General features: G+C 35.5%; 53 protein-coding genes, 2 pseudogenes and 1 CRISPR repeat array (2 of these 56 cut by a window edge). Of the genes and pseudogenes, 41 read left to right on the plus strand and 14 right to left on the minus strand.

The window, feature by feature from the left end; all coding sequences use genetic code 11:
* Together H3T48_RS07040 and H3T48_RS07045 are read left to right on the plus strand one after the other, a co-directional pair.
* On the plus strand, nt 1-71 hold the end of the coding sequence (locus H3T48_RS07040; protein WP_074426002.1) for a PTS system mannose/fructose/sorbose family transporter subunit IID. 739 nt of this gene lie to the left of the window's left edge; only the last 71 of its 810 coding nucleotides appear in the window; its start codon lies beyond the left edge, outside the window; it ends in the stop codon at nt 69-71.
* Between the two features lie 9 nt (nt 72-80).
* On the plus strand, nt 81-1,139 hold the full coding sequence (locus H3T48_RS07045; RefSeq protein ID WP_198188979.1) for an SIS domain-containing protein: 1,059 nt from the start codon (nt 81-83) through the stop codon (nt 1,137-1,139).
* 74 nt (nt 1,140-1,213) lie between these two features.
* Here H3T48_RS07045 and H3T48_RS07050 read toward each other — a convergent pair whose 3' ends face one another.
* A complete protein-coding gene (locus tag H3T48_RS07050) occupies nt 1,214-1,768 on the minus strand; it encodes a GntR family transcriptional regulator (protein ID WP_232349903.1) in 555 nt (184 codons plus the stop codon).
* A gap of 1 nt (nt 1,769) precedes the next feature.
* On the opposite strand from H3T48_RS07050, the pseudogene H3T48_RS07055 reads away from it, so the two are divergent.
* The 3 genes and pseudogenes from H3T48_RS07055 to H3T48_RS07065 all read left to right on the plus strand — a co-directional run.
* A pseudogene (locus H3T48_RS07055) lies at nt 1,770-2,141 on the plus strand (PTS system mannose/fructose/sorbose family transporter subunit IID); the annotation flags it as partial.
* Nucleotides 2,142-2,159: 18 nt separating this feature from the next.
* Nucleotides 2,160-2,588, plus strand: coding sequence for a PTS sugar transporter subunit IIA (locus H3T48_RS07060; RefSeq protein ID WP_198188981.1), 429 nt, complete (start codon nt 2,160-2,162; stop codon nt 2,586-2,588).
* Between the two features lie 27 nt (nt 2,589-2,615).
* Nucleotides 2,616-3,683, plus strand: a complete 1,068-nt coding sequence (locus tag H3T48_RS07065) for an SIS domain-containing protein (protein ID WP_232349904.1) — start codon at nt 2,616-2,618, stop codon at nt 3,681-3,683.
* A gap of 448 nt (nt 3,684-4,131) precedes the next feature.
* Here the strand turns inward: H3T48_RS07065 and H3T48_RS07070 are convergent, their stop codons facing one another.
* The gene (locus tag H3T48_RS07070; protein WP_198188983.1) at nt 4,132-4,776 is read right to left on the minus strand and encodes a ribulose-phosphate 3-epimerase; all 645 of its coding nucleotides are present in this window, start codon (nt 4,774-4,776) and stop codon (nt 4,132-4,134) included.
* A 105-nt stretch (nt 4,777-4,881) separates the two neighbouring features.
* On the opposite strand from H3T48_RS07070, the gene H3T48_RS07075 reads away from it, so the two are divergent.
* The 8 genes from H3T48_RS07075 to H3T48_RS07110 all read left to right on the plus strand — a co-directional run bounded on the left by H3T48_RS07075 (nt 4,882) and on the right by H3T48_RS07110 (nt 12,489).
* Nucleotides 4,882-5,412 carry a PTS sugar transporter subunit IIA gene (locus H3T48_RS07075; RefSeq protein ID WP_370567536.1) on the plus strand — a complete coding sequence of 177 codons (531 nt, stop codon included), beginning with the start codon at nt 4,882-4,884 and terminating at the stop codon, nt 5,410-5,412.
* A 13-nt stretch (nt 5,413-5,425) separates the two neighbouring features.
* A complete protein-coding gene (locus tag H3T48_RS07080; protein WP_198188985.1) occupies nt 5,426-6,778 on the plus strand; it encodes a PTS galactitol transporter subunit IIC in 1,353 nt (450 codons plus the stop codon).
* A gap of 2 nt (nt 6,779-6,780) precedes the next feature.
* Complete coding sequence (locus tag H3T48_RS07085; RefSeq protein ID WP_198188986.1) at nt 6,781-7,071, plus strand: PTS sugar transporter subunit IIB; 291 nt, start codon at nt 6,781-6,783, stop codon at nt 7,069-7,071.
* Nucleotides 7,068-7,592, plus strand: coding sequence for a YjbQ family protein (locus H3T48_RS07090; protein ID WP_198188987.1), 525 nt, complete (start codon nt 7,068-7,070; stop codon nt 7,590-7,592). The genes H3T48_RS07085 and H3T48_RS07090 overlap by 4 nt, the downstream gene beginning before the upstream one ends.
* A complete protein-coding gene (locus tag H3T48_RS07095; protein WP_198188988.1) occupies nt 7,585-8,181 on the plus strand; it encodes an SIS domain-containing protein in 597 nt (198 codons plus the stop codon). Before H3T48_RS07090 ends, H3T48_RS07095 begins: the two co-directional genes overlap by 8 nt.
* Nucleotides 8,174-8,716, plus strand: a complete 543-nt coding sequence (hxlB, locus tag H3T48_RS07100; protein ID WP_198188989.1) for a 6-phospho-3-hexuloisomerase — start codon at nt 8,174-8,176, stop codon at nt 8,714-8,716. Before H3T48_RS07095 ends, hxlB begins: the two co-directional genes overlap by 8 nt.
* A 15-nt stretch (nt 8,717-8,731) precedes the next feature.
* On the plus strand, nt 8,732-10,576 hold the full coding sequence (locus tag H3T48_RS07105; RefSeq protein ID WP_198189031.1) for a transcription antiterminator: 1,845 nt from the start codon (nt 8,732-8,734) through the stop codon (nt 10,574-10,576).
* 563 nt (nt 10,577-11,139) lie between these two features.
* Nucleotides 11,140-12,489 carry a HEPN domain-containing protein gene (locus H3T48_RS07110; protein WP_198188990.1) on the plus strand — a complete coding sequence of 450 codons (1,350 nt, stop codon included), beginning with the start codon at nt 11,140-11,142 and terminating at the stop codon, nt 12,487-12,489.
* A gap of 252 nt (nt 12,490-12,741) precedes the next feature.
* On the opposite strand, the gene H3T48_RS07115 is transcribed toward H3T48_RS07110, so the two are convergent.
* From H3T48_RS07115 to H3T48_RS07140, 6 genes are all read right to left on the minus strand, one after another.
* The gene (locus tag H3T48_RS07115) at nt 12,742-13,545 is read right to left on the minus strand and encodes an ABC transporter ATP-binding protein (protein ID WP_198188991.1); all 804 of its coding nucleotides are present in this window, start codon (nt 13,543-13,545) and stop codon (nt 12,742-12,744) included.
* The gene (locus H3T48_RS07120; RefSeq protein WP_198188992.1) at nt 13,523-14,440 is read right to left on the minus strand and encodes an ABC transporter permease; all 918 of its coding nucleotides are present in this window, start codon (nt 14,438-14,440) and stop codon (nt 13,523-13,525) included. Before H3T48_RS07120 ends, H3T48_RS07115 begins: the two co-directional genes overlap by 23 nt.
* 29 nt (nt 14,441-14,469) lie before the next feature.
* Nucleotides 14,470-15,441, minus strand: coding sequence for an ABC transporter substrate-binding protein (locus H3T48_RS07125; RefSeq protein WP_198188993.1), 972 nt, complete (start codon nt 15,439-15,441; stop codon nt 14,470-14,472).
* Nucleotides 15,442-15,842: 401 nt separating this feature from the next.
* Nucleotides 15,843-16,814: an ABC transporter substrate-binding protein gene (locus H3T48_RS07130; protein ID WP_198188994.1), complete on the minus strand. Its 972-nt coding sequence runs from the start codon at nt 16,812-16,814 to the stop codon at nt 15,843-15,845.
* A gap of 348 nt (nt 16,815-17,162) precedes the next feature.
* On the minus strand, nt 17,163-18,110 hold the full coding sequence (locus tag H3T48_RS07135) for a 1-phosphofructokinase family hexose kinase (RefSeq protein ID WP_198188995.1): 948 nt from the start codon (nt 18,108-18,110) through the stop codon (nt 17,163-17,165).
* Between the two features lie 21 nt (nt 18,111-18,131).
* Nucleotides 18,132-18,875 (minus strand): DeoR/GlpR family DNA-binding transcription regulator, encoded by a 744-nt coding sequence (locus H3T48_RS07140; protein ID WP_232349905.1) that lies wholly within the window; start codon nt 18,873-18,875, stop codon nt 18,132-18,134.
* A gap of 166 nt (nt 18,876-19,041) precedes the next feature.
* Here H3T48_RS07140 and H3T48_RS07145 point away from each other — a divergent pair, with 166 nt between their 5' ends.
* From H3T48_RS07145 to H3T48_RS07170, 6 genes are all read left to right on the plus strand, one after another.
* Complete coding sequence (locus H3T48_RS07145) at nt 19,042-19,500, plus strand: PTS sugar transporter subunit IIA (RefSeq protein ID WP_232349906.1); 459 nt, start codon at nt 19,042-19,044, stop codon at nt 19,498-19,500.
* Nucleotides 19,497-19,817, plus strand: a complete 321-nt coding sequence (locus H3T48_RS07150) for a PTS galactitol transporter subunit IIB (RefSeq protein WP_198188996.1) — start codon at nt 19,497-19,499, stop codon at nt 19,815-19,817. Before H3T48_RS07145 ends, H3T48_RS07150 begins: the two co-directional genes overlap by 4 nt.
* A 21-nt stretch (nt 19,818-19,838) precedes the next feature.
* Nucleotides 19,839-21,191: a PTS galactitol transporter subunit IIC gene (locus H3T48_RS07155; RefSeq protein ID WP_198188997.1), complete on the plus strand. Its 1,353-nt coding sequence runs from the start codon at nt 19,839-19,841 to the stop codon at nt 21,189-21,191.
* A gap of 219 nt (nt 21,192-21,410) precedes the next feature.
* Complete coding sequence (locus H3T48_RS07160; protein WP_198188998.1) at nt 21,411-22,181, plus strand: class II aldolase/adducin family protein; 771 nt, start codon at nt 21,411-21,413, stop codon at nt 22,179-22,181.
* A 207-nt stretch (nt 22,182-22,388) separates the two neighbouring features.
* The gene (gene rpoN, locus H3T48_RS07165) at nt 22,389-23,651 is read left to right on the plus strand and encodes an RNA polymerase factor sigma-54 (protein ID WP_198188999.1); all 1,263 of its coding nucleotides are present in this window, start codon (nt 22,389-22,391) and stop codon (nt 23,649-23,651) included.
* 91 nt (nt 23,652-23,742) lie between these two features.
* Nucleotides 23,743-24,750, plus strand: a complete 1,008-nt coding sequence (locus H3T48_RS07170; RefSeq protein WP_198189000.1) for an SLAP domain-containing protein — start codon at nt 23,743-23,745, stop codon at nt 24,748-24,750.
* 100 nt (nt 24,751-24,850) lie between these two features.
* On the opposite strand, the gene H3T48_RS07175 is transcribed toward H3T48_RS07170, so the two are convergent.
* A complete protein-coding gene (locus H3T48_RS07175; protein WP_122034238.1) occupies nt 24,851-25,792 on the minus strand; it encodes an aldo/keto reductase family oxidoreductase in 942 nt (313 codons plus the stop codon).
* A 197-nt stretch (nt 25,793-25,989) separates the two neighbouring features.
* On the opposite strand from H3T48_RS07175, the gene H3T48_RS07180 reads away from it, so the two are divergent.
* From H3T48_RS07180 to csn2, 5 genes are all read left to right on the plus strand, one after another.
* Nucleotides 25,990-26,895 carry an L-lactate dehydrogenase gene (locus H3T48_RS07180; RefSeq protein WP_198189001.1) on the plus strand — a complete coding sequence of 302 codons (906 nt, stop codon included), beginning with the start codon at nt 25,990-25,992 and terminating at the stop codon, nt 26,893-26,895.
* A gap of 123 nt (nt 26,896-27,018) precedes the next feature.
* Nucleotides 27,019-31,200, plus strand: a complete 4,182-nt coding sequence (gene cas9 / locus H3T48_RS07185; RefSeq protein WP_198189002.1) for a type II CRISPR RNA-guided endonuclease Cas9 — start codon at nt 27,019-27,021, stop codon at nt 31,198-31,200.
* 226 nt (nt 31,201-31,426) lie between these two features.
* Nucleotides 31,427-32,341 carry a type II CRISPR-associated endonuclease Cas1 gene (cas1, locus tag H3T48_RS07190; protein WP_198189003.1) on the plus strand — a complete coding sequence of 305 codons (915 nt, stop codon included), beginning with the start codon at nt 31,427-31,429 and terminating at the stop codon, nt 32,339-32,341.
* On the plus strand, nt 32,319-32,624 hold the full coding sequence (gene cas2, locus H3T48_RS07195) for a CRISPR-associated endonuclease Cas2 (protein ID WP_187158499.1): 306 nt from the start codon (nt 32,319-32,321) through the stop codon (nt 32,622-32,624). The genes cas1 and cas2 overlap by 23 nt, the downstream gene beginning before the upstream one ends.
* An 11-nt stretch (nt 32,625-32,635) precedes the next feature.
* A complete protein-coding gene (csn2, locus tag H3T48_RS07200) occupies nt 32,636-33,289 on the plus strand; it encodes a type II-A CRISPR-associated protein Csn2 (protein WP_232349907.1) in 654 nt (217 codons plus the stop codon).
* Between the two features lie 32 nt (nt 33,290-33,321).
* Nucleotides 33,322-34,149: a CRISPR direct-repeat array (repeat unit 36 nt; unit sequence GTTTTAGATGGTTGTTAAATCAATGATGATTAGAAC).
* 32 nt (nt 34,150-34,181) lie between these two features.
* Here csn2 and H3T48_RS08960 read toward each other — a convergent pair.
* The 3 genes and pseudogenes from H3T48_RS08960 to H3T48_RS07215 all read right to left on the minus strand — a co-directional run.
* Nucleotides 34,182-34,280 (minus strand): annotated as a pseudogene (locus tag H3T48_RS08960) (helix-turn-helix domain-containing protein); the annotation flags it as partial.
* Between the two features lie 298 nt (nt 34,281-34,578).
* On the minus strand, nt 34,579-35,832 hold the full coding sequence (locus H3T48_RS07210) for a glycosyltransferase family 2 protein (protein WP_370567537.1): 1,254 nt from the start codon (nt 35,830-35,832) through the stop codon (nt 34,579-34,581).
* Nucleotides 35,833-36,050: 218 nt separating this feature from the next.
* The gene (locus H3T48_RS07215) at nt 36,051-36,965 is read right to left on the minus strand and encodes a proline-specific peptidase family protein (protein ID WP_198189006.1); all 915 of its coding nucleotides are present in this window, start codon (nt 36,963-36,965) and stop codon (nt 36,051-36,053) included.
* Nucleotides 36,966-37,243: 278 nt separating this feature from the next.
* Here H3T48_RS07215 and H3T48_RS07220 point away from each other — a divergent pair, with 278 nt between their 5' ends.
* From H3T48_RS07220 to H3T48_RS07240, 5 genes are all read left to right on the plus strand, one after another.
* A complete protein-coding gene (locus tag H3T48_RS07220; protein ID WP_198189007.1) occupies nt 37,244-37,693 on the plus strand; it encodes a DUF3290 family protein in 450 nt (149 codons plus the stop codon).
* A gap of 12 nt (nt 37,694-37,705) precedes the next feature.
* Nucleotides 37,706-38,341: a DUF421 domain-containing protein gene (locus tag H3T48_RS07225; RefSeq protein ID WP_101138703.1), complete on the plus strand. Its 636-nt coding sequence runs from the start codon at nt 37,706-37,708 to the stop codon at nt 38,339-38,341.
* Between the two features lie 13 nt (nt 38,342-38,354).
* Entirely contained in the window at nt 38,355-39,179 is an 825-nt protein-coding gene (locus tag H3T48_RS07230; RefSeq protein ID WP_198189008.1) for a Sir2 family NAD-dependent protein deacetylase, read from the plus strand.
* A 9-nt stretch (nt 39,180-39,188) separates the two neighbouring features.
* Nucleotides 39,189-40,142: an exonuclease domain-containing protein gene (locus H3T48_RS07235; protein ID WP_198189009.1), complete on the plus strand. Its 954-nt coding sequence runs from the start codon at nt 39,189-39,191 to the stop codon at nt 40,140-40,142.
* A gap of 100 nt (nt 40,143-40,242) precedes the next feature.
* Entirely contained in the window at nt 40,243-41,130 is an 888-nt protein-coding gene (locus tag H3T48_RS07240; protein ID WP_198189010.1) for a DNA/RNA non-specific endonuclease, read from the plus strand.
* A gap of 239 nt (nt 41,131-41,369) precedes the next feature.
* On the opposite strand, the gene H3T48_RS07245 is transcribed toward H3T48_RS07240, so the two are convergent.
* The gene (locus H3T48_RS07245; RefSeq protein WP_198189011.1) at nt 41,370-42,194 is read right to left on the minus strand and encodes a helix-turn-helix transcriptional regulator; all 825 of its coding nucleotides are present in this window, start codon (nt 42,192-42,194) and stop codon (nt 41,370-41,372) included.
* A gap of 839 nt (nt 42,195-43,033) precedes the next feature.
* On the opposite strand from H3T48_RS07245, the gene H3T48_RS07250 reads away from it, so the two are divergent.
* From H3T48_RS07250 to H3T48_RS07270, 5 genes are read left to right on the plus strand one after another with little or no spacing between them, the layout of a single operon-like run.
* A complete protein-coding gene (locus H3T48_RS07250; protein ID WP_198189012.1) occupies nt 43,034-44,119 on the plus strand; it encodes an ABC transporter ATP-binding protein in 1,086 nt (361 codons plus the stop codon).
* On the plus strand, nt 44,119-44,985 hold the full coding sequence (locus H3T48_RS07255; RefSeq protein ID WP_074425974.1) for a carbohydrate ABC transporter permease: 867 nt from the start codon (nt 44,119-44,121) through the stop codon (nt 44,983-44,985). The genes H3T48_RS07250 and H3T48_RS07255 overlap by 1 nt, the downstream gene beginning before the upstream one ends.
* A complete protein-coding gene (locus H3T48_RS07260) occupies nt 44,986-45,810 on the plus strand; it encodes a carbohydrate ABC transporter permease (protein WP_109715108.1) in 825 nt (274 codons plus the stop codon).
* A complete protein-coding gene (locus H3T48_RS07265) occupies nt 45,794-47,089 on the plus strand; it encodes an MBL fold metallo-hydrolase (protein ID WP_198189013.1) in 1,296 nt (431 codons plus the stop codon). Before H3T48_RS07260 ends, H3T48_RS07265 begins: the two co-directional genes overlap by 17 nt.
* A 49-nt stretch (nt 47,090-47,138) precedes the next feature.
* Nucleotides 47,139-48,452 (plus strand): extracellular solute-binding protein, encoded by a 1,314-nt coding sequence (locus tag H3T48_RS07270; RefSeq protein ID WP_198189014.1) that lies wholly within the window; start codon nt 47,139-47,141, stop codon nt 48,450-48,452.
* A 57-nt stretch (nt 48,453-48,509) separates the two neighbouring features.
* Here the strand turns inward: H3T48_RS07270 and H3T48_RS07275 are convergent, their stop codons facing one another.
* A complete protein-coding gene (locus H3T48_RS07275) occupies nt 48,510-49,421 on the minus strand; it encodes a LysR family transcriptional regulator (protein ID WP_198189015.1) in 912 nt (303 codons plus the stop codon).
* A gap of 111 nt (nt 49,422-49,532) precedes the next feature.
* On the opposite strand from H3T48_RS07275, the gene H3T48_RS07280 reads away from it, so the two are divergent.
* The 7 genes from H3T48_RS07280 to H3T48_RS07310 all read left to right on the plus strand — a co-directional run.
* Nucleotides 49,533-50,780, plus strand: coding sequence for an MFS transporter (locus H3T48_RS07280; protein ID WP_198189016.1), 1,248 nt, complete (start codon nt 49,533-49,535; stop codon nt 50,778-50,780).
* An 11-nt stretch (nt 50,781-50,791) separates the two neighbouring features.
* The gene (locus H3T48_RS07285) at nt 50,792-52,294 is read left to right on the plus strand and encodes an FAD-dependent oxidoreductase (RefSeq protein ID WP_198189017.1); all 1,503 of its coding nucleotides are present in this window, start codon (nt 50,792-50,794) and stop codon (nt 52,292-52,294) included.
* Between the two features lie 249 nt (nt 52,295-52,543).
* A complete protein-coding gene (locus H3T48_RS07290) occupies nt 52,544-53,854 on the plus strand; it encodes an extracellular solute-binding protein (RefSeq protein ID WP_198189018.1) in 1,311 nt (436 codons plus the stop codon).
* A gap of 138 nt (nt 53,855-53,992) precedes the next feature.
* On the plus strand, nt 53,993-54,910 hold the full coding sequence (locus H3T48_RS07295; RefSeq protein ID WP_074426120.1) for a magnesium transporter CorA family protein: 918 nt from the start codon (nt 53,993-53,995) through the stop codon (nt 54,908-54,910).
* A gap of 13 nt (nt 54,911-54,923) precedes the next feature.
* Nucleotides 54,924-55,853, plus strand: a complete 930-nt coding sequence (locus H3T48_RS07300; protein ID WP_198189019.1) for a serine hydrolase — start codon at nt 54,924-54,926, stop codon at nt 55,851-55,853.
* 186 nt (nt 55,854-56,039) lie between these two features.
* Complete coding sequence (locus H3T48_RS07305) at nt 56,040-56,603, plus strand: TetR/AcrR family transcriptional regulator (protein ID WP_046306049.1); 564 nt, start codon at nt 56,040-56,042, stop codon at nt 56,601-56,603.
* 14 nt (nt 56,604-56,617) lie between these two features.
* Nucleotides 56,618-57,671: the beginning of an MMPL family transporter gene (locus H3T48_RS07310; RefSeq protein WP_198189020.1), read on the plus strand. Its footprint extends 1,895 nt past the window's final position; only the first 1,054 of its 2,949 coding nucleotides appear in the window; the start codon lies at nt 56,618-56,620; its stop codon lies beyond the right edge, outside the window.

Consider the following 57,671-nt stretch of genomic DNA (forward strand, 5'->3'; position numbering starts at 1 on the left):
TCAGTGTTTCAAAACTAACTATTGGAGTTTTGATTTTAGGTATTTTATTACACGTAATTGGAATTTTATAAGGAGATAAAATGAATTTAATTCAACAATATATTTCAAGCACACCAGATCAATTAAAGAAGATTGTCGAAGGAAGTAAAGAACTTTTTGCAAGTGTAGCAAAAAGAGATATTAAAAAGATTATCATTACGGGTTCAGGCACCAGTTATCACTCTGGATTGCAAATGCAATCATTAATGCGTAAGCGCTCTGGTGTAGAAGTACTAGCTTTTTATCCATTCATGCTTACTCCAGACTTCTTTGTTGGTGATAATTCTCACACTTTGCTTATCGGTATTTCCCAAGGTGGTAGTAGCTTTAGTACATTTGATGCAATGAAAACAGCCAAAGAAGCTGGATGTGTTATTGGCACAATGGCTGGAGAAAAAAATGCTTACATTGATCAAATTGCTGATGAAGTTTTGACAGTTAACATTGGAGAAGAAAAGGCTGGGGCTAAAACTAAGGGATATTACTCAACTAAGCTCAATTTGTTGCTTTTAGCTGACTATATTGGTTTAGCAAATGGTAACTTAAGCCAAGATCAATTTGATCAGGACTTAAAAGACTTGAATACTACCTTAGATCAATTCCCTCATGCATACCAAAGAGCTTATGATTGGGTCGAAGAACATAAAGAAAAATTAGCGAAGATGGATAATTTACGCGTTGTTGGGCCAGGGATGCTGTATGGAGATGTTTTGGAAGGCGCTTTGAAAGTGCTGGAAACTTGTCGGCTCCCTGTAACCGGTTATGATTTTGATGAGTTTATTCATGGTATTTATAATGCAATGAATGAGAAGGCTACAGTTATAATTTTGGATAATGGTACTGAACCACGTTGTGAAAAAATGATTGAAGTACTTGGTGACTGGACAAATAACTTGTATTTGGTTGACACTTCAGATAGCAACAACGGTAATCATTTTGGCTATGATGTAGATGTGCCTCAAGATTTTGAAACCTTTATTTTCCCAATGTTGCTTCAAGTAATGGCTTCGATTGTCCCAACTGTTTTGGGCTTTGATCCAAATTCACCAAAGGATCCTAACTTCCATATGAAATTAGGTAGTAAAAAATTCAATAATTAAGAAAAACCTTACTGACCAAATATAAAAAGCCCTACTGCTATTAGCAGTGGGGCTTTTGCATACAATAAAAGAAATCAATCCTGATGTATATATTTGTAATTGTAAACAAATTGGTCACCTCGGGCAATACAGGAAGTGAATTCAATTGGTTCATTTAACTTATTGAATGAAGTCCGTCTCACATTGAGGCAGGGAGAACCATCTTCAACTTTTAATAGTTTTGCTTCATTTGAAGAAATTAGACTAGCTCTCATGGATTCACTAACAACATGGATGCTTTGATTAAACTCAGTTTTCATAATTGAGTAAAGTGAATTTTTAGAAAGTGCATCAACCGTCAGTGTTGGAAATTTAGAATACGGAAGATAGGTTTCTTCGATCATCATTGGAACATCGTCTGCTGTTCGCAGGTATTTGAGTTTAATTACTTTGTCTCGAGTAACAACATGGAGTTTAGAAGCAATTTCCTGATGGGGTGTAAAAACCAAGGATGGAACAGATTTTTCAGATACAAAAGTTCCTTTCCCATGTACTTTATATATGTATCCTTTCTTTTCAAGTTCATCAAGGGCTTTTCGTACAGTGTATCTGCTAATACTCAAACGCTGTGCAATTTCTCGCTCGCTCAATATTTTCTTCTTAGTTTATTTAGCAATCTTCTTATGTCGAATTCCTTTTGCCCACTTAGGTTATGACATGGGAACAAAAGCAATTGATGTAATTCAAGAAAACTCGACTATCATTTCTAAATCTGCCTCAATTATGGGATTAACAGTAATTGGTGCATTGATAAGTTCGTACGTTACCTTGTCTTTAAAGGTAAAGATAGGCAGTGTTTCATTACAGAAAGATTTTCTTGATAAAGTCTTTCCAAATATTTTGCCATTAGGATTTACTTTCTTCTTATATTGGCTACTTAAGAAAAAGGAAGTTTCACCAATTGTGTTGATTGCGATAGTCTTTGTACTGTGTATTGCATGTTCATGGTTAGGAATTATGTAATTGGAGCGAAACGCACAAATGAATAAAGCAAAAGTTATTGTTGTTGGTCATGGCAAATTTGCCTCATCTCTTCAAAATTCATTGGAACTTTTTGTAGGTAAACAAAAAGAAGAAAATTTTATTGATTTTACAAAAGAAATGAGCGAGGCAGATCTTTACGAAAAGATTAGTAAGCAAATAAATGATGATGAAGTTGTTATTTTTACAGACTTAGTTGGCGGGACACCATATAAAAAGGCTGCCGAAATAGCATACAAGAATAAAAAAGTTGGTGTAGTTTCTGGGTGTAATTTGAGTTCGTTACTAGAAACTACATACAAAGAATATAAAAATAAAGAAGAATTTATGCAGGACTTAGTTGATATTACTAAGAAAACTGCACAAATTTTTGAAAAAGACGATGCAAGTGAAATAAACGAGAATGATGATTTCTCGGACGGAATATAAAAGGGATTATTTATTGTTATGAAGAGTATGGAATATTATATAAAGTCAGAATCAGAGAACTACAGTAAGATACTGAATGATTATCAACAGTTACTGGACAAACTTGTTGAAAAATACAAGTCAAACAAAGACAAATATAGTTCAATTGTTTTGTTTGCAACAGGCTCAAGTTCTAACGCTGCCTATGGAGCAGTACCATATATGACTGAAAGATTGGGTATCCCTGTTTATGTAGAAGAACCATCGATAGCGGCTAACTATCACAGCAATTTTAGGGATGACATTCTTTATATTGCTATCTCACAGGGTGGGCACAGTGCCTCGACAATTAAAGTTGTAAAAGAACTAGTGGATAAAAACATAGACGTTTTTGTTTTGACAAGTGATTTGGAAAGTCCAATTGCTAAAACAAACGCTTCAATGATTTCGATGGGATTTGGAATTGAAGAGATGCCATATGTAACACTGGGCTATAGTATCACAATTCTGTTACTTATCCTGTTTGCAGCAGAAGCATCCTACCAGACTGGTACTATAGTAAAGGATCTTTATGAAGAGGATAAGAAAGAACTAGGAATAATAGCAGATAATTTGCCTTCAGTTGTGAATCTGGCAGAAGAATGGACAAACCAATATTTAGAACAAAATACTGATATTGAGAGACTCTTCTTCATTGGCTATGGAGCAGCATATGGTGTAGCACGTGAAGGTGAAACAAAGGTGACGGAAACAGATCATATTACTGCTCAAGGAAAAGAGCTTGAAGAGTATATGCATGGACCATATATTGGATTACACAATTCTGATCACTTTATTTTCATTGAACCGCAAGGTAAGTTGGAAGAAAGATCTCAAAAACTAGAAAAGTTCCTGAGGCTACACTCTGATCATATTACAGTCATTGCTAAGAATAAGGTTTTAAATCCAAAAGACGAGGTACTAGACCTGAAGGTTAATGTTAATGAACTGTTTGCAGCTCTATTTATGACAATTCCAGTTCATTTACTTGCATTCAAACTATCAAAAGTAGTAAATAACAATTTGGAAGTCATAACATATCCAGAGTTCGATGAGATTACAGCTTCTAAAATATAAATAAACACATAAAAGGTGACTAACAAAATAAATAAGAGTGATACAAATTCTAAAATTAAGACACTCTATTAATAGCTAATTGAGGACTAATTCCCGATATTCGGACGGAGTTAGTCCTTTTAACTTGGTCTAAGCTTTTTCTGATGGTAATTGTTCATTGTCAAGAGAACTTATCTTTACCTGACATAGGTAGCCTATACCATTTTTTAAGTCTAAATCGAGGACTAATAACAGATAGCTTCATAATAACTAATGTAGTACCAGAGAAAGTAATCAATATTAGTTTGCTTAACCTGATACGCTGGTATAGTTTCAAAAGACCAACTAGATAATTATGTAGAAAGTACTAAATTTTATCTTGCTTGAATAAGTTGGCTATAAAAATACCCCAAAATTTGTTCAAAATTTTGGGGAGTCATGTTATTACAATTAGTCGAAATGACAAGGTTTATATACTCTTTAATGTTTGGATTTGTTTTTTGAAATTATCTTTAAAAATGTAAGAACCGGAAACTGCTATATCAAGTCCTACTTTTTTAAGTTCATGAATATTTTGGTCACTAATACTACCATCAGCTTCAATTTGATAATGATAGTGATTAAGTCGTCTCAAATTGTCTAATTCTTTGACCTTACTAATTGCATTGGGAATGAAATCAGCGCCACTTGTTCCCGGATCAACCGACATTACCATCACTTGATCAGTAATATCTAGAATAGGTGTAATGGCAGTGACTGAAGTACCAGGGTTTATGATTACTTCGCTTTTTTTACCCATTTTATTAATTAAAGTTAAGTCACGGTGAATATGCTGTGTTGATTCAGCGTGTATACCAATTATTTCAGTGGTTTTACAACAATAGTGACTGATTAGCTTTTCTGGGTTATTAACCATCATATGAATATCAAGTGGAATTGAAGAGGAATTGCTTATTTCCTTAACTAGATTCTCACCAAAATCAATTTCAGAAACGAAATTGCCGTCCATTACGTCAATATGTAAGTAATCTGCTCCTCCTTGTTCTAGTAAGGCTAATGTTTTTGCTAGATTAATTTTCGGGCCACTATGCAAAGATACTGCTACTTTGATCATTTTATTGCCTCCTTAGTATAACTTATACCTAGCTTCCACTTTTATTGCAAAATCACTTTTGCCTAATTAAAGTGAAAGCTTTATTCTTGTTACTTTCACCTTAGGGTGCAAATTTTATTTTTCCTTTCAAAAATAAAGCGCTTAATATTAGAGCATAAAGAAAGGCGGGATGACGGAATGTTCTTTGATAAAAGAATAATCAAACTTGGCGTTGATGCACGCAATAGCACAGAAATAATTACTAAAATGGCTAATGCATTGAGAGAGAGGGATGTAATTAAAGATGCTTATTTGGAGCATGTTTTAAAACGGGAAGCCGACTTTCCAACTGGGCTAGAACTTAAAGATGGCTTTGGAGTAGCAATTCCTCACACTGATTCGGAATATGTTAATACTTCACAGATAGCTCTAGCGACTTTAAAAAATCCCGTTCCGTTCCAAAGCATGGTAAATAAAGCTGTCAATGTCAGAGTAAACATAGTGTTTATGATTGCAATGAGCCAACCACATGAGCAGGCGCAATTGTTGAGCAATTTAATGGCTTTTTGCCAAAATAAAACAGCTATTAAAGAGTTAATGTCAGTTTCTGATATTGAAGAAGCAGATCAGATATTGAAGAAATATGGATTAAATTAAAGGAGTGAAAAATATGTTTGTACAAGCCATACATTGGTTCTTAAACTTAGGCTCAACAGTTGGTATACCAATTATTATCATTATTTTAGGTCTCATTGTCGGTTTAAAACCCTCTAAGGCACTAATATCAGGGTTAACCTTAAGTGCAGGCTTTATAGGGATGAATATGGTAGTTAACATGATGGCTACTAACTTGCAACCAGCAATTAAATTAATGGTTGCAAGATATCATTTGTCATTAAGTATTATGGATGTTGGTTGTGGGGTTGGAGGCCCCCTTGCCTTTTCTAGTTCATTAGGTGTTCTAGCAATTCCACTGACTATTTTAATAAATCTTGTCTTAGTATGGATTGGTTTAACGAGAACATTAAACGTTGACATTTGGAACTTGTGGCAACCAACATTTATTGGCTTATTGGTATGGGCAGTTTCAGGTAATTATGTATACGGAATAGTTGCTTTAGCTGGCGGATTTTTACTAGAACTACTACTAGCAGATTTGATGCAACCAATTACAGAAAAGTTTTTCAACTTGCCTGGTATTGCCGTAACCCATACAATGGCTCTTTCAGCCACAATTTTAGCTGTACCGTTAAACTGGTTATTTGATAAAATTCCAGGTTTTAACAAATTAGATGCAAGTCCAGAAAAAATTCAAAAACGGTTCGGCGTTTTAGGTGACCCATTAGTTATTGGCTTTATTGTAGGAGTCGGTATCGGACTACTAGCTGGCTTTGATGTTTCTGGCATTTTGCAACTTGGGGTTGAAATGGGTGCAACGCTGAAAATTATGCCAAAGATGATTTCAATGTTCATGGAAAGCTTAACCCCAATTTCTTCAGCAACTCAAGAGTTTACTAAGAAGCATTTACACGGCAAAAAAGTGAACATTGGTATGGATGCTGCTTTAACTGTTGGTCATCCAGCTGTAATCGCTACTAGTGTTTTAATGATTCCAATCTCACTGTTCTTAGCCACAATTTTACCTGGTAATAAAGTTTTGCCCCTAGGAGATTTAACACTTTATGTTTATGTATTTACTCTATTAGTTGGTGCTTTTAAAGGCAATATTATTAGGAGCTTGATAGGAGCAGTTATCTATTCGGTACCAATGCTGTATTTGTCTACTTGGCTTTCACCATTAGTAATGAAGAGTTTCAAGTTGGCCAATTACAGTATTAACACGAAAGGTGCATTTTCGTTTGAACTGTCTGGATTATGGACAAATTCAATTTTCGTTTGGATAACGCAAAATTTCGGTGTTATTGGTTTGGGTGTTTTGATAGTTGTTTTACTTGGACTGCTTTACTACTTAAATGTAATTAAAAAATTTAATGCTGGTCCAAGTGCAGAGAAAGGTGAATAATCATGAAAAAAATGTTAATTATGTGTGGTGCTGGACATGCTACTTCGACCATTGTTCACGCAAAAGTTAATGACTGGCTAAAAGAAAATGGTTTCGAAAATGACGTTGAAATTAAGCAATCTGCTGTTAGTCAAGAAGTTGAGAACATTCAAAATGGAAATTATGATATCGTTATTTCAACTACAATAGTTCCTAATGAAATTAAGGACAAGGTAATTAATGGCGTAGCACTTTTAACAGGCATTGGAACAGATCAAGTATGGGACAATGTAAAGGCGGCTATTGAATCATGAGCTTCTATTTTGATGAATTAGAGCTAGAAACAGTTCAAGGTAGACCCTCTTATCATATGATTACGGAGCAAGTAAAGGATGCTGTTAACAAAAGTAATATTGCCAATGGCATTTGCTTAGTGCAAACAGCGCATACAACATGTTCTGTCTACTTTGACGAGTATATGCATGATAAAAATTACTATAATGATGATTTTTTGCAAGTTGATCTAACTAATGTATTGGAGAAGATAATTCCTCGTCAGCAGTCAGAGAATTATCCCTATCTAAGCCCAGGTCCTGAACATATTGCTTATGGAATGAAAAAAAATGATCCTAATTATCCGGCCGTTAAATGGACGATGTTAAATACAGATGGTCATTTAAGATCAGATTTCCTTGGATCAAACGTTACTATAGGAGTTAAGCAGCATGAACTACTTTTAGGTTCAGTTGGTCAAGTTTTTTTTGCAGATTTTGACCAGACTAGAGCAAGAAAAAGGAAAGTTGAAATCATAATTCTAGGTGAAACAGATGAATAACTATTCTGCGTTTTTCCAAGCTGAAGGCGAAGAAATTATTAAGCTAGGTCAAAGTATTAGTAAAGAAGATTTTACTCATTTACTAAGAACCTTAGAAGAAAATACTAAAAATGTTTTTCTTACTGGATGTGGTACCTCAGCAATGGCGGCTCGCAAAGCAAGCCATACATTAAATGTTGTAGGCATCCCAGCTTTTTACCTTAATCCATCCGATGCTGTTCATGGTGGTTTGGGTCAAGTAAAAAAAGGCGATACTGTTATCTTTATATCAAAAGGTGGTTCTACTAAAGAATTAACCAGTTTTGACAAAAATGTTAAAGAAAAACAGGCAAAAATTGTTACTATAACTGAAAACGTTGATTCCATTTTGACAAAAAATGCAGATCTAGTTGTAAAAGTTAAAGTTGAAAAAGAACTGGATGAGTTTAATATGCTAGCTACCACTAGTACTTTGGCAGTAATCTCTCTATTCGATGTTATAGCTACAATACTAATGAAAGACGAAAATTTTACTAAAGAAGCCTTTTTATTAAATCATCCTTCTGGTAAAGTGGGACAACGACTAGCAAAGGATGTCAGACATGATTGATGAATTTGATCAAATTATTAGCGAACTTAGCAAAATAAATTGTGAACTCACAAATGAAAAAGCTGACCAAATTTTAAAAATGTTCTTGAATGCCAAAAGTATCTTTCTTTCGGGGGAAGGTAGAAGTGGCTTAATGATAAATGCTCTTGCAAATCGATTAACGCAGTTTGGTCTTAGTGTACATATAGTTAATGAAGTAACTGCACCTGCTATTGGAAAAGATGATTTATTAATCTTTAATTCTGCTAGTGGTAAATCATCGATTCTTATTTCTCAAGAAGAAAGTGCCAAAAAAGCAAATGCAAAAATTATAGTTTTTACAGCTAATAAAAAGGCACTGCTTAGTCAAAAAAGTGATGTGTCTATATTAATTGATGCTCAAGATAAGGACATAGCTGGCTCTTCAATTCAGCCTATGGGTAGTCTATATGAACAGGCCTCTTTACTATTGTTTGATAGTTTAGTATTAAGGGCTCTTCATAATAATTTGGTTACAGTAAGTCAATTACGTTCAGTACACTCTAATCTTGAATAGACGAGGAGATAAATGATGAGCGGCAACAGAGATTTATTAGATTTCTTACGACAAAATAATGAATCTTGGATCACTGCGAAAACTCTTGCAATGAAACTGGCGATTTCGGAAAGAACGGTAAAAAATAGAATAGCTCAGTTACGTCAAAATAATATTGAAATTGAAAGCGGACAAAAAGGCTATAAATTTAAAGGTAGTAATGAACCGCAGCTACAGAATAACAACTTACCAATGACTGTCAATCAAAGAAGTTCGTGGCTGATACGAAAATTGATTATGGCCGAAGACCCAATAAATATTTATGATTTGTCTGCTCAACTTTATATTAATGATGTAGAGCTAAGAAAAGAACTAAAAAATTTAAGCAAGGAGTTTTCCAATTTTGATTTGAAATTAGTTCGTGCTGGGGATTTTTATGGTGTTGAAGGAAACGAAGAGAATAAGAGAAAAATATTGTCATCAATCGTATATCATGAGTTGAATGGGACACTTTTGAATGAAAAAGCTATTCAAGAATATTTTCCTGACATCGAAGTGCATTTGATTAGTAAGATTTTAAGTCAAAGCATTACTGAGACTGAGACTAAATTAGATTCTTTTAATTTTAACAATTTCTTATTGCACTTGGTAATTATGATTGATCGCTCTAGTAAAACAATAGAAAAACCTAATGTTGATAGAATTGATAATGCTTTTGTACATCGACTTGTAGAAAAGATTAATAATAAAACTGATTATTGCTTATCTGAATATGACATTAAACAGCTGGTCAATATGTCTGAATTATTGATAGGTATGCATAAAATAGAAGTGCCCGAAAAATCGCAAATAAATAAGCTGTTTAAAAGAATTGTGTTGTTTGTGAGAAAAACATATGATTTGGACCTTGACGAAGAATTATTTAAAAGAAGATTCTTACCACATCTATTACGTTTAATAGATCGTTTTAAGAATAACAATACAGTTCATAATCCCTTAGCAAAAAACATTAAAAATTCTTCACCTACAATATACGAGTGTGCTACTTTAATAGCATACGAGATTAATAATGTATTAGGTATTTCAGTTAGTGAAGAAGAAATAGCTTTTATAGCTCTACATGTAGGTAATATTGTTACTGAGCAAATTAGAAATGAAAATAAAGTTATTGGCCAGCTGTTTATGCCAGAGTACCATGGTAATGCTAAGGATACTATGGATATCATTGATCAAAAATTTAATAATGACATGGCTTTACTTAATACTATTACCGATGAATCTGATATTCTAGATGAAACACAGCTTGTAATTGTGGCAGATTCAAAACAAATTATAAAAAATCATAATTTTGTGCAAGTCTCTAGTTTTCTTTTACCTAATGACATTAACAAAATACAAAAAGCGATTAAGCAGATTAAGGATGCAAACTTGTCTCAAGAATTAAAGCAGGGTTTAGCCAAATTTACATCTAAAAATAATTTTGTTAGAGAAAGTTGTAATAGAAGTGCTTCTGAAATTATCCATTATATTTCAACACAATTTATTAAAGAAAAAATTGTTGGTCAAGACTTTGAAAAAAAGATATTAGAAAGAGAACAGCTTTCTAGTACGGCTTTTGGTTCGGTTGCTATTCCTCATACTATTGATTATGACGCTAAAGCTAGTCAGTGGTTTATCTATATTAATCCTAAGGGGATAAAATGGGGTAATCAGTTCGTCTATCTAATTATTACTTTGGCTTCAAGTAAGAAAGATGAGAAAAAATTTCGTAAGGTTTTTGATGAACTATCTGAAGTTATTATCAATGATAATAAAGTTTCCAAGCTAATAGCCAGTAAAACTTATGATGAGTTTGTTAGTGAAATTGTAAAAGTTGAATAATTTATTAGTGATGCAAAAAATGTATTGTTATCTTAAATAGCAGTACGTTTTTTTACTGCTAATTTTTAAAATCTAATCCTGCACTGTATAACTTAGATATTTATAAATAAAACGCGATATTTTTAATTAATTAATAAATCGGAATAGCTTATGGTTACAATTATTAATTCCTTAGTGGATTAATGATATTATTTGTGTATGCTTCTAAGATTTGCTCATTAGTATAAGACATGCCACAGCTTTAAACCAAATATCGTAGAAATCTTTGACGTAAAAGAAGCAGCATTGAATTCTAAGAAAGATAAGCAATCAAGTTAAGCAATTATCAAATTAAATCGGCGAGTTTCTTACTAATAATCTGGAAGTAAATGTAGTGGTGTATGGCCCTAAAAAGTTTTGTTATTAACTAGTATCGATTGGTTTAGTAATGGGTCAACGAGATTTTAATATACCTCTAGCCTTCATTCATGATTTCGAATAAGAAAAACTAAGATTCTGGCATTTCGGATACTGTGAATTGAAATTTAGTCGATATTGAAGCATTTTTAGAATGGAGTAAGTTTTTGAAAAGAAACAAAATTGACATAAATTTAAATGAGACAACACATAGTGAATTTGAACTAATGGGAAAATTTGGAGTGAATTCAGATTTTTTAGAACGGCCTCTTCCTCATGGTTGTGCAACTGGAGTATTTAAATATGAAGATGGTAAGGCGGAAGTTAAAACTACTCCAAGCCTTTTTACTAAGGACGAAAAAATAGGTGGCGGTTATCTACCGGTAACTAATAGTATTCAGCAATGTATATATGGATTTTTGGAAGATGGTACACATATAAGACTGAATACATTTTCTAGTATAAACAGGAAGCAAGTAGTTCCAGGTTTAAGTACAATTAAATATATTGCTTATGAAACTGATTTTTCTAGATTACCTTTTGATAAAGAACAAGAGCCGGAGGAATTATGGATAACAATAAGTTCTTTAAGTGAAATTGCAAGTTATATTATTCCCAAAAATTTAGAAAGTACAGAAGCTTTACGAAAGCAAGACATCAAAATATGTGAGTTAACTGATTTTGATGTTTTCTTAAAACTGTTATATTTTAAAAATAACCCTCGAATGTCTTTAAGTATAAAAACAAATATTGCGTTGAAGATAAAGCCTCACAAGCCCTATAATGAAAAAAGTATTCTAAGTTATGCCACTAAGTTTGAAAGATTTATTTCCATTATCAACGATAGTCGAATGGACATAACCTCAATAAGATTCTTAAGAAATAATAAATGTATAAAAATACGTCTTCCTTATTCTGAGGTAATGAAAGAGAATGCCTCCAAAGACTACTCAAGCCTTATTTACATACCAGGACTTGCTTTCAATTTTTATACAAACGTAATCGGAAATGTATTTGAGGCAATAAACAGCAAAGATATAAAGTTCAACAATTTGATTAATAATTATATTTATAACATAAATCATGAGATGAATATTAACAGTTCGTTTCTTAATTATGTAAATTCAATTGAATTTTATATGGTTGGAAAAAAGTTTAAAAATGGTAAAGAAATAAAATCTTTAAATAAAAAAATCAGCTTATTTATCGAAAGTTTACCTGAAAAACTATATCATTTATTTTTTGAACAAGCTAAGGGTAAAGAAAACCATTCTGAGACAAAATTTATAAGTTCTGTTGTAGATACAAGAGACTATTTGACGCATGGCGAAAAAGCTAACAGTAAATTTCTAATCACTAATTTTCAAGAACAAGTTGACTATGTTGAATTTCTTAGGAATATTATACGAGTGAAAATCTTATGTGAATACGATATACCCGAGGACAATATTTATCAAGAATATGAAAACAACTGGGGACTTAGTCACTTTTGTAGTCTAATCAAAAAATATTTATAAAAATACCAAGTTGTTTTTATACAAGAATTAAGATTAGCAAATAAATTAAAACGAAAAAATGTGGATAATGTTAGGCAAAAGTACAAATCGTCTACAGTGACTCGTGTGTATTTAGCTTAATACCCACTCTTTAAAGTCATGGTGTAAGGCTGATTTAAAATGGATAGACATGGTGCTCAATCAAAGCCAACAAGTAACTAATATTAGAGTGTCCATCCGATAACGTAATTCACCTTCGTAGTTACGTTCTTTTTATACTAGTAACATAGCATCGTCTTCAACTTCAGCACCAACTTGCTTTTGGAATAATTCCATTAACTTGGGCACTGTTAAGCTCTGCTTTTCTTCACCTGCTAAGTTAACTGCAACTTTTCCTTGATGCAACATAATTAGTCGATTACCGTAGCGAATAGCGTCTTCCATGTTGTGTGTAACCATGAAAGCAGTTAGCTTTTGGTCATTAATTAGCTTTTCGGTTAATTCCATTACTGTGATTGAAGTTTTGGGATCAAGAGCAGCAGTGTGCTCATCAAGTAAAATTAAATCTGGCCGTTGCAATGTGGCCATTAATAATGTAATTGCTTGACGTTGACCACCTGATAATAAACCAATTTCTGTATCCAAACGGTTTTCAAGGTTAAGCCCTAACTGAGCAAGTTGTTTTTTGAAGAACTTGCGATCTTGCTTTTTAACACCTGGACGAAAGCCACGTCTTTGGCCACGTTTCATTGCCAAGGCTAAGTTTTCTTCTACGGTTAATCTTACCGCTGTTCCCATTTTAGGGTCTTGAAAAACTCGACTTATATTTTTAGCACGCTTGGTAACAGGTAATTTGGTAATATCAGTTCCGTTTAAAACGATTTGTCCTTCTTGCACCGGAATGGTTCCAGCAATACTGTTTAGTAAAGTGGATTTACCAGCACCATTACTACCGATAATGGTAACAAAATCACCAGCCTCTAAATCTAAATTAACGCCGCGTAGCACTCTGTTTTCATTAACGGTGCCACTCTCAAAAGTTTGGTGTAAATTTTTAATCTTTAGTACTTCTGACATGATTTTTTCCTCCCTTTAGATTACGCGGTAAATGGAAATTAGGTAATACAAGACAAACAACTAGAACTAAGGCAGAAGCCAATTTGGCATCTGCAGGTTCAACGTTCATCTGGAAAACTAGCGCTAAAATCAAGCGGTAAATAATTGCACCCAAGACTAAAGTTAGTAAACGTCCCCAGATTGGCAAGTTGCGTACAAGAACTTCTGCGATAATGATTGAAGCTAAACCGATAACTAGGGTACCTACACCAGAGTTTAAATCTGCAAAACCATTATTTTGGGCAAGTAACGCACCGGAAAGAGCAATACAACCGTTAGAAATCATGTAACCTAAAATCTTCATTTGTTCAGTTTTGATACCATTTGCGGCACTCATTTGTGGATTATCACCAGTTGCACGCATTGCTAAACCAATTTCAGTTCTGAAGAAAATTACAAGTAAAGCTATTACTAGTAGGGCAATGATTAATCCCATAACGATAACTGCATTATTTCTGGATAAGCCCCATTTTTGCGCGATTGAGAAAATTGTTTCTTTACCTAAGAGAGAAACATTAGCGGCATTTTGCATGACTCTTGAAGTAATCGAGTACAAACCAGTCATTGTGATGATTCCGGCTAATAACGACGGAATTCGTAATTTAGTATTTAAAACTCCTGTCACTAGTCCTGCAATTAAGCCACCGCCAAAAGCTGCTAGTGTAGCTATAAAAGGGTTAACACCTTTAACTAGACACATTGTGGCGATTGCTCCGCCCAAGGGAAAACTGCCTTCTGCGGTCATATCGGCCAAGTCAAGAATCCGAAAAGTTAAGTATACGCCAATGGCCATTAGTGACCAAAGCAATCCTTGTGAGGATGCTGAGAGAAGTAATTCCCAAAAAGTATTTAACATTGTTCTACATTCACGCTACCTTTCTGCTATTATTTAGGGGCTTTAATGGAATTAGGATCAATTCCAAGTGCCTTAGCCATCTTTTTGTTAACAACTAATTGTAATTTTTCTGCTTTTTCAACTGGCATATCAGCAGGTTTAGCTTTACCATCTAAAATTTTAGCGGCCATTTTTCCTGTTTGTTCGCCAAGTGATTCATAGTCGATACCGATTGAAGCTAAACCACCAGTTTTAACTTGGTCAGTTGAGCCGGCAACCAACGGAATTTTCTTTTCTTTAACAACTTTACCAATGATTGAAGCAGCTGAAGCAAAAGTGTTGTCAGTTGGAACATAGATGCCTTGAACTTTTCCTGCCAAAGTTTCAGTTACTTGTTGAACGTCATTAGTTGTATTAGCTGTCTTAACTACTACTTTTACACCAGCTTTTTTAAGAGCCTTAATTGCTAAATCTGCCTGAATCTTTGAATTTGATTCACCAGCATTGTACATAACACCAATTGTTTTAGCTTTTGGAACAATTGATAAAAGCAATTTGATTTGCTTGTCAATTGAAACCATGTCGGTTGTACCAGTGATATTTCTGCCTGGTTTTGCGTTCGAATCAACTAGCTTAGCAGCTTTTAAATCCGTTACGGAAGTAACAACTACTGGGATATCTTGAGTTGAGTTAGCCACACTTTGTGCTGCTGGAGTTGCTATTCCAAGAATTAAGTCTGACTTTTCGTTCACAAGTTTTTCACTCATACTCTTTAAGTTGTCTTGACTATTTTGAGCGTTTTGGTAGTCAATCTTAAGGTTTTTACCTTCAACGTAACCACCTTTTTTAAGACCCTTTTTAAATCCAGCATATGCTTTGTCAAGGGATGGATGTTGTACAACTTGCAAAACCCCCACATGCTTAACTTCTGAACTGTTATCAGCTTTTTTATTATTGCTGCATCCACTCAATAAGAGTAATCCGGCTAAACTTAGCCCTGCCATTAATTTTTTGATCTGCATTTTGCAATCCTCCATAAAAAAATACCCACTTACTTCTAAGTGGGTATCACAAAAATTATTTTGTAATTTTAATAGTTGCGCCTAGCCACTTAAAAGTTATGTGGCTAACCGTAAACAAATCGCTCTAGCCATCATAGATAAACTCAAACTTGCGTTTTGTTTGAACTCACCTTGATGAATTCAAACACTATCTAAAGTAGCTAAAGTAATAACGGTTATTCAGTTGTGAATTTTGACAAATATTCATTATCAAATACCTCCAACCTTGATGAAAAAATTATAGGAAAAAAAGAAGAAAAAGTCAAGTTTTGTAATAGTTGTATCTGGAAAAAGGGAAGGAGGATGTTTTAGTCGAATAAAAAGGTCGCTGATATCAGCGGCCAGAATTACATTTCTTACAGTTATTTAGGTGCTTTGATTGACTTGGGATCAATTCCAAGCGCCTTAGCCATTTTCTTGTTGACAACTAACTTCATGTCATGAGCTTTCTCAACCGGCATGTCAGCTGGCTTAGCTTTACCAGCTAAAATCTTAGCTGCCATTTTCCCAGTTTGTTCGCCAAGTAATTCGTAATCAATTCCGATTGAAGCAAGTCCACCAGTTTTAACTTGATCAACTGAACTTGCCACTAGCGGCACTTTCTTTTCTTTAACAACTTTACCAACAACGTCTGCAGCGGAATCGAAAGTATTGTCGGTAGGAACGAAAATACCGTCAACCTTTGAAGCTAAAGTTTCAGTTACTTGCTGAACATCGTTAGTTGAATTAGCTGTCTTAATTAAAACTTTGACTCCTGCTTTTTTAAGGGCAGCTGTGGCTAAATCTGCTTGAATTTTTGAATTTGACTCACCAGCATTGTACATAATACCGATTGTTTTAGCTTTAGGTACAATTGATAGAAGCAGCTTAATTTGTCTCTCGATTGAAACCATGTCAGTGGTCCCAGTAACGTTTTTCCCAGGCTTAGCATCCGATTTAACTAGCTTAGCTGCCTTTAAGTCGGTGACTGCGGTAACTACGATTGGAATATCTTGGCTAGTATTTGCCAGACTTTGAGCAGCAGGAGTTGCAATACCAAGCATTAAATCGGATTTCTCATTAACCAATTTTTCACTCATGCTCTTCAGATTGTCTTGATTATTCTGTGCATTCTGGTAATCAATCTTAAGATTTTTACCCTCGACGTAGCCTTCTTCCTTTAACCCTTTTTTAAAGCCCTTGTATGCTTTGTCTAAAGAAGGGTGTTGAACGACTTGCAAAACACCAACGTGTTTTACGTCTGAATTATTATCAGCTTTTTTATTATTGCTGCAGCCTCCTAATAATAGTAATCCGGCTAAACTTATTCCTGCCATTAATTTTTTGATTTGCATTTTGCAATCCTCCATAAAAATACCCACTTATTTCTAAGTGGGTATCATTAACTGATCTGTAAATTAATTATTAGTACTATTTTGCTCTAATAATTAGCCACTTAGAAACCTATGTGACTAATTACACTCAAAAAGCTATAGCCATCATAGATAAATTTAAACTTTTTAGTCTAAATTCATCTAGATGAACTTAGACCTTATCTATAGTAGCTATAGTAATAACGGTTATTCCGCTGTAATTGCTGATTAGAAATCATCAAATTACCTCCAAACCTTTAATATGTTTAGCATAAAGTATTAATAAAAATGTGTCAAATTTATTTCTGTCAGAAAAAATGAAATTAGCCATTATAAAGAAGTGATTTTAATTGTTTGACTAATTTTCAAAACATTTTCGGGCTGAACAAAGCCAGTTTTTGTTTCCATTGCATTTGCAGTACCTGCAGCGATTGCGTACTTAATAGTATCTTTGAAATTATAATGTTGATCCAACCCATATAATAATCCACCAACAACCGAATCACCTGACCCTTCAGTATTAACAACTTTTACAGGGTTGAAACTAGCTTTATAAAAGTTTTGCCTATGCTTAACTAGCGCTCCTTTATCACCTAAAGAAACAATGATATTTGGGATGCTAGTAAGAGGACTATGAATAATTTCTTCTTTTAGCAGATTACAATCCCGTGTTACAGGTGATGATAGTAAGTCAGCAGCTTCTTGCTCGTTAGGCTTAATAAAATCTGGTAAAACATTGCTCTTCAAGACTTCTGCTAGTGCTTGACCAGATGTATCGAGAATGATTTTGATTTTGGGATTTAGTTGACGAATTTTCGTAATTATCTGAGGATAAAAGTTCTGTACTTCAGTAGGTGGAAGACTACCATTTAATGAAATAGCTGAAACGTCATTACTTTTAATCAATGCCTCTAGGTCAGCAATCAAAGTAGTGAAATATTGTAAATTGATGTGGTCACCATATTCATTGATTTCAGTCTTTTCACCGTCATTTTGAATAATCGTATAACAATTTCTTGTATTACCATTTGTTTCAATAAAGCGGCATTCATATTGATCATTTTGAGCTTGTTCCAAAATGTATTGACCATTTGATCCTGCTAAAAAGCCAGTTGCAGCAGTTTGGGCACCAAGGTTAGCTGCTACTCTAGCAGCATTTATGCCTTTTCCGCCAACCATTTTTTTAATCAATTTGGCTCTATTTAGTGAACCAACTTGTAATTGATCCAATCGATATAAGCGATCTACTGAAGGGTTAACTGTGACTGTAATATCCATTCTCGTTCCTGATCCTAAAATTTAATAGATTACTTTAGTATATTTAGAGTATTTCTCAACATCATTTTTTGAAACCTGTGGATCGGTTACCAGAAAATCAAACTTATTGAGATCTCGAAAAGTAATAATATCTGAATGATTTAGCTTTGTATGGTCTGCAACTACTAGTGATTTTTTTGAATGAGCAATTGCGACGTTTTGAATACTACCTTCAGGAATTGTACTTGTCGTTACGCTATTGTCATTAATACCATTAGTAGAGCATATTGCATAGTCGAAATTTAATCCTTCGAAAATGTTTTCTGCTTTTTCACCCAAAAATTCTTCAGTATTTCTGTGTAATTCGCCACCTGTCAAAAAGAGACGACATTTACTTTTATTAATTTCATTGAATGCAGGCAAACTATTTGTTACGAAAGTTAAATTTTTGGTCACCAAAAGAGGGACAGCCATGAGAAGAGTGGTTCCTGCTCCCAAAAAAACAGTTGAATCATTTGCAATTTGTTTTGCTAAGAGATTTGCGATTTCTTTTTTTTCACTAATGTTTTTTTGTAATTTTTCATTAGTAGTTGATTCTGGTTGAAAGTTGCTTTGGGCTCCACCATAAATTCTGGTTATTTTGCCTTGTTCTTCCAGTCGTTTCAAGTCCCGTCTTACTGTCATTGAAGAAACCTGTAAGCTATTGGCGATATCAACAGTAGTCATAAAGCCCGTTTTACGTAATAGTTTGTTTATTTCTGTTAATCTTTTTTCTTGTAAACTCAAATTAATCACTTCTTTTTACTTAATATTAGCATGACACTAATAGTATATCAAACAATATGTAACATATAAAGTTCATCTTTGTTATAGTTTGTTTAATTTAGGTTGACATTGTTCGACCTAAGTATTATATTGAAAACGTATTCAAAAGAAGGAAGGAGGATGCAATTTGTTTTATCAAGATTTAATTGACTTAAATGTTTCGGTTGAAACGGAGGAGCAGCTTTTTGATTTGATTGGTTCACGAGTGATTCAGCTTGGATATGCAAACCTAGGATATATATCAAATTTGGAAAAAAGAGAAATTTCATATCCTACAGGACTCAAGTTTCCAGAAGTATCTCTTGCGTTACCCCATGTTGATCCTAAATATGTTAAGCAACCATTTATTTATATTGCTCGTACTAAAAAGCCACTTAAACTTAAGCAAATGGGTGATAGTTCAACAATGGAAGCACAGAACTTTTTGTTTTTAGGCCTAAAGAATGGTGCAAAACAACCAGAGCTCTTGGCACAAGTGATATCTGCGTTTCAAAATCGAAATTTTGTCGAACAATTCAAAGAGACAAAAGATTCTTTAGATATGTTGCAATTAGTAAGTAATGAATTTGGAGAGGTTATAAAATGAAAACTATTTTAGTTTGTTGTGGGAGTGGAGTTGCTACAAGTCCACAAGTAGCAAATAAGATTAATGATTACTTATCAGAACAAGGTTTGGACCAAATTGCTAAGGCAACTCCAAAACCAATTGGTGAAGCAAAATCAACGATTGAAAATGACACAAGCATCATCGTCTATGTTGGTATTGCGCAAGCTGATGCTGAACTTCAAGAAGCTTTAGATGAAAATAATGTTGTTGGTATGGTTGGTTTGCCTTGGCTCACAGGAATGAATCAAGAAGAAGCTAACCAAAAGATAGCTGATATTGTTAGACAGTCAAAATAACCTAAAGTAGAGGTGATTTAAATGGATTGGAACGCGATAGTTCAAGGAATTTTAGGAGTTGGTGCCCAAGTTTTAATTCCAATTTTAATTATGATATTGGGATTGATTTTTGGGATGAAGCCATCTAAAGCGATACTTTCTGGCCTGTATCTAGGTACTGGTTTTATAGGAATGTCGATGGCAATTAACCAACTTACTGAAACAGTTAGTCCTGCTGCAAAAGCGTTAGCCAAATATACTGGTATTAACTTACCAGCAGTTGATTTTGGTTGGACAGGTGCAGCTGCGATAACTTGGAGTTGGACACTAGCATTTTTGTTTTTTGCGGTAGAAATAGTAGTCAATTTGGTAATGTTGTTAACTAAAATGACTGACACAATGAATGCTGATATGTGGAATGTTTGGGGCATTGCCTTAACAGCCTACATGGTTTACCAAATTTCTGGAAGTTTAATTTGGGGATTCATATGTGGTGCTATTCAAGTAGTAATTTGCTTGAAACTAGGTGATATGTGGAGTAAAGAAATTGCTAATATGCTTGGCTATGAGGGTGTAACAGTAACTCATATTGAAGCATTTACAGCAGTAATTATGTCTCCAATTAACAAATTAATGGATTATATTCCGATTTTTAATCGTGAATGGGATGCATCATCGCTAAAAAGAAAAATTGGTGTATTCAGTGAGCCAGTCACTATGGGAGCAATTATTGGTTTAGTTCTTGCTCTTGCTGGTCATTATAGTATAGGAAATGCACTTAACTTGGCAGTGACTGTCGGAGCAGTTATGGCAATTTTCCCAGTAATGGCCAAGTTCTTTATGGATGCTTTGACGCCATTTGGCTCCACAATGAGCGACTTCATGAAAAAGCATGTAAAGGGGAGAACATTTTCGATTGGCCTAGATTGGCCTATTTTAGGACAAAGTACAGAACTTTGGGTCACAATGGTCTTAATGATACCAGTATCGATTATTTATGCAGCAATTTTGCCAGGTAATACAATTCTACCTATTGCTGGTGTAATTAATTATTGTATTGGTGTTGGTGGCTTGCTGCTAACAGGTGGTAATTTGCTTAGAATGCTCGTATTAGGAATTATTTATGAGCCGGTATTCCTTTATGGTGCTTCATATTTTGCTAATGTCTTTACAAAATTAGCTAAATCAAGTACATCAATTAAAGTTCCAGCTGGTTCACAAGTTTCTTGGAGTTCTATTGAAGCTCCAGAATTAAGATTCTTAATGGCATGGGCAGGAAAAGGCAATATTTGGGCAATAATTGGTTTAGTTGCACTGTTAGCTCTATTCTGGCTCCTATATCGCTCATTTAAGAAGAATCCGATTCCAGCTTTGAAATATAGCAAACTAGAATAGGTTAATAACTATGAGAAAAATGTCGAACGAGAAATTCTTTTGGACATGCTTATCTTTTCTAGCTTTTGGCCTATTTAGTTTAGCAATTCTTACTAAGAATTATTGGATTAATATCTTCGTCATTGTTTTAGGTTTGTTAATTAATAAGAAGGGAAGTGATGCTCTTTTTACTAAAACAAATTTGTCAGCTAAAAATAAAATGAGGAGGAAAAATAATTAATGAAATATCCTGCAGGTAGAATTCCGTTTGAATATGAACGAGAAGACTTAGCCAAAGTTGTTCGTGAGGTAATGGAGCGTCGAGATACTAATATTGTTGGTGGAAATATCAGCATTAAAGTTCAGGACGAAACTGGAAAAGATTATTATGTAATGACGCCAACAATGATGTCAGAAGCATATATGGGATACTTAAATGCGGATCAAATTCTGGTAATTGAGCCACATACACGTAAGGTTGTTTCTGGAAATGGTAAAGTTACGCGTGAAATTAATATGCACGAAGCTATTTACGATGTTAATCCAGATATTAAGTGTGTTTTTCACTCACATGCAGATCAATGTATGTTTTGGGGAACAAGTGGCTTAAATATGCCTAACGTCACTGAAGCTACTCAAAAATTGAAAGAAATTAGAACGCTAGACTGGCATCCGATGTGTACCGAAGAGTTGGCAGAATATGTTGCTGATGAAATTAAAAAATTGGGATCTAGAGCTTTAAGAAATGGTTTTATCTTAAATTCACATGGCACCTTATTCACCTCTGGTGGCAAAGATATAGATCCTGTAACAGCACTCCATAAATCATTAGCAGATGTAGATATTACAGAATATAATGCTAAAGTTGCATATAAACAAACAGTTTTCCAACAAATTGGAGTTTTAGATGGATATTACTCTGAAGGTACAAAAATCGGTACTTGGGAAGATGTAAAGGCCGGTAAGGCACTTTATAATAAACAAAAAGCGCAAAATAAAAAGGGCGACTAAAAAGTACCCTCTCTATAAAGTTTAACCACTTTGACAATATAATATTTTTGCGCGAGATGCAACTTTTATTCATGATTTTTATAAAAAAACCTGATCAATCGATCAGGTTTTTGTTTTATAGATCTTAAAAAACAATAGAAAGCGCTATTATTTATAGCTATAATACAAGTAATATAGTTACTTACTAAATTAGAAGGAGAAAAGCCGATGACACGATTGCAAAAAATGGTCTTAAAACCGAAAGAGCAGTTAGTTACGCGGCTTTTTTTGTCGCCTAAACTTCAGCAAAACCTAACTGTTTTATCTTATAGCACCTATGATTTGATTAGTGCAATGAAGGAGTTAAGCGAAAGCAATCCCTTTGTTTCATTGGCTGAACCTAAGAGTGAAACTCATAGCTTGGAATGGATTGGTGATACTGAAAGTGAAAGCTTGCCCGATCATCTTTTATTACAGGTAAGGATGAGTGACTGGAGTAGTAGGGAAAAGAGTGCTGTTAAGTTACTAATTTATAATTTGGATGATGATGGATACCTGCGCGTCAAATTAAATGAACTTGCTCAAGCATCAGAATTTTCACTTGCAGATTTGGAGCAAGCAAAAGTACTATTACAAAGTTTAGATCCATGTGGGGTTGGTGCAAGTAGTCTAAATGAATGCCTGTTAATTCAAGCTCGTCAAAAAGAGAACTTTGATGAAATTGCAATGCAAATTTTACTTTCTGACAGTTTGGAATTACTTGCGGATCCACAAAAATGGGAGCAGTCAGATTTTTCGACTAGTCAATTAACTCAGGCACTAGCTAACATTCAGACACTAGATCCGACACCAGCAAGTGAATATGTGACTGAGCAAAACGTTCAATATTTGCTACCTGATTTGATTTTTAAAGTTGAAGCTGGACGCCTAACAATTGAAACAGCGAAGTCGCAAATTCCCGAAATACTGTTTGATGAAAAAACTTACAAGGAATTAAAAACACAATCTGACCAAGGTAAATATTTTTCGCAACAACGTCAAGATTATTTAGAAATGAAAAATGCAATAGACCAGCGGCAACAAACTATCCTTCGTTTAGGTAAATATGTTGGTGAATATCAAAGAGCATTTTTAACTACAATGCAAACGCAGGAATTAAAACCTTTAGGTTTAAAAGATGCGGCTAATGCATTGAACTTAGCACCAAGTACGATTAGTAGGGCAATAAAGGACAAGTACATCCAGTGTCAGAATAAAATTTTTAGTTTAAAAATTCTATTTCCACGCAAAGTTACGACCGATTTATCTCAGGCACGAATTGAGTATGATTTGCAAAAGCTAATTGATCAAGAAAGTTCTCATCAGCCATTAAGTGATCAGCAATTAGTCGAACATTTTGCGGATCACGGTGTTACTTTGAGCAGGAGGGTAATCGCGAAATATCGTAAAAAACTAAATATTCCCAATAGCTATCAGCGTAAAAGAGACTGACAAAAGTAAAAGTTTTTCTGACTTCTATTTATTAATTGTTTAGAATATGGAATATAGAGCTTTTAGATATATGGAGGAGAGTAAGATGTCCATGAAAAAACTTTTGACAACCATTTCGGCAGGATTTGCATTAGGATTAGGTCTAATTGCATTGCCATATAGTGCAGTTACGGCATCAGCAGCCACTTCACCTAGATTACAATTACGACAGAATTCTTATGTTTATTCCATATCTGGCAAAAGAAAGGGCAAAATTGTTCTAAAAAGAGGGACGTATTTACGTGCTTTGAGTAAGAAGGCAATTAAGGGTAAAAAATACTATAGAATTGGTAAAGGCCGTTATATTAGAACAAATAACGCAGTAATTGTACCTAATGAAACAAAAGATAAAGGTCCAGGTTTATTTTCAGTTTATTTGAAACCTGGAATAACACTTTATTCTAAGCCAAATGGAGAATCATCACGAGAAATGCTCCTTGGTAAACAAAAGGTATATGAAATCTATAAAGATGCTAATGGACTCGAGTGGTATCGCCTACAAGATGAAAATTGGGCAAAAGTCACTGACACTCAAAGGTCAAAACCAAAAGAAGATGAAGAGATTCCTACCTCGGACAATTGGGATGACCCAGAAGACAACACTGACGTAATCGTTATAGAAAAGGAAAATCCCATTCCTACTGGTACTGCTTTTGACAGAGCCACTATTCAAGAAACCGCCAAGTACTTTGAAAAATTAGTTAATGATTGGCGCGCTACTCAAGGGATTGATACGCAATTTCTCTATACATCTAAACATTACGACTATGACGTTGCCAGAGCAGTCCATGATGCTCAACATTATGACAAATATCAGGTTTTTGATGGACATGAAGGGGCTGAACTTTCCGAACTAGAAACCTTAATCGGTTATAGTACTCCTGAAGAAATGGCTAAAAGTGCCTTTAACCAGTATGTTTACAACGACAAAGCATCAAACTTTGCACATAGAAATCACTTGAAATCGAGATCAGTTACATCATTTGGTATTGGTATGGCTGCCACACGTAATAATGGATACATTAAAAACGGTGTAACTTTTATAGTAAGTACAAACTAGTTTTATCATTACATTAATAAAAGCCTAGACAACAGTCTAGGCTTTTATGTTTAGTTAGCTTTTCTTTACAAATGCTAGAGTATTATTTCTAGATGGAAATTTAAGGCAAGTCATTGCCAGCAGCTAGGTAAATATCGTACCATTCTTGAGCTGTTAGTGAGATGTCTGCACCTTTAGCACTGTCAACAATGTGTTCTGGTGTCATTGTTCCAATAATTACCTGACCAATTGCTGGGTGACGTAGTATCCAGGCAGCTGCAATTGCGTTTTTGGAAACGCCTTTTTTATCTGCTAGTTTCTGTAATGCGTCGTTAACTTCTGGGAACTTAGGGTTGCCGATAAAGTTACCTTCAATTTGACCATATTGGAATGGCGACCAAGCTTGAACTGTCATATTGTGTAAGCGTGAATAGTCTAAGACACCGCGGTCGTGGTCAATGCTGCGAGCATCGGTCATATTAGTGTGGATGTTAAAGTCAATTGGGCCAGTGTGCATGACACTCAGTTGCAATTGATTAATCAGCAATTTTTGACTCAATCCAGCCTGCAATAATTCGACTTGCATTGGGTTAAAGTTGGACACACCAAAGTGACGCACCTTACCATCTTTTTGCAGTTCATCAAACGCAGCCGCAATTTCGGCAGGATCCATCAAAGCATCTGGACGATGCAAAAGTAGGCTGTCTAAATAGTCAATTTTCATGCGAGAAAGAATGCCATCAACACTTTTAATGATATGTTCTTTTGAAAAATCATAGCGAGTGGTCTTGTAGTTTTGCGATTCATCCTCAAAAATTCCAGTTTTTGATTGAATGTAAAAATCATCACGACTAAGTGAGGACTTTTCCAAAGCTTCGCCAAAAATTTCTTCTGATTTGCCATGACCATATATGTCTGAAGAATCAATAAAGTTAATTCCTGTGTCATGAGCAGTTTCTAATGCCTTAACAGCTTCATCAACTGACAGCTTGTTCATCCGCATTATCCCAAATGCGATTGCAGAAGCACTAAAGTTAGTGTTACCAATTTTTATTTGTCTCATAATGTACCTCCTAATGCTTAGTATAGTTCATGAAAGATAAAAAGGGTTGAAATCATTTTTTAATTTTTGTTGAAACTTCGTTAGCGAATCTAATTATTTTTTAAATTTAAGTTCATCTTTAATGGAAAACAGCTATAATGATAGATAACAAATTTTTTAGATAAAACCTTAAATTACTTTCTAGAAGGACAAATATCATGAGTAATAAGATCGGTATCATAGGTGATGGTCATGTTGGAAGCACAGTAGCACATCAATTACTTATTTCAGGTTTGGTTGATGACTTAGTTTTAATTGATGTAAATGAGGCAAAAGTCACTGCGGATGAGCTTGATTTCCAAGATGCAATGGCTAACTTGAAGCATCACACCAACATTGTAATTAATGACTATTCTGCCTTAAAAGATGCCGATATTATTATTAGTGCTTTTGGTAACATTAGTTTAGAAGCTGGTGGAGAGCGTTTTGCGGAATTAAACTATAATAGAGAACGAATTGGGGACATTGCTGCTTCAATTAAAAAGAGTGGTTTTGATGGCATTTTGGTCGCAATTACCAATCCTGTTGATGCAATTACTAATATGTATCAAGAATTGACTGGTTTGCCTAAAAAGCATGTCATTGGAACGGGTACACTTCTTGATACCTCAAGAATGAAAAGAGCTGTTGGCTCGCGTTTGAACGTTGATCCTCGTTCAGTTGAAGGCTTTAACTTAGGTGAGCACGGCAACTCGCAATTTACTGCTTGGTCAACTGTTAAAGTTTTGGAGCAACCAATTACGGAGTTGGTTAAAGACAAGCCGTGGAAGCTTGAAGACCTAAATGATGAAATTAAGTTTGGCGGTCAAACTGTTTATAAGGGTAAGCAATACACCAACTATGGGATTGCAGCAGCAGTTACTAGATTAGTTGAAACAATTGAAAGTGACGCACGCACAGAGCTTCCAGTTTCAAATTACCAGGAGAAATACGGTACTTACTTATCATACCCAGCAATCGTTGGTAGGGATGGCATAGTTCAACAAGTCGAATTGGCTTTAACTGATGAAGAAGAAAAACTGCTGGCAAAATCGGCAGAAACAATTAAAGAAAAATCGAAATAAGTATTTTTTGCTAAATGATGGCTAGTTAAGCCATCATTTTTCGTATACTAAAAAAATAGAGATTATATTTCTTTTTAAGTGTATGATTATAGTAATGAAAAGAAATTGATTGGGAGAAGAAAAATGAGTCCAAAAAAGGATGACTATATATTAGGTCTCGATATCGGGACAAACTCATGTGGTTGGGCTGCAGCCGACAAGAAAAATAATCTTTTAAAGTTACGTGGTAAAACTGCAATCGGTTCACATTTATTTGAAGAGGGACACTCTGCTGCAGACCGTCGCGGCTTTAGAACTACACGTCGTCGTCTTAAGCGAAGAAAATGGCGTTTAGGATTGCTAGAAGAGATTTTTGCGGAGCCAATGGCTGAAGTTGATCCAGCATTTTTTGTTCGCCTTCATCAATCATGGGTTTCTCCCCTCGATAAAGACCGGCAAAAATACGCCGCAATTGTTTTTCCAACTGCCAAAGAAGATGCAAAGTTTTATCAGAAATATCCGACGATTTATCATCTGCGTCAAGCCTTAATGACAGAAAACCGCAAATTTGATTTACGTGAGATTTTCTTGGCGATGCACCACATTGTTAAATACCGTGGCAATTTTTTGCAGGATACTCCCGTAAAAAGCTTTGAAGCTTCCAAAATCGATGTAGCACCAATATTGGAATCAATTAATGATGCTTTTAATAATAAAACAGATGAGGGCAGTGAAAAGCTAGAATTAAGCTTGAAAAATGCACGTGCTATTGAAGAGGTAATCAAGGGTGAGGACCAGGATAAAACGACTTATAAAAAGGATAAAGTCAAAAAGATTGCGTTATTGCTACCAGCTTCGAATAATAAAAATGAAAAAAATGTGTCCAAACAGATTGCTAATGCCATTATGGGTTATAAAACACAATTTGAAACCATCTTGGCTAAAGAAATTGATAAAAGCGATAAAGCAAGATGGGAATTTAAACTTAGTGATGCGGATGCAGATGAAAAATTGGATGCATTATTGCCAGAATTAGATGAAGATGACCAAACTATTATTGTTGAAATTAAAAAGTTATTTAGTTCAATTACATTGAGTACTATTGTTGATGAAGGTAAGAGTTTATCTGCATCAATGGTAAACAAGTACAACCAGCATAGATGTGATTATAAATTACTAAAGTCAGTAATTGATGGTCAAACAGATCGTCAGAAGGCTAAAACCTTACAGCTTGCTTATGATCTATATATTAATAATCGTCATGGTCACTTATTAGAAGCCAAGGCTGAATTTAAGCAAGATGGTGCTTTAACTAAAGAAGATTTTTATAAAGTAGTTAAAGAAAATCTTGATGATTCTCAAGCGGCTAATCAAATTTTACAAGAAATTGAAGCTGATACTTTTATGCCTAAGCAACGCACCAATAATAACGGTGTTATTCCATTTCAGTTGCATCAAATTGAGTTAGATAAGATTATTGCTAATCAAAGTCAGTACTATCCGTTTCTAGCTACTGAGAATCCTGTTGAAGATCATCGAAAGCAGGCACCATACAAATTAGATGAACTAGTTAGATTTAGAGTGCCGTATTATGTTGGCCCGATGGTTACTGCACAGGATCAAGAGAAAACTTCTGGTAAGAATTTTGCTTGGATGGTAAGAAAAGAACCTGGAGAAATTACGCCTTGGAATTTTGAGCAAAAAATAGATCGACAAGAATCAGCTAGCCGTTTTATTAAGCGAATGACTATTAAAGACACCTATCTTTTAGGTGAAGACGTTTTACCTTCAAATAGTTTACTTTATCAACGATTTGAAGTCTTAAATGAGTTAAATAATCTTAGAATTAATGGAAAGAAAATAAGTGTAAGTCTTAAGCAAGATATCTTTAACAACTTATTTAAGGAGAAAAAAAACGTTACAGCTAAAATGCTAGTCAACTACTTGAAGCAAAATGAAAAACTGTTAAATGTGGAAATAAAAGGTTTAGCAGATCCGACAAAGTTTAATTCTAGCTTGTCTAGTTACTACCACTTAAAAAATTTACATGTATTTGAAGGTCAATTGGACGATCCTAAATATAACGCGGACTTTGAGAAGATAATTGAATATTCTTCGATCTTTGAAGATAAAAAGATATTTCAAGAAAAATTACACGAGATTAATTGGTTATCTCAAGACCAATTTAAGGCGTTATCAACTTGGCGGTTACAGGGCTGGGGTAGACTTTCGAAAAAGCTGTTAGTTGGTTTACATGATCAAAATGGCCAAAATGTTATGGAACAGCTTTGGGATAGTCAAAAGAACTTTATGCAAATTATCACCGAACCAGACTTTAAGGATGCTATAGAAAAAGAAAATCAGAGTATCGCAAAGAAAAACGGTGTAGAAGAAATTCTGGCTGACGCTTACACTTCTCCTGCCAATAAAAAAGCAATCAGACAGGTAGTTAAAGTGGTCGAAGATGTTGTTAAAGCTGCTGGAGGAAAGGCTCCGTCTCAATTTGCAATTGAATTTACTCGCAGCCCGGACGAAAATCCCAAATTGTCACAAATTAGGGGTAACCAATTATTAAAGACGTATCAGGACACTGCTAAAGATCTTGTTGATCAGGATTTAACTAATAATTTAAAAAATGCAATGACGAGTCGAAAGCTTTTGCAAGATAAGTATTTCCTATATTTTATGCAAGCAGGGCGTGATGCATATACAGGCAAAAAAATCAATATTGATGAAATATCTTTTGGTTACCAAATTGATCATATTTTGCCACAGTCATTTGTTAAAGACGATTCATTAGATAATCGTGTATTAACAGCAACACCATTAAATGCGGAAAAGTCAGATGATGTTCCTTTTAAGAGATTCGCAAATAACCAAGTTCCTGACTTGCAAATTACGGTTGGTGAAATGTGGAAGAGGTGGCAAAAAGCTGGCATCATAAGTAAGTACAAGTTGAATAATTTATTATTAAATCCTGATAACTTAAACAAGTATCAAAAGGCTGGCTTTATTAATCGACAACTAGTAGAAACTAGCCAAATCGTCAAGTTAGTATCGGTTATTTTACAAAATAAATATCCTGACTCTGAGATTATTACGGTTAAAGCTGGAGACAATTCAGCTTTGCGTAAGCGGCTAGGTCTTTACAAGAGCCGTGAAGTTAACGATTATCATCATGCGATTGATGCTTACTTGTCAATTATCTGCGGTAACTTTTTATATCAAGTTTATCCTAAGTACCGCCCATTTTTTGTCTATGGGAAGTATAAAAAATTTAGTCAAAATCCTGATTTGCAAAAAGAAGTTATTGATCACTTTAAAGGGTTTACATTCATGTGGCCAATATTACAAAAAGATAATAAGCAGCGTAAGGCTCCTGAAGAAATTTTGGAAAATAATAGTGATAGAGTGGTCTTTCTTAAGCATCCAGATATTTTTGATAAACTACGTAAGGCTTATAACTATAAGTACATGTTGGTTTCGCGCGAAACTACTACTGAAAATAGTGGACTCTTTAATATGACTGTTTACCCGCGCGGAGAGCGTGATCGTAAAAAGACCAGGAAACTGATTCCCAAAGGCAAAGACCTCGATACGACAGTTTATGGTGGTTATAGTGGAAATGCAGATGCTTATTTAGCAATTGTTAAAATTAAACAATCTAAAGGGGATGTTTATAGAGTAGTAGGCGTTCCAATGCGGTTCCTTCTTAGATTGCAACAAGCTAAGAAGCAGGGAAATTATAATTTGGAACTACATCAAGTCCTCGAGCAATTAATTATGTTTGATAAAAATGGAAAGCCTAAGCGAGGCATTAAAGGATTCAGAATAATAAAAGACCACGTTCACTTTAAGCAAGTTATAGTAGATGGTGATAAAAAGTTCATGCTTAATTCAGCTAGCTACCAAGTTAATGCGAAACAACTTACTTTGTCGCAAGAGACTATGAGGACAGTCACTGATAATATGGATCTAAAAGAAGATAATGAAGATCAACGCTTAGTGAGTGCTTATGACGAGATTTTGTCGAAGGTTGATGCATATTTGCCATTATTTGATACAAACAACTTTAGAGCAGGGTTACATGAAGGTAGAACAAAATTTATCAACTTGACAGTTAAGGATAAGAAACAAACTCTAAGTAATATTTTAAATGGTCTACATGATAACGCGGTTGTTTCCGATTTGAAGAACTTAGGAATTAAAACTCCATTCGGAAAAATGCAGACAAAGGCGGGTATAGTTCTTTCATCTAATGCAATATTAATTTTTCAATCGCCAACTGGCTTGTTTGAAAAAAGAGTAAAAATAACAGATTTGTAGAGCAAAATAGAGAGCCGATGAAATCTGACTCTCTATTTTTGTGCACAAAAAAACCTCCGCTATAGAGCTGAGGCAGGACGGTAATAATACCGCGTTGAAACTTCATATCTTAAATGATATGTCGCTTGATTTTAAATCTGGTTGTTAAATCAATAATGATTAGTTGCTGGGAGCTACCCAACAAACTTATTTTAACATTTATTTTAGAAAATACAAGGAGAATTTTATGGGATGGAGATCAGTCATTATCACACAACATGCCAAGTTAACCTACTCAATGAATATGATGATTGTGCAAACGCGTGATGGCATTAACCAAATTCCAATTGAAGATATTAATTTGCTACTTGTTTCAACAACGCAGGCAGTGATTACCAGTGCATTAATTAGTAAATTAGCTCAAAATCAAACTAAAGTTATTTTTGTTGATGAAAAGTTTAATCCTGTTACCGAAACAGTTGATTATTATCCAGGGGCACGTAATGCTAATAAGCTGGAACTACAGTTTAATTGGCATCAAAGACGAAAAGAATTATTGTGGACTAAAATTGTTAGTACCAAAGTTAAAAACCAGATTGCTGTTTTGAGCAATTATCATTTAAAGACAGATACTGTTCAAGCTGAGCTAGATAAGTTGGAATTAAATGATGTGACTAATCGCGAGGCAAGTTCTGCACGCAAATATTTCATGCTTTTATTTAATAAAGATTTTGTTAGGCGAGATACTAGTGCGGTAAACGCGGCCTTAGATTATGGCTATGCTATTTTACTTTCAAGTTTTACACGAGAAATTGCTGTAAATGGTTATTTGTCTTACTTTGGCATTCATCATTGCTCAAATGAGAATCAATTTAATTTAGCTTCAGACTTAATGGAACCTTTTCGCCCATTTGTCGATTATTGGGTAAAGGCACACGAAAAGATTCAGGAATTAACGCCGGATATAAAATATGGTTTAGTCGAACTTTTAAGCTTAGAAATTATTTTTAATGGTAAGAAAACTCTTCTAACTAATGCAATTACAACATATGTAAGAGAATGTTTGAAGTTTCTAAGTGATAATGAAAATAATGCCTTGCCAGAAATGGAGATGAGTTTAACTAATGAGGTACCGAATAATGCGCTTAATGATAATGTTTGACTTACCAACTGAAACTGCTCAAGAAAGAAAAGAGTACCGTCAGTTTCGAAAGAAGCTAATTAATGAAGGTTTCGTAATGGTACAATTTTCTGTTTATGTAAGAGTTTGTGTAACTAGACAGACTGCAAAATTCTTAGAAAAGCGGGTTGAAAATTTTTTGCCTCATGGCGGACTGGTTCAATCACTAATGGTAACAGAGAAACAATATAATGATATGCGTTTCTTAGTCGGAAAGCCTGTCGAAGATGTGCGTAATACTTCTGATCGGACGGTGATTTTATGATTCTGTCATATTTGACACACAAAAAGTGGAATTTACGAAATTCAGGAGTGACAGTTATTACTTTACAAAGTCCGATTGCATATCGTGATTTAGTTCAAGGATTTAAAGGGGAAAACAGTTTGCTGCTTTGTAGCGACAGAGACTTTAATTCTCTAGAAATAACTAAAACTTTTGATTTCGTGGGAGACCCATTACTCAGTGAAGACATATCGAAAAGATATTTAACCCTTATAATTAACAGCTATTCGAGGACTATAGACGAAGAAAATAGAAATAAAGTCTTTAAAGCTTATTACAACCTAGAGACTGTATTGCATGATTCACTTTTACTAGAAGATCTTCCGATAGACATTGACTTTAACGAAGATTTGAAAAAGCTGTTAAAGTTGTTGGAAATTCATTTTGATAGGAGTATATTAACTAATCCATATGCTATAATAGAAACTGTTCTAAAAATTCATCAAAATTATGATTTGGGGACAATTCCTGTATTTTGTAATGTAGCGCATTATGTTGATGAGCAGGAATGGCAAGAGGTAGCTAATCTTGCTATGGAAGTCAATTTAAGTGTGATTTTTCTTGAATTTACTAATCCTCAAAATTTGAAAATATCTAAAAACATTACTTGTTATTATATAGATCAAGATCTAGTCGATTGGTACTAACTGCTATATTAAAATTTGATTATAAAAAATCGGTTTTAGATGGTTGTTAAATCAATGATGATTAGAACGCTGATTGTGCTGGGCGTGCAACTAGTTTAGTTTTAGATGGTTGTTAAATCAATGATGATTAGAACGAGCTGATAGCTAACAGAACCAGAGGCAAGGTTTTAGATGGTTGTTAAATCAATGATGATTAGAACCAATCGTCTAATAGTCGCTACTGTAAAAAAGTTTTAGATGGTTGTTAAATCAATGATGATTAGAACCATCAGCACCTAAATTATCTTCGGCTTCAGGTTTTAGATGGTTGTTAAATCAATGATGATTAGAACTAAAAAAGGTATTTTGATACCGAATATTTTGTTTTAGATGGTTGTTAAATCAATGATGATTAGAACTTTCAGGAGGGAATATGACAACTAATTTTAGTTTTAGATGGTTGTTAAATCAATGATGATTAGAACTGGTCAATGATGCTCAATCTGGACCACGTCGTTTTAGATGGTTGTTAAATCAATGATGATTAGAACCTTCGAAGACTAAGCTAACTAAGGATGCAGGTTTTAGATGGTTGTTAAATCAATGATGATTAGAACCGTTCAACTTACCCGTTTGTCGTTCGGCTCGTTTTAGATGGTTGTTAAATCAATGATGATTAGAACATTCGCGTGATGAATTAGCATCTACTATAGGTTTTAGATGGTTGTTAAATCAATGATGATTAGAACATACGACTAAAAGCTTTGATATCGAAGTAAGTTTTAGATGGTTGTTAAATCAATGATGATTAGAACATGTCTTGCCCTTTTGTAAAAGTGGCTTCAGTTTTAGATGGTTGTTAAATCAATAATGATTAGAACTCCATTACTCCATCATCTGCTTCAATATCTGTATTAAAATACTTTGCTAATTTGTATGCAATATTAATGGTTACATTGGTTTTAGACTTATTACTTTCTATCTTTCTAATATAAGCTACTGATACACCAGTTACTGTGGCTAAATTCTGCTAATCTGTTGTGTATTATTACGCTTCCTAAGTGGTTTTTTGTTGGGTTCAATATATATACTGTTTTATATGGAAGTCAAGCTTGCGGCGCTATGTTAATATACTAATAGCTAGTACTGCGCTTTCATGTATTTAAGGTTTTAGATAGCTGTTAAATAGACGATAATTAGAAACAAAAAGTCTCTTTCTCCAATTAATTGAATCAATCCATGACATAGTACAATTACATAAAGAAAAAACGCGCCAGATAGAGCGCGCTTTTATTTTGCTAAAATAAAGTCTAAGTATGACTAGTTTTGGTCCAAGAATTATTGCCGATTAATTCTCTACCAATTGATCGGTAGGGGATAAATGATAATAACCAGCGGTAAACACCAAAACTAAAAATGATTCTTAAAATCTCAATTGGGTTGTTAACGGTACTAAAACCAGTTTCAAACCACTGTTTTTTAATCATTAAACCATTAATAGTGTATTCAGTTAATAACAGAGTCAGGATAATCGCTAAGCTTGCCCCCAAATTGAATCTGGCATAAGCAATCAACGTTATAACAGACACGATTGATGATGGAACCACGATAACTGATATATAAGGCACCAATAAAAATAATAGGATAAAGGCCTTAACTCCAGCTGACATCCGGTCAGATTTGATAATTTTTCCACCATAGATTTTTAGGCATTGCAGACCACCTTGACACCATCTTGTGCGCTGACGGATTAGCTTGCCAAGATTAGTGATACCCTCTTGTCTAATTGCAGCGGTATTTAAGAAGGTGCCATAATAACCTCTTAACAGTCCCTTTAGTGAAAACTCACAGTCTTCAAGCAGAGAAGAAGACCAACCAACTTTTTCCGCCATGGTTAATGTGACAAATTGTCCATTGCCTGATGCGAGAGCCGAACCCCAATTAGTACGGGCCATCTGCAACAAGCCATTGTAAACGGATAATTCAAAGTTCTGCATAATCGTCAGATTGTCGACGGTGTTATAGACATCTACGCGTGTTTGAACCAAGTCATAATTAGAATTTTCAAAGGCATTAACTACTTGGTGTAAATAGTTACTATCAAAATGACTATCTGCATCAATAATTCCAACTAACGTTTGTTTTACAGGAAAATTCATTTTAAGCAGATGATTAATTGCGTCCTGCAGGGCTGGTCCTTTACCTTGCTGTGCATTAGGCTTAACGCGATGAATAATGTAGAGATTTTCAGGGTTAGATTGTGACCACTCATCTAGCAATTCTGTAGTGCCATCGCTCGAAGCATCGTCTATAAAAACTAGTTTTAAGTCAATAAAGTCTTTGCATTTATCGTGTAATGTAAGCAATCCTAGCATATCTCGCTTCAATGTCGAATATTCATTCATTGCAGGGATTAAAAGAAGCAATGTATTGAATTTACGCTGAAAGCGAGGATATTTTTCTTGCTTAATATGTTGACTAAATGTTAAGTAAAGGCTAAAACACAAGTCAAAAATAAAGGCACACCCACTGATGATAAGCATAGCCGCTATAAAATACCTCATTTTATCAGCTCCTTGTTATTTAACAGTTACTATTTTTCATGTTCATCTTACCACCATTATTAAGAAATCAGTTAGAAAATGACTTATCAGTTAAGACCAAATTAATATATGAAAATATAGAGTGAATATAGCGTGTCATTTACTAACTAAAAATAACAAAAAGCAAGTAGAATACTACTTGCTTTTACTAATGTTAAATTTAATTGGGCTAAAATCAGTTATTCACCTTTAAAAGTGCCGTTTTCTACTTCACGAATGAAATCAGCCAAATGCTTGTAGTAAACATCTGGATTATCAACCATGTGGTGGTGTCCACCATCTGGAGTTGTTACTAGGCGTGAGTTTGGAATCTCTTTTTGCATAGTTTTAGCAGTTGAGATTGGCATTGTTTCTTCTTCGCCAAAAGTTAATAAGGTTGGGACAGTGATCTTCTTCAATTGGTCTCTAAAGTGCCAGTCCTTTAATTTACCAGTGATAACAAACTCATTGTCACCTTGAAAAGCATTATATACTGCGCTTCCGCCAATATCATTTAAGTGGTAGAGCTTAGAAGGCTGCTTACGATCAACAAAATTGATGTTTAAAATGTCGACGTCTTCTTGATAACGAGTGTTGTCGTAGTCATTTTTTTCTTCACATTCGTGCATGAAGTCAATTTCAGTTTGTGGCAAAACTTGTTGGCGGCGGCGGTTAACAGAAGCAACGTATTCATCGATTTCGTCAACCATGGAAGAAATAATTGCGCCTTTTAAATGGTTACCATATTTGACAGCATATTCTTGAACAAGAAGACCGCCCCAGCTTTGGCCGATTAGGTAAAAGTTGTCTAAGCCGAGCTTTTCACGAACTTCATCAACTTCATCTAAGAAATATTCATAAGTCAGGTATTTTTTAGCGATTTCGGGATCGGAATAGTCAGGTTGATCTGAATAAAGTGATCCTAGTTGGTCATACATTGTTACTTGAACGTCTAGACCTTGCTTTTTAAGTTGATCAGCAGTATCTTCCCAATATTCATGGTTACCGCCAGGGCCGCCGTGTAAACAAAGTAAATGAATGTCGCCTTGTCCTTGGGTATTAGTCCAAAGATGGTAACCGTTGTCTAAAGTAATAATTTTGGATCCAGTTTTCATATTTTTCTCCTTACTTTTTATTAATCAATCTCTATTTTAGCCTATAACGAGTTAAAGCAAAACAGGACAAAAAGAAATAGAGTATGCTTTTGGAGCTAAATTTACCTAGCAAGCTTGAATCAATCACTTCTAATGAGTCTTTGCTATACTTAAATTAGGTGGCTTTATTTGGTCAGCTAGCTAGTGAAAAAGCTGATTATAAAGCCATAAACGAAGTTATAGCGCAACTACTTGCCGGCTTTTGGGTAGCTGCTATTTTTAAAAAAGGTGGGAATGTTATGACTTTTTATACACTTAAGTATATTGAGCAGAATCAAAATACTAACAAAACAATTTTGTATATTCTAATTGCGGTTGCGGCGGCTGCTATGATTGCTTTTACCGTCCTCTATTTGCGACACCGGTTTAACACCCGCTATCGTGATTTAGGTATTATCGCGTTATTATTCTTGCTGTTATTTGGTGGCACACAATATGAAAAATATGTTCAAACCAACCTGGTTAAGTCTCAATCAGAGCAAATTACACCGTTTATTAAGTCTGTCGCCAAGGATTTTGGGGTGTCTAATAGTGATGTTTTGGTAAGTTCGACGACACTTCAAGACGGCTTGATAGTACGGATTAACTCAAAAGATATTGATTATCAGTTAGAACTAAATGATGACAATAACACTTATTCTTTGAAACAAGCGCATGTGATTAATCATCAAGTTGATATAAAGAATTAGGAGGAGATTGAGATGGACTATACGCAGCTCTTTATTAAATTCGTTTTAGGTGTGTTAACTTTAATTTTTCAAATAAATGTTTTTGGTAAAACCAATATTGCTCCAACCACAGCTCTTGATCAACTCCAGAACTATGTTCTTGGTGGGATTATCGGCGGCGTGATCTATAATTCCAGTATTTCAGTTTTGCAGTTTTTACTAGTACTAATTGTTTGGACATTAGTGGTCTTTATTTTGAAGTTTGCGCGTGAGCACAGCAATTTTATTCGCAGCTTAATTGACGGTAAGCCAATTCAGATTATTAAGGATGGGCAAGTTTTAGTAAAAAACTGCTTAAAAGCTGGTATTTCTGCCAATGAATTAATGTTTAAATTGCGTAGTCAGGGAATCTATTCTGTTGATAAAGTAAAGAATTGTATTTTTGAAAAGAACGGGCAACTGACTGTAATTAAAACAGATGAGAAAAATGTCCGTTTTCCTTTAATAAATGATGGTCAAATCAATCAAGATGTGCTTGAATCTATTGATGAGGATGAAAACTGGCTGAAAGAAGAAGTGAAAAAAGCCGGCTTTAATGATCCTAGTGATATCTTTTTAGCTGATTTTGAGGATGGTCATGTTTCTTTCACGGGGTATGACCGAAAATAAGAAAGAGTAATTAATGGAAAATCTGAATAAAGCACAGCAATTGCTTAACGATGCGGATGTTGTGATTGTCACTGCAGGCAATAAAATAGCAAAAAATGAAGGACTTGATTTACTGGGAACAGAAAATTTTGAGCAAGATTTTCCGGAAGTTGCTAGTAAATATCATGTGAATTCAATTGGGGATGCTCTTGATCACATGTTTGATTCCTGGGCTGAACAATGGTTATTTTGGAGTCAATTAATTGAAAAATATTCACTTAATTATGTTCCAAGTCCAGCAATGAAAAAACTGCGTGAATTAATTGGCGAAAAAAAGTTTTTTATTGCTACCTCAACTTTTGGACATTTTTTTGAACAAGCTGATTTCAATAAAAATCGAATCTTCAATGCGTTTGGTGACTGGACGATGATGCAATGCTCAAGTGGCGTTAATCATGGTGCTAAAAGTGACCAAGAAGTTGTCCGGCAAATACTGACAGCCCACCAAAGTGGGCAAGACATAACTAAGCTAGTTCCGAAGTGTGAGCAGTGTGGTCAACCAATGGAGATTCACATGCCGTTAAACGAGCACTTTTACCCAGATACAGACGCTAATACCCGTTTTCGCTGGTTTTTAACTGGGAACGAAGAGGAAAAAGTGGTCTTTTTGGAGCTCGGTGTTGATGAAACGAGCCCTCAATTATTTGAGCCAATCATCAGATTAGTTCAACAATTCCCACAATGGACTTATGTAGCGGCAGATTATCAACAAGAAATGTTACCGCTGGACATTCAAGATAGAAGTGCGGCCGTAAATGCGGATACTGCAAGTGTATTGCAGGCTTTAGTTACAGATTAGGAAGATTGCATGAGTATTTATGTCAAAAATGGCGTTTTGCACGTCACGGGTTCTCAGGATAAATTGCGTGCGAAAGGTGAAGAAAAACCAGGCTTTATTTCTGATTACACAATGCTTGATATTGAAACAACTGGACTTAATCCCTATCGTGACCATGTGACTGAGCTGGGTGCGGTCAAGGTGCGCAATAACGAAATTGTTGCAGAATTTAGTAAGCTAGTCGTTTACCCAAGATCAAATAAGGTTCCTGCCTTTATAACTAAATTAAACGGGATTACTACCGAGCTTTTACTTAGCGAGGGTGTGCCTGTTAAAGAAGCGATGACTGAATTTCGCGAATTTATTGGTGACGACATTATTATTGGCTATAACGTTAACTTTGACTTGAACTTTTTATATGATTTGACGGAAAAATTCCATCTGCCAGCATTGAATAATGATTATGTTGATGTTTTGCGACTTGCACGTGCGTACTATCCATTCCAGCATAATCGATTGCTAGACTGTATTCAACGTGCTGGGATTGCAGAGGAAGAGCAGCATCACGGCTTGGCTGATTCAATCGATACCAAAAAGGTTTACGATGATTTTCGCGATCATTTTACCGATGAACTTTTGGCAGAGGCGCAAGGCAAAATCAAAAACGTGGACTTACTTGAAGCAGAACTTGAGGCCTGGGAACTAGGCTTTCGCAATCCGATTAGTAACAAGCTAATCACATTTGCAGATGGAATTGGCATGGATAATGATGAAGCAGCTTTAATGGTTAATAACATGGGTGGCCAAGCCCAAACCATTGTTACTCCGGAAACCAATTATTTGATTATTGATGATGATCACTTTTTCAGTAAAAACAACGAGGCATGGCAGAAAGCTCAGGAATACAATAAGAATGGTAGTAAGATTAAGCGACTATCCGAAAGTTACTTCTTAAATATGCTTGATGAATGGGCTAGATCTTAAAAAGCAGAGAGAGCAATCTTTGCTTTTTTTATTTACCTTTGTTGCAAACAGCAGTTCGATTGGCTATACTTAGTTATTATTTAAGTAAGGGACTGACTAGATGGCTCGCAAGCGAAGACGACGAAGTAGAAAAACTAGTGGTGGTGATTTTTGGGCAATTGTCATTATCATTCTTTTTTTGTTGTGGTTTGTTTCAACCAAAGGTGGCTCAGATCCTAGTGGACACCAAGCAATCGAACGTATTGGACGTAATGAACCAGCTAAGAAAAACAAAATTGACCAGGCTAAACCAGCTGCCAAAGTATATGGTGGGTTATCACAGGAAGATTACGCTAAATTAGCTAAGCTTGATTTTAAGAGTGGCGATGAAGCCTACATTACAGTGAATAATGATAAGTCGACGCTAATTAAAAATGCATGGCGCGTTAACCGCGTTATTTATGCAAACTTGGATGATTTAAATCGGACTTCACGCTCAAACACTGCCTTTTTGGAAAAAAGAAATGTTGCTAATGATAGTTTACGAGTTCAGCAATATGTTCAACCGACAGCTTGGCACTACAATCGACGCAATGGGACGCAAATTTATAACCGCGGACACCTAATTGCGTATTCTGTTTCTGCGGGAATTGATCAAGCAGGTAATTTTAACCCTCGTAATCTTTCCGGTGATCAGAATAATCCTAAAAATTTATTTACGCAGTCGGCCTATTCAAACCAAAGGGTTCAAACTATTTTTGAAAGTAGGGTGCGAAAAGCACTAAGAGAAAATAAGCGAGTTATCTATCAAGCTACGCCAATATTCCGTGGCGAGGAGCTAATGGCACGGGGAATTAACTTGCAGGCTGTTTCGACTGATGGCACACTCGACTTTAATGTTTATTTATTCAATGTTCAACCTGGTTTTTCGTTCAATTATCAAAATGGACGCGCAAAGGTTAACCGCGAAATACAAGTTAAAAATGAAAATCAAAAAGCTTACTACTAATTATGTAGTAAGCTTTTTTCGCGCAAAATGTGAAATAATGGAACATTTTTAAATGGTAGTGATTCACCCTCTTAGAATTTAGAGTAAAGGAGGATGATTAGCTAGGCAGAGGGAAAGTCAGATAAATTAAAGTCTGCTTTCCTAAATATAATTCTATTTTGTAAAAGCAATAAAAATATACCCTTCTAGAGACTGCTTAAATAAATTAGCGGTCTTTAGTATTGTCTGTTGTAATCGCGTTAAGACAAGCGGGAATCAAACTGCTCAATTTCATCTTTTAATCCATTATAGACATCGTCTGCTTCAATCTCTTTAAGCACTTTTAAACAATAAAGTGCTTCTTTTTTATCTTTTTGGCAAATTGCGAGTCGCCCTTTAGCCATTAGTAATTTATCATAGCGAAAGGTTGCTTTGGCCAAGGTAATTGCTTTAACTAATATCATTGCAGCATCATCAAAGTTCTGTCTGTTCATCAATATGGCTGCTTTGTTAAGAACAAAATTGGTTTCTAGCGATTTTAAAAATGGATATTTTTCTTCAATTGTTTTAATAGCACGATTTGAAATACCAATCATTGTGTCATCGTCAAAAACGAAGAAAATCATGTTAAGTAAATAGAGATCAAGAACATTCCAGTTGTCAGTTTTGGACACCTGGTTTTTCCAAAGTGGTATGACTAAGCTACGTGCTTCGCGTAAGCTGCTTGCATTAAATGCTTTTAGAATGACTTTGATTTTTTGAATCTCCTGATCATTAGGAAATTGCTCACAGCGATTAAGCAAAGAAGCTATTTTATTAACTTCAGAATTATAGGCAATATTGAAAAGATCAAAAATAATTTGTTCTTTGGTATTAAACTGATAATCGTTTCTTATGTAATCAAATTCAATTTGGGTGATGCCCAATCGTTTGATCAATTTTGTTGCATTTTCATAAGAAGGTTCTTCAAATGAATTTTCGATTTTAGAGAGCGTGGTTCGATTAATTAAAGAGCCAGCTAACTCAGATTGGGTAATACCGCGCGCCGTTCTGATCCCTTTTATTGTTTCCCCGAAAGATTTCACTGCAAGTTACCCCTTTCAATGGCTTATCTGAATAAGGTTAATGTGAAATAAGCCAACAATTCACTAAACTAATCTTTAGTTAGTACTATTATTTAATTGTAAGGGATATATTATCATCACTTTATGAATAAATGATGAATATATGTATTCTTTAAAACTTATAGGTTTCACAGAAAGAAGGGGAAAAATGATTTCTAACTTTATTTTCTTATTTGGCTGCTTAGCAGCACTATTCTAAAGTAATGATGCCGAATTGAGTAAGTTAAACTTCATTTAATAGTTCATACTAATTAAATTGCAAATGCAAAACTATATTTTCAATAACATCGTAGACAAGCAGATTATTTTGTAGTTATTAGTAAGCTATAGAATGAAATATTGTAGTGGGTTTATTGAGTGCATTTTTTAAATGCATGATGGAAAAGCACATTCCTAACGACAGTCATGGGAGTGTGCTTTTTGCATGCGGTCAAAGATGATATTATTCTTAAGTTATTTTATATATATAAATATCTAAGCAACAGAATTAGATGAAAAAGATAAAATTAATATTCGGATTAAAAAAGCACTTTATGGAAAAATTGCTTCAAAGTTGACTTGGCAAGTCTAGTTAACAATTAGGTTGAATCGAAAGATTAACAAAAGCAGAACATTATGAATGATTTGGTGTCAATAATTTGTAGTTTTAGCCATAAAAACGAATATTGAAAGAAAAAGCAAGTGTTTTTTTATTGAAGTACGAATTTTTATTAGATAAAACCGGTTGTATTCAGCTGGTTTTTATCATAAAATTAGTGAAGAAAAACTTTAAGCAATACAAGATATAGTGGTGCAGATTAATGGATAACAACAAATTCGTTGAAGTGAAAAATCTCAGAAAAGTTTATGATAATGGACATGAAGCAATCAAAAATGTCAGCTTTTCTGTTAAAAAAGGTGATTTGGTTTGTCTCTTAGGACCTTCTGGTTGTGGGAAGACAACCATTCTGAATATTTTAGCAGGTTTGCTTAATCCAACTTCAGGTGAAATTCTATTTGACGGGAAGTCAGTAGTAAATGTCGAGCCTAAGGACCGGCATATTGGTTACGTTTTTCAAAACTACGCGTTGTATCCTCATATGACGGTCTTGCAAAACGTAATGTTTCCTTTAATAGTGGGCAAAAATAAAAAGTCTAAACCTGAGGCGCAAAAAATTGCCGAAAAGTATATGGAATTAACGCAGATTACTGAATTAGCTGATCAAAAGCCTGGTAATTTATCTGGTGGACAGCAACAGCGAGTGGCGATTGCGCGTGCGTTAGTTCAAGAGCCTAAGATTCTTCTGATGGATGAGCCTTTAAGTAACCTTGATGCCAGATTGAGATTGAAGATTCGTGAAGAAATTCGTTCTTTGGTTAAATCTGTTGGCATTACAACCTTATTTGTTACTCACGACCAAGAAGAAGCCTTATCAATTGGTGACAAAATTATTTTATTTAATGATGGTGTTATTCAACAAGATGACTTGGGTGAAAACTTCTATTTAGAGCCTAATAATTACTTTGTTGCTAACTTTGTTGGTAACCCCGTAATTGACAACTTTAAGGTAACAAAGACCGATGATGAATTGCAGGGAACTGACTTCACTATCAAGTTAGCCGATTTAGATGAATCACGCTTTAAACGCTCAATTCCTAATGGCGAATATTTATTATCCGTTCGCCCTGAGAACATTGTTCCTGCTTCAGACGGTATCCTTAATGTGAAAGTTGATGATGTCGAGTTAATTGGTCGAGAACGTATACTGAAATTCACACATGATGAATCTCAAGCACGTTCTTTGATTAGTCTTGAAGTACCAGTTAATCATGGTGATCAAGTTAACCTTAAGATGAGACTTGACCGTGTATTTCTATTTACACCTGATGGGGAGCGGGTTTACTAATGAAGACCAATCAGAAAAAAGCATGGCTGTATTTAGCACCAACAATTATCTTTGTAACTTTATTCAGTATTTATCCTATCTTACGTGCCTTTGGCATGAGTTTCCAAAGTGGATCACTAATCGATTTAACTTGGACGGGATTCAATAATTATAAGTACATTTTTAATGATCCCGAGTTTTGGTTGGCAATTAAAAACACCTTACTCTATGCCGTGATTTCGGTACCGGTTGGTCTAGCAATTTCAATTATGCTAGCTTGGATTATTTTTGACAAAGTTAAGCATAAGGCATTGTTTGAGACCACCTTTTTCATGCCATATGTAACGTCAACGATTGCAATCGGAATTGTCTTTCGTTACATTTTCAACGGCGATTATGGGATGTTGAACTTTTTGTTGCGGGCTGTGCATTTGCCTGCACCGGATTGGATTGACGACCCAGCAATGTCTTTAACAACTATTATTATTTTCGGTATTTGGTCTTCTTTGGCCTTCAATATTGTTATTCTGATGGGTGCACTTAGGAACATTGATCCTAACTTCTACACGATTGCCGATATGTATGGTGCTAGCGGCAAAGACAAGTTTTGGCGAATTACAATGCCACAACTTGTTCCAACAATTGCCTTTTTGCTGACAATGAATATCATTGGTGCCTTCAAGATTTATACATCAGTCTATGCGCTGTTTAATGGTGCAGCTGGTGTTGGTAACTCCGGAACCACTGCTGTGTTCTACATTTACAATAAGTTCCAAACAGTGGGTACTCCAGGGGTTGCAATGGCAGCGACGGTTGTCTTGTTCCTGATTATCTTATTTGCAACATTCTTACAACGTAAGATGATGAAAAAGATAGGAGAAAATTAAATGAAAAAGATTCGTTTAGGTGTTGTCTTCAGCTATATTATCTTATTCATCTTTGCTTTCATCACCGTTTTTCCATTCATTTACATGATACTAGGCGGATTGATGAACTTTCAGGAAACAACATCAATTCCTCCAACATTAATTCCGCACCACTTTGAGTGGTCCAACTATGCAAAGGTTTTTGCTAGAGCCCCATTTGGCCGCTACTTCTTTAACACAGTTTTGACAGCAACAGTTACGACTGTAGTTAGTCTATTTAATTCACTACTTGGTGCCTTTGCAATGGTTAACCTGCGCTTCAAGGGTAAGGGTGTCATCCAGATGGTGATGCTTTCTCTTTTGATGGTTCCAGGTGAAGCAATTATTTTTACTAACTATAATACAATTGCTCATCTCGGCTTACTTAACACCTATATTGGTTTGGTTTTGCCATTCCTAACGTCAATTTTCTACATGTACTATTTACAAAGTTATTTTGGCTCAATTTCAACCACGATTTACAAAGCGGCGATGATTGATGGCGCAAGCGACTGGGATTACATTTGGAAAATTTTGGTACCAATGTCAAAGAGTGGTCTCTTTACAGTTGGTTTGTTGAGCTTTATTTCAGGCTGGAACTCATTCTTGTGGCCATTACTTGTTACCAACGAAGACACGATGAGACTGTTAAACAACGGTCTGTCTGCCTTTGCTTCTGATGCTGGTAGCGAAACCCAATTGCAACTAGCAGCTGCAACACTGACTGTTTTACCGATTTTAATTTTGTATTTCATCTTTAGAAAACGGATTATTAAGGGAGTAGTACGTAATGACATCAAAGGCTAAGACATCTATTACTTTTTATAATGGTCTAACAACTATTGGCGGACCAATGATCGAAGTGGCTTATAACAAATCACATGTTTTGTTTGATTTAGGTGAAGTATATCGTCCTGAATTAGATTTGCCTGATGAAAAATATCAAACTTTGATTGAAAATCAGTTGATTGGTGATGTTCCTAACTTTTACAATCCTGAACTTACTGGAAAGCCAATTGATCATCAACGCTGGGAACATGCTGCTGCCTATATGTCACACTTGCATCTTGATCATAGTAAAGCAATGAATTTCTTGGCACCTGAGATTCCGCTATATGCAGGCCCACTTACTGCCAAGATGATGCCAGCTTTAAATGAACACGGTGACTTTTTATTACCAGCTGCTGGTCATGAAGCAAGCTACGTTCGACCAATTATTGCAGCGGAGTACCGCAAGCCAATTCTAGTAGGTGATATTACGCTTGAAGTTTGGCCGAGTGACCACGATGCTTATGGTGCAACAGGTTTAATTATTACTACTCCAGATAAGCGAATTGCATATACTGGTGATATTCGCTTACACGGTTATCACCCTGACTGGGTACACGAATTTTTGGCAGCCGCTAAGAACTGTGATGCCCTGATTATTGAAGGTACCGGTGTTTCTTGGCCTGAAGAAAAACACGATCAATCAAGTGAAGAATTCACTGGTCCAAAGAATGAAAATGAACTGACTGCTCAATTTGTTGAATTGCAAAAAGACAATCCTGAGCGGCAGATTACATTTAATACTTATTCTACTAATGTTGAGCGACTCTTGCGCATTATTGCAGATTCACCGCGCCGCGTTGTTTTGCATGCGCAAAGAGCGCACTTGCTCAAGGAAAGCTTGGGCAAGGACTTTGATTACTATTACTTGCCAGGGGAAGAGAAATTTGCAGATTTGCAACCGGAACTAGCAGTTTCTTATCAGGAACTGCTAAATGACAGTCATGCATACCTCTGGCAAGCAGTTGGTAATTATACTGACTTACAGGAAGGTGGATTATACATCCACTCAAACGCTGAGCCGCTGGGTGATTTTGATCCAGCTTATCAGCCTTTCCTGCAAGCTTTGTCAGATAAAAAGATTGAGTTCAAAGGCTTGCGTTGTTCCGGTCACGCAGATGAAAAAGAACTCAAGGAAATTATTAAGGAGGTTCAACCAGCAACCTTAATTCCGGTGCACACATTGCATCCGGAGCTGGAAGAGAACCCATTTGGAGAACGGATTTTACCGAAGCGCAATCAAACTATTACGCTTTAGTTAATCAAAAAATTGTTGTTTAGTTTTTATTTTTTGGGAGGTTTACCAAATGAAGTTTAGTAAAAAGCTTGCTGCCGCTTTTGCAGTTAGTTTGACACTAGTAGGTACTGCAGCTTGTTCTAATGGCGGAAGCAATTCTTCTTCGTCATCATCATCTAGCAGTTCATCTAAGATTACCAAGGTTAAGAAGAATACCACTATTACTTTGTGGCACGGAATGACCGGGGTACAACAGGATACCTTAAAGGAATTAACAAAGGAATTCGAAAAGGATAATCCTAAGATCAAGGTTAAGTTGGAAAACCAAGGTCAATACAATGACTTGCAAGCTAAGATTAATTCAACTTTGCAGTCACCAAACAATTTGCCAACAATTACACAGGCTTATCCTGATTGGCTACAAACTGCAGCCAAGAATAAGATGTTGGTAGATATGACACCATACATTAACAACAAAGAAGTTGGTTGGGGAAGTGCTAAGGCTTCTGATATTAAAACCGCTCTTTTAGATGGTGCTAAGATTAACGGAACTCAATACGGTATTCCATTTAACAAGTCAATTGAAACTTTAACTTACAATGCTGACATGTTTAAGAAATACGGTATCAAGAAAGCTCCTACTACAATGGAAGAATTGAAGCAGGATGCTAAGACAATTTATGAAAAGAGTAACCATAAAGTTGTTGGTGCTGGTTTTGACTCATTATCAAACTACTACACTTTAGGTATGAAGAACGAAGGCGTAGACTTCTCAAGCAAGATTGACTTTGCTGGTGCAACTTCTAAGAAAGTTATCAACTACTATGCTGATGGTATCAAGGATGGTTACTTCAGAGTAGCTGGTTCAGAGCACTACCTATCAGGACCATTTGCTAACCAAAAAGTTGCAATGTACATTGGTACTTCAGCTGGTGAAGGTTTTGTTAAGCAAGGTGTAGGCAACAAGTTTACTTACGATGTTGCTCCACGTCCTGGCAAATACACTATGTCACAAGGTACTGATATCTACATGTTTAACCATGCATCTGCTGATCAAAAGGCTGCTGCATTCATGTACATCAAGTTCTTAGTTTCAAAGACTAGCCAACTTAAATGGGCAAACGCAACTGGTTACATCCCAGTTAACAATGCTGCTGCAGAGTCTTCTGAATACAAAGACAACAAGAAGATTAAATTACCAGCTAAATTGGAAGACGCAATGAAGAACCTCTACAGTGTTCCTGTTGTTAAGAACGCTGGAGCTGCATATGGTCAATTAAACCCAATTATGCAAAATATTTTCGCTGCTGCACAAAAGAAACAAAATGTTAATGATGCAATTAACACAGGCAAGTCAAAATTTGATGCTGCTTGGAAGCAATAAAAACTAAATAGCAAGATTATAAAAAGGATTCGTCTTGATGACGAATCCTTTTTTGCTTTACCACTGCGTTTTTGAAATATTAATGGCTTGTGCAATGTACTTGTTGACTATGTTAATGTTAGCTCTTTTTTCTGAGTTGACTAGCGACAAGATACCATAAGACAATTTTTGATCTGTTTTTAAGGGAATATAGCGCAAATCGGTATCGTCTTTGTTGTATAAAATGCTAGGGACTATGCCAATTCCCATTTTTGCTCGGACATATGCGATTAAGACCGAGGAGTCAATTTCCTCTTGGTAGTTAATGTCGTAGGGACTACTTTGTAAACTAAATTTCAGACTTTCAATTGCAGGAAAATTATCGTGGCCATTCCACAAATAAATTTGGCGGTTAGCCAAGTCGCTAAAATCAATGTTGTTTTTAATAAAAAGACTGTCACCCTGCGGAACAACAACGGAAAAGCCTTTTTGTAATACTTCGACGTAATGCGTTTCATCCTTTTCGTTAATAATATCTTTTTGCATGAGCATCAAATCAATTGTCCCATCGCAAATCAGCTTGTTGATATTGTGTTCTTGACCAGGATCAACGAAAAAAGGCTTTAGCTCAAGATTAGTCTGCGTATTGATTAGTCTTAGTGCAACAGGTAACCACTTTTTTTCAAAGGGCAGATCTGTGTAGCCCATCTTGATTTTAGGACGCATAATGGCGCTACTTTGGCGCAGATTAATAATTGTGTCGTTAATTTCAGCCGTGGAAAGCACCATTTGATTATAAAAAATCTTTCCTTTATCGGTTAATGCTATTTGGTGATAGCCACGTTTGAAGAGCTTTACCTGTAATTCCTTTTCTAAGTTCTTGATGTTTTTAGAAACAGTTGATTGTGAGAGGTACATTTTTTGTGCAGTTTGCGTGAAGTTTAGTGTTTTAGCCAAAGTTAAAAAACAGTTCACCTGAGTTGAATTCATGATTTAATATTCCTTTTTGTCATTATGCCATTCGGTTTTCAGTTTATCACACCCTCATTATTGATGTAATATCAAGCTGTATTCAAGAATTAGTATTTAGAGGTGATTTTGATGAATAATCAAAAAAGGAATATTAGGCCCTGGGTAGTTATGTGCTGCATAGGTTTGATTTCTGCAGCATGTTTGGGCTCAAGTATGGTTTTAATGGGTTCATTTTTAGCTCCATTAAGCCAAGCTCTACATACTCAGGTTTCAACCTTATCTTACTACTACACAGTTTTGGTTTTAACAATGGCTGTGATGACACCAAATGTTCCCAAAATTTTGGCTAAGGTAAACAATCGCTTGTTATATGTAGTTGCCAGTTTGGCAGTTGCAGTCAGCTTAATTCTGATGCCGCATTTTACCAATATTTGGCTCTTTTTCATTATTGCCATCATTATCGGGATTGCGATTTCATTTATGTCGTTTACACCAGTTGGTATTTTGCTTGATAACTGGTTTGCGGAAAAAGCAGGTTTTGCGGTTGGACTTTGTTGGGCAATTACTTCTGTTTTTCAAGGAATCATGAGCCCAATTTTATCAGTTTTAATTGAAAAGGTTGGTTGGCAAAGCAGCTTAACAATTTTAGCTATGATTGTAGCTGTCTTAAGTGTGCCTTGTGCTTTATTTGGTGTTAACTTCTCACCTGAAAAAGAAGGACGTAAGCCATATGGCTTTAATGAACAGGCGGCACAAAACGACGCAGCTGAAACGGTTAAACCTGTTTCTAATCATGAACTCTTCAAGTCAGCCACTTTTTGGCTTTTACTAGTAATCGTAATTTTGTTACAATTCCCAGCTGTCTTAAATCAGATGTTTCCAACTTACGCTGTTTCTGCAGGCTTTGATGGTGCTGCGGGCGGCTTCATGGTTACTTCAGCAATGCTATTTGATATTTTCCTCAATCCATTAGTTGGTTCAACTTGTGATAAGTATGGAGCAGAAAAAGCAAGTTTAGCATGGCTTTTGTTGGCAGTTATCTCTTATGCACTATTAATCATTGCCACCAATACTCGTTCTGCTGGCTTGGCAATCTTCAGCGCAGGGATTAATGATGTTTTCTATGTATATCTCGGAACTGGTATTACGACAATTGCAACTGCAGCTTTAGGTAGAAGAGCATTTGCTAAAGGATTTTCTTATATTAACTCAATTGCCTTTTTAATTGGTGCATTCGCAATGCCAGTTAATAACTTGATTGCGGAAAAAATGGGCGGCTTTGTTGCGGTGTACATTTTCTTTGCAATTATCACTGTAGTAATTATGGCCTTAGTAGCCGTTATTGCTAAAAATCACTTTGATCAATCACATAGTTAGGAAGTATTTTTATGAACAACCAAGAATATGATGTAATCGTTGTTGGTGCAAGTAACGCTGGTGGGATGGCCGCTGCGGCTGCTGCCGAAAAAGGTGCCAAGGTTTTGGTCATTGATAAAATGGGCAGTGCTGGCTATTTATACCGCGAAACGATTGCTGCAATTCACAGTAAAGCACAAGAGAAGGCCGGTGTTGAAATCGACCGTAACGAATTAGTTAACTTTATTTCTACTTTTAACCAAGGAAACGTTGATCAGCGTCTATTAAACGTTTGGGCAGACAACAGTTCAGAAATGGTTGATTGGCTCGATGATGAAGTTTTACAACCCCATGGTGCATACATTAAGGCAACGCCAGATGCGCATTACGAAACTGAACGTAACCGTGCCTTTCCTACAGGAAACGAAGCAACTGCTCCTGACGGTAAGTACTGGCAAATGGGTTACGGTAATTGGGTAATTGCTAAGGCAGAAGAGCTTGGCGCAAAATTTGCTTGGCACACAAAGCTAGAAGAGCTAATTGTTGAAAATGGTCGGGTTGTCGGTTTAGTTGCCAAAAACATGAAATCCAAGAAAACTTCAACTTTTAGAGCGCGTAAAGGCGTAATCCTATGTACTGGTGGTTACGGCTCTAACCAAGCGCTAATGCAAAAATGGAATCCACTTGGCTTAAAGACAAACGTTTATACCGATAGTCAAAGAGACGATGGCTCAGGAATTGTAGCTGCTTTGAAAGTAGGCGCCGCTAAAGATGAAGAACCTGCTTCAATTGTGTTCAACCGTGGTGCAGTTCCAGTTGGAACAAATGCGGAAGACTTCTATGAAGTTGACTTGACTCCTCCTGATGATCCAGGTTACTTATGGCTAGGTTCCTATCCAATGCTAAAAGTTAACTTAAATGGTGAACGCTTCTTTAACGAAAGTGCACCGTATCAATTCCAAATGACAGCTGCTTCAAAACAGCCTGGTTACTTAAGTGCAATGATCTGGACAGAAGAAACAATGAGTGATGAAAGCCTCAAACAATACCATACATTGGGTTGTTCAAGATTAGGTTTCCCAGGAATCTTTACTGGAGAAGAAGCACGTAAAGAAGTAAATGATCGTTTGAACGAAGGCTTAGTTCAAAAGGCTGACACAATCGAAGAGCTGGCTGAAAAGTTAGGTTTACCAAAAGAAAACTTGCAAAAGACCGTTGACCGATACAATGAAATGGTAAGCAAAGGTCAAGATAGTGACTTTGGTAAAGAAAGCTATCGTTTAGAGCCAGTTAATAAGGCACCATATTATGGGGCGATTGTTGGGGGCAGATTATTAGCTACACTCGATGGACTGCGAGTTAACACTAAGATGCAAGTAATCAACAAGCAAGACAAGGTAATTGAAGGCTTGTATGCAGCTGGTAACTGTTCTGGCGGTTTCTTCTGGGGTATCTACCCAGACCATGTTCCTGGCTTAACTGCTAGTCATGCTCTAACTTTTGGCCGCTTAGCCGGTAAATACGCGGCAGAATAGAAATTTGCGAGACTCGTCCTTTTAGGGCGAGTCTTTTTTATTGCCAAAATTGATCAAGTAGAACAAAAAAATATCATTAGCAAGTTTATCGCTTCAAAAACGAACTTTAATTGCAAAAATAGATTAATATTGAGATAAAAGCGAATGTTTTTGTTGTAATCTTTCTTTTACTGCTATACAATAGACAAGAATAAAATAATTGACAAAAACTTGTTGATTAATCATCGATTTTTGGAGGAAAAATCAAAAATGAATTTTGGTAAAAAACTTGCAGCATTAGCTGTAGCCGGATTAGCTTTAGTAGGTACTGCTGCTTGTTCGAATGGTGGCTCGTCGTCATCTTCAACTTCTGACACAAATAAGATACCAAAGGTAACCAAGAAAACGACTGTTGTTTTCTGGCATGGGATGCAAGGTCAGCAAGAAACTACATTAAAGAAACTTGCTAAAGAATTTGAAGCTAAAAATTCTAATATTAAAATTAAGCTTGAACAACAAGGCGATTATGACAATTTGCAGGCTAAGTTGAATTCTACAATGCAGTCACCAAAGAACTTGCCAACAATTACCCAGGCATATCCTGGTTGGCTTCAAAGTGCCGCTAAGAACAAGATGTTAGTAAACCTAACTCCTTACATTAATAACAAAGAAGTCGGTTGGGGAAGCGTTGCTGCATCAGAAATTAAGCAAGGGATGCTTGACGGCGCCAAAATTAATGGCACACAATACGGTATTCCATTTAACAAGTCAATCGAAGTTTTGATTTACAATCCGGACATGTTGAAGAAGTACGGTATCACTAAAGTACCTTCAACTAATGCTGAATTAAAGCAGGCAGCACAAACAATTTACCAAAAGAGCGATCACAAGGTTGTAGGTGCAGGCTTTGATAACCTTAACAACTACTACGTATTAGGGATGAAAAATGAAGGCCAAAACTTCTCCAGCAAGGTTGATTTTACTGGCAAGGAATCTTCACGCGTTTTAGACTACTTTGTAAAAGGTGAAAAGGCAGGCTACTTCAGAATGCCAGGTTCTGATAAGTACCTATATGTACCATTCACTAACCAAAAGTTAGCAATGTTTGTTACTTCATCATCAACAGAAACATGGATTAAGCAAGCAGCTAAGAAGGGCTTTAAATATGAAGTAGCTGCTCGTCCTGGTAAGTACACAATGCAACAAGGGACTGACATCTACATGTTTAGCCATGCTAGTGCAATGGAAAAAGCCGCTGCATTCAAATTTATGAAGTTCCTATCATCTAAGGAAAACCAAATTAAGTGGGCCAAAGAAACCGGCTATATTCCAGTTAATGAGGACGCCACGAAGTCAGCTGAATATAAAGAAAATAAAGAATTTAAGTTACCTGCTAAGTTAGAGGATATTCTGTCAACTAACTCATTATACAGTGTGCCTGTAATTAAAAATTCTAATGCAGTATTTAGCCAATTAAATCCAATTATGCAATCAATTTTATCTGCTGCACAAAAGGACCGTAATGTTAATAGTGCAATTAAAACAGGTAAGACAAAATTTGATGCTGCATGGAAGCAATAAAAAATATAAATAATTAAAAAAGTGGGCTTTTTAGCCTGCTTTTTTAGTTGTCGTTTTGCAAAGGAATGGTAAGATAAGATAAGCAAATCAATAGCTTTCATTATAACTAGAAAGCTAACCAATCTAAGGATGGGGAAAATGATCAAAGAGCAAAGATTTCCGGTAGAAACTAAGTATAAGTGGTATGATATCAGCAATTTGAGTGAAGAAGATAGTAACAAACTGCAAGATGATTTTAATTTCACGCCCGATATGATCTCTTATATTTCCGACCGTCATGAACGTCCGCACTACGATTATGACACCCATACCCATATTCACTTGCTTGTTTATGATGTGCCCATTTGGCCGACACAAACCATCAAGCATTTTACGGCTCACCCGGTAACTTTTTTAGTATCCGGAGAAAACATTTTTACCTTCCATACAGAATCAACTAGTTATGTGTTTGACGAGTTTAATGACCGTGCAATGAGACGCGAATTATCATTAGCACAAGATGTAACCGAATTGTTGATGAAATTTTTGCTGTTTTTATCGCAGTATTTCCAACGTGCAGTTACGCAGCTAGATGTTCAGCGCAATACTTTGGATCAAAAATTGTCTGGTGATATCGACAATAGGGACTTGGTTGAATTATCTAATATTGAAAAAAGTTTGGTTTACTTATCTAGTTCAATCCAAACCAATTTGATGATGCTTCACAGTTTGAAGCTTTCAGAACTTGATTTTACCAAACCTGCTCGTGAGCGCTTAGATGATGTTTTAATTGAGTCTAATCAGTCCGCAGAAATGGTCAAAATTTCGCAGCAGGTTACGCAAACTTTGTCTGCGACATCCAATAATATGATGAACAATAATCTGAATGATACGATGAAGTTTTTGACAGTTTGGTCTTTGGTTCTGACTATCCCCACTATCCTAACGGGTTTTTACGGCATGAACGTAAGTTTACCTGTAGGTCATAGTTCAACTGATTGGATTTTTATTTCACTGATTGGAATTGTTTTAATGCTTTGGCTGATCATCTTGATGAAACGACACCACTTCTTTTAATTGAGGTAGATATATGAAAAACAAGGTCATTATTGGCTCACTAATTACTACGCTACTTGCTTTTATGCTCTATTCGCTAAATTTAAGGCGGGTACAAAATACAAGCGTTGAAATTGTGGGGCAAAGCCAAAGTGTTAAAAAAGAGCACGGCAAGGGTAAGCTGCCACATGAACCAAAAGTTGCTGAAGTAGAATATCCGACTCATGTTCAAATTGCCTCAGGTAGTGATCAGACTTGGGCCAAGCAGATCGAGACGCTAATGGGAAAGGATCAGAGCTACCAAGTTGCAGTTCAGGACCTTAATTCTGGTAAGTTTGCACGCGTAGCAAATACCACTAAAGCACATGGTGTTACTGGAACTGGGCGCCTATTTTTACTAGCAGCAGTTTTTTACCAAGAAGAACACGGCAAGCTTACCAGTCATTCGGCAATCAAAGTTAAAAAGTCAGACCGCGCTAAAGGCGAAAAAGCTTTGCAGCCTGGAATAGCTTATGGAACAACTTTTTTAAGGCAGACTTTGATGCAGGGGAATAAAACCGCAGGAAATGTTTTACTACGCAAGGTTAAACCGCAAAAAGTTAATGCTATGGCTAAAAAAATGGGAGCTGATTCCACTAAATTTAGCAAAAAATATACAACCAACCCATTAGCTCAAACAACGGCAAGCGATTTGGTCGCCGTAATGGATGACTTGTACAAAAATAAAACACTAAGTCGTCAGTATTCTAATTTAACACTTGGATCATTGAATCAAAATGCGACAGGACAAAAACCAAAATTAGTACAAAAGGTTCATGGTGCGACTGTATATGCGATTGGTGACGATCGGTCTAGTGTTGCTATTATTGAAAATAATGGTCAAGCATACTGTGTAGCCGTGTGGAGCAATTCAAATAAAAAGTTTGCTAAACTCGGACAAGTCGTCAATAATTTCTTTAAATAGATAAAATAAATTTAAAAATGCCTTAAGAGCTAACTTGCTTTTGAGGTATTTTTAATGCAGAAATACTGTTAAATCAAGATTTTAGTCAATTTGGAAATTTTTTTGAATTAATCTACAGTCTGTAGATTGTATTCTGCGGTTTGTAGTGTTATATTGTTTCCTATGCTGTCAGAGGGAGGGATGAAGTTGGTTAAAAAAAGAAGCCTTGATCTTGATAAAGTGATTGCTAAGGCAACAGAAATGATTGGTCAAAAAGGATTATCGGCAACAACGCTGCCTAGCTTAGCTAAGGAGCTTGGTGTTCGCTCGCAATCTCTTTACCACTATGTTTCTGGTCGTAAGCAATTATTATCACTTGTTGGTGCAAGTAGGATTAAAATTCTAAGTAAACAGTTAGTTGACAATCTGATTGGACTTTCAGGTAAAGAGGCATTATTTAAATTTGCAGATATCGTTCGCAATTTTATTTTGAACGATCCTGCATTGTTTAGCATTCTTTATCACCTCAATGAGTATAAGCCGGAAGATGCAATTACTAAGGAAATCATGAACGTAATTGCATTTGCTGACAAACTGAATTTAAGAAGCGACAGCACTGTTTCGCTTCATTCCTTAATTGGCGCTGTTTTGGGTTATATCTTTTTAGATGTGTCCGCGTCGATTGAGGGTGAAACCAGTACCGAGGCTGATCAAGGCTACCATGATATGATTATCAAACTGGTCCAGCCGAAAAATATTTTGGAAGAATAGAGAGGAAAAACAAAGTGCAAAAATTATTTAAAAATCATATTTTTTCATTTATTGCATGGGTTTTAATTCTGATTATTTCTGTTGTGGCACTGCCAGACGTTACTGGGTTAACGCGTGAGCACTCAAACATTTCCTTACCACAGGATGTTCAAAGTGAGGTCGCACAATCAATTCAAAATGATTGGGGACCTAAACAAAAGAACACTTATCAAATTGCAGTTGTTTTTAATAAGAAAAACGGCAAATTAACTGCAGACGATAAGAATGCAATTAATGACACAATTGATCGCATTAAAGAAAATCAGGATAAATACGGTATTAAGATGGTCTTAGCACCAGACGATAATATCGCTACCAAGAAGCAACTACAGTCAAAAGATAAGACTACTTGGATTTTACAAGTTAATGTTGCGAAAAAACATGCTCCAATTAATGAAGTAGAGCAGGAATTAACTAAGGCCGTTAAAACTGCAGGTATCAGAACTTATGTTACTGGTGCAGATGTTTTACAGAACGCTTTCTCGAACTCAATTCAAGAGGGAATTAAAAAGACTGAAGTCATTACCATTGTCTTCATTTTCATTGTTCTAGTAATTGTCTTTAAGTCACCAATCGTGCCACTAATTTCTTTGTTAACAGTTGGTGTATCATTTATCACTGCTTTCTCGATTGTTACCAATCTAGTTAAGTATCAAAACTTCCCATTTTCAAACTTTACACAAGTCTTTATGATCATTGTGTTGTTCGGAATCGGAACGGATTACAACATCTTACTGTATGATAAATTCAAGGAAAATCTGGGTAATGGGCTTGATCGCTATGGTGCGATGAAGGATGCACTTAAGGTAGCAGGTAAGACAATCTTGTATTCAGGATCATCGATCTTAATTGGTTTTTCAGCTCTTAGCTTAGCTAAATTCTCAATTTACCAATCTGCAGTCGGCGTTGCAGTTGGTGTTGCTATCCTACTGGTTGTTTTGTTAACACTAAACCCATTCTTCATGGCTGTTTTAGGTGAAAAAATGTTCTGGCCAGTTAAGAAATTTACTGGTGAACATGAGGATAAGC

The sequence above is a fragment of the Lactobacillus sp. M0403 genome (assembly GCF_016101265.1).
Lineage (GTDB): Bacteria > Bacillota > Bacilli > Lactobacillales > Lactobacillaceae > Lactobacillus > Lactobacillus apis.

Excerpts from the sequence above, each read along its gene's own strand:
- H3T48_RS07170 (WP_198189000.1), top strand. The coding sequence starts at position 23,743 with ATGAAAAAACTTTTGACAACCATTTCGGCAGGATTTGCATTAGGATTA.
- H3T48_RS07135 (WP_198188995.1), bottom strand. The coding sequence starts at position 18,110 with ATGGATATTACAGTCACAGTTAACCCTTCAGTAGATCGCTTATATCGA.
- H3T48_RS07250 (WP_198189012.1), top strand. The coding sequence starts at position 43,034 with ATGGATAACAACAAATTCGTTGAAGTGAAAAATCTCAGAAAAGTTTAT.
- H3T48_RS07150 (WP_198188996.1), top strand. The coding sequence starts at position 19,497 with ATGAAAACTATTTTAGTTTGTTGTGGGAGTGGAGTTGCTACAAGTCCA.
- H3T48_RS07090 (WP_198188987.1), top strand. The coding sequence starts at position 7,068 with ATGAGCTTCTATTTTGATGAATTAGAGCTAGAAACAGTTCAAGGTAGA.
- H3T48_RS07270 (WP_198189014.1), top strand. The coding sequence starts at position 47,139 with ATGAAGTTTAGTAAAAAGCTTGCTGCCGCTTTTGCAGTTAGTTTGACA.
- H3T48_RS07275 (WP_198189015.1), bottom strand. The coding sequence starts at position 49,421 with ATGAATTCAACTCAGGTGAACTGTTTTTTAACTTTGGCTAAAACACTA.
- H3T48_RS07105 (WP_198189031.1), top strand. The coding sequence starts at position 8,732 with ATGAGCGGCAACAGAGATTTATTAGATTTCTTACGACAAAATAATGAA.
- H3T48_RS07265 (WP_198189013.1), top strand. The coding sequence starts at position 45,794 with ATGACATCAAAGGCTAAGACATCTATTACTTTTTATAATGGTCTAACA.
- H3T48_RS07070 (WP_198188983.1), bottom strand. The coding sequence starts at position 4,776 with ATGATCAAAGTAGCAGTATCTTTGCATAGTGGCCCGAAAATTAATCTA.
- H3T48_RS07300 (WP_198189019.1), top strand. The coding sequence starts at position 54,924 with ATGAAAAACAAGGTCATTATTGGCTCACTAATTACTACGCTACTTGCT.
- H3T48_RS07180 (WP_198189001.1), top strand. The coding sequence starts at position 25,990 with ATGAGTAATAAGATCGGTATCATAGGTGATGGTCATGTTGGAAGCACA.
- cas9 (WP_198189002.1), top strand. The coding sequence starts at position 27,019 with ATGAGTCCAAAAAAGGATGACTATATATTAGGTCTCGATATCGGGACA.
- H3T48_RS07095 (WP_198188988.1), top strand. The coding sequence starts at position 7,585 with ATGAATAACTATTCTGCGTTTTTCCAAGCTGAAGGCGAAGAAATTATT.
- H3T48_RS07130 (WP_198188994.1), bottom strand. The coding sequence starts at position 16,814 with ATGCAAATCAAAAAATTAATGGCAGGAATAAGTTTAGCCGGATTACTA.
- H3T48_RS07065 (WP_232349904.1), top strand. The coding sequence starts at position 2,616 with ATGGAATATTATATAAAGTCAGAATCAGAGAACTACAGTAAGATACTG.
- H3T48_RS07155 (WP_198188997.1), top strand. The coding sequence starts at position 19,839 with ATGGATTGGAACGCGATAGTTCAAGGAATTTTAGGAGTTGGTGCCCAA.
- rpoN (WP_198188999.1), top strand. The coding sequence starts at position 22,389 with ATGACACGATTGCAAAAAATGGTCTTAAAACCGAAAGAGCAGTTAGTT.
- H3T48_RS07085 (WP_198188986.1), top strand. The coding sequence starts at position 6,781 with ATGAAAAAAATGTTAATTATGTGTGGTGCTGGACATGCTACTTCGACC.
- H3T48_RS07045 (WP_198188979.1), top strand. The coding sequence starts at position 81 with ATGAATTTAATTCAACAATATATTTCAAGCACACCAGATCAATTAAAG.
- H3T48_RS07215 (WP_198189006.1), bottom strand. The coding sequence starts at position 36,965 with ATGAAAACTGGATCCAAAATTATTACTTTAGACAACGGTTACCATCTT.
- H3T48_RS07280 (WP_198189016.1), top strand. The coding sequence starts at position 49,533 with ATGAATAATCAAAAAAGGAATATTAGGCCCTGGGTAGTTATGTGCTGC.
- H3T48_RS07220 (WP_198189007.1), top strand. The coding sequence starts at position 37,244 with ATGACTTTTTATACACTTAAGTATATTGAGCAGAATCAAAATACTAAC.
- H3T48_RS07295 (WP_074426120.1), top strand. The coding sequence starts at position 53,993 with ATGATCAAAGAGCAAAGATTTCCGGTAGAAACTAAGTATAAGTGGTAT.
- H3T48_RS07285 (WP_198189017.1), top strand. The coding sequence starts at position 50,792 with ATGAACAACCAAGAATATGATGTAATCGTTGTTGGTGCAAGTAACGCT.
- H3T48_RS07225 (WP_101138703.1), top strand. The coding sequence starts at position 37,706 with ATGGACTATACGCAGCTCTTTATTAAATTCGTTTTAGGTGTGTTAACT.
- H3T48_RS07210 (WP_370567537.1), bottom strand. The coding sequence starts at position 35,832 with ATGAGGTATTTTATAGCGGCTATGCTTATCATCAGTGGGTGTGCCTTT.
- H3T48_RS07060 (WP_198188981.1), top strand. The coding sequence starts at position 2,160 with ATGAATAAAGCAAAAGTTATTGTTGTTGGTCATGGCAAATTTGCCTCA.
- H3T48_RS07160 (WP_198188998.1), top strand. The coding sequence starts at position 21,411 with ATGAAATATCCTGCAGGTAGAATTCCGTTTGAATATGAACGAGAAGAC.
- H3T48_RS07230 (WP_198189008.1), top strand. The coding sequence starts at position 38,355 with ATGGAAAATCTGAATAAAGCACAGCAATTGCTTAACGATGCGGATGTT.
- H3T48_RS07125 (WP_198188993.1), bottom strand. The coding sequence starts at position 15,441 with ATGCAGATCAAAAAATTAATGGCAGGGCTAAGTTTAGCCGGATTACTC.
- H3T48_RS07175 (WP_122034238.1), bottom strand. The coding sequence starts at position 25,792 with ATGAGACAAATAAAAATTGGTAACACTAACTTTAGTGCTTCTGCAATC.
- cas2 (WP_187158499.1), top strand. The coding sequence starts at position 32,319 with ATGCGCTTAATGATAATGTTTGACTTACCAACTGAAACTGCTCAAGAA.
- H3T48_RS07290 (WP_198189018.1), top strand. The coding sequence starts at position 52,544 with ATGAATTTTGGTAAAAAACTTGCAGCATTAGCTGTAGCCGGATTAGCT.
- H3T48_RS07115 (WP_198188991.1), bottom strand. The coding sequence starts at position 13,545 with ATGTCAGAAGTACTAAAGATTAAAAATTTACACCAAACTTTTGAGAGT.
- H3T48_RS07235 (WP_198189009.1), top strand. The coding sequence starts at position 39,189 with ATGAGTATTTATGTCAAAAATGGCGTTTTGCACGTCACGGGTTCTCAG.
- H3T48_RS07120 (WP_198188992.1), bottom strand. The coding sequence starts at position 14,440 with ATGTTAAATACTTTTTGGGAATTACTTCTCTCAGCATCCTCACAAGGA.
- H3T48_RS07240 (WP_198189010.1), top strand. The coding sequence starts at position 40,243 with ATGGCTCGCAAGCGAAGACGACGAAGTAGAAAAACTAGTGGTGGTGAT.
- H3T48_RS07260 (WP_109715108.1), top strand. The coding sequence starts at position 44,986 with ATGAAAAAGATTCGTTTAGGTGTTGTCTTCAGCTATATTATCTTATTC.
- H3T48_RS07080 (WP_198188985.1), top strand. The coding sequence starts at position 5,426 with ATGTTTGTACAAGCCATACATTGGTTCTTAAACTTAGGCTCAACAGTT.
- hxlB (WP_198188989.1), top strand. The coding sequence starts at position 8,174 with ATGATTGATGAATTTGATCAAATTATTAGCGAACTTAGCAAAATAAAT.
- H3T48_RS07255 (WP_074425974.1), top strand. The coding sequence starts at position 44,119 with ATGAAGACCAATCAGAAAAAAGCATGGCTGTATTTAGCACCAACAATT.
- cas1 (WP_198189003.1), top strand. The coding sequence starts at position 31,427 with ATGGGATGGAGATCAGTCATTATCACACAACATGCCAAGTTAACCTAC.